45 protein-coding genes and 3 pseudogenes (1 of these 48 only partly in view) are annotated in these 57,671 nt (G+C 68.8%); 22 read left to right on the top strand and 26 right to left on the bottom strand.

Going from position 1 to position 57,671, the window contains the following annotated elements:
* The first annotated feature begins 144 nt into the window (after positions 1–144).
* On the top strand, positions 145–1,161 hold the full coding sequence (locus ACWGKT_RS28320) for a DNA-directed RNA polymerase subunit alpha (RefSeq protein WP_453275940.1): 1,017 nt from the start codon (positions 145–147) through the stop codon (positions 1,159–1,161).
* Between the two features lie 166 nt (positions 1,162–1,327).
* Here ACWGKT_RS28320 and ACWGKT_RS28315 read toward each other — a convergent pair whose 3' ends face one another.
* On the bottom strand, positions 1,328–2,527 hold the full coding sequence (locus tag ACWGKT_RS28315; protein ID WP_453275939.1) for an epoxide hydrolase family protein: 1,200 nt from the start codon (positions 2,525–2,527) through the stop codon (positions 1,328–1,330).
* A gap of 370 nt (positions 2,528–2,897) precedes the next feature.
* Here ACWGKT_RS28315 and ACWGKT_RS28310 point away from each other — a divergent pair, with 370 nt between their 5' ends.
* The 4 genes from ACWGKT_RS28310 (at position 2,898) to ACWGKT_RS28295 (ending at position 9,898) form a co-directional block, all read left to right on the top strand.
* A complete protein-coding gene (locus ACWGKT_RS28310; protein WP_453275938.1) occupies positions 2,898–5,711 on the top strand; it encodes an AAA family ATPase in 2,814 nt (937 codons plus the stop codon).
* A 309-nt stretch (positions 5,712–6,020) separates the two neighbouring features.
* Positions 6,021–7,112 (top strand): hypothetical protein, encoded by a 1,092-nt coding sequence (locus ACWGKT_RS28305; RefSeq protein ID WP_453275937.1) that lies wholly within the window; start codon positions 6,021–6,023, stop codon positions 7,110–7,112.
* Positions 7,113–7,337: 225 nt separating this feature from the next.
* Entirely contained in the window at positions 7,338–8,414 is a 1,077-nt protein-coding gene (locus tag ACWGKT_RS28300) for a fatty acid desaturase family protein (RefSeq protein WP_453275936.1), read from the top strand.
* 197 nt (positions 8,415–8,611) lie between these two features.
* Positions 8,612–9,898 carry an ATP-binding protein gene (locus ACWGKT_RS28295; RefSeq protein ID WP_453275951.1) on the top strand — a complete coding sequence of 429 codons (1,287 nt, stop codon included), beginning with the start codon at positions 8,612–8,614 and terminating at the stop codon, positions 9,896–9,898.
* A gap of 84 nt (positions 9,899–9,982) precedes the next feature.
* Here ACWGKT_RS28295 and ACWGKT_RS28290 read toward each other — a convergent pair whose 3' ends face one another.
* Positions 9,983–10,729, bottom strand: coding sequence for a DUF6585 family protein (locus ACWGKT_RS28290; protein WP_453275935.1), 747 nt, complete (start codon positions 10,727–10,729; stop codon positions 9,983–9,985).
* A gap of 133 nt (positions 10,730–10,862) precedes the next feature.
* Between ACWGKT_RS28290 and ACWGKT_RS28285 the strand changes: the two are divergent.
* Positions 10,863–10,988, top strand: a pseudogene (locus tag ACWGKT_RS28285) (MBL fold metallo-hydrolase); the annotation flags it as partial.
* 71 nt (positions 10,989–11,059) lie between these two features.
* Here the strand turns inward: ACWGKT_RS28285 and ACWGKT_RS28280 are convergent.
* From ACWGKT_RS28280 to ACWGKT_RS28260, 5 genes are all read right to left on the bottom strand, one after another.
* Positions 11,060–11,359 (bottom strand): hypothetical protein, encoded by a 300-nt coding sequence (locus tag ACWGKT_RS28280; protein WP_453275934.1) that lies wholly within the window; start codon positions 11,357–11,359, stop codon positions 11,060–11,062.
* Between the two features lie 294 nt (positions 11,360–11,653).
* Complete coding sequence (locus tag ACWGKT_RS28275) at positions 11,654–12,295, bottom strand: hypothetical protein (protein ID WP_453275933.1); 642 nt, start codon at positions 12,293–12,295, stop codon at positions 11,654–11,656.
* Between the two features lie 106 nt (positions 12,296–12,401).
* Complete coding sequence (locus tag ACWGKT_RS28270) at positions 12,402–12,644, bottom strand: hypothetical protein (protein WP_453275932.1); 243 nt, start codon at positions 12,642–12,644, stop codon at positions 12,402–12,404.
* A gap of 129 nt (positions 12,645–12,773) precedes the next feature.
* Positions 12,774–13,595: an SCO6745 family protein gene (locus ACWGKT_RS28265; protein ID WP_453275931.1), complete on the bottom strand. Its 822-nt coding sequence runs from the start codon at positions 13,593–13,595 to the stop codon at positions 12,774–12,776.
* A gap of 4 nt (positions 13,596–13,599) precedes the next feature.
* The gene (locus ACWGKT_RS28260; protein WP_453275930.1) at positions 13,600–14,478 is read right to left on the bottom strand and encodes an alpha/beta fold hydrolase; all 879 of its coding nucleotides are present in this window, start codon (positions 14,476–14,478) and stop codon (positions 13,600–13,602) included.
* A gap of 261 nt (positions 14,479–14,739) precedes the next feature.
* Between ACWGKT_RS28260 and ACWGKT_RS28255 the strand changes: the two genes are divergently transcribed.
* The gene (locus ACWGKT_RS28255) at positions 14,740–15,636 is read left to right on the top strand and encodes an alpha/beta fold hydrolase (protein WP_453275929.1); all 897 of its coding nucleotides are present in this window, start codon (positions 14,740–14,742) and stop codon (positions 15,634–15,636) included.
* A gap of 47 nt (positions 15,637–15,683) precedes the next feature.
* On the opposite strand, the gene ACWGKT_RS28250 is transcribed toward ACWGKT_RS28255, so the two are convergent.
* A complete protein-coding gene (locus ACWGKT_RS28250) occupies positions 15,684–16,661 on the bottom strand; it encodes an asparaginase (protein ID WP_453275928.1) in 978 nt (325 codons plus the stop codon).
* A 286-nt stretch (positions 16,662–16,947) separates the two neighbouring features.
* On the opposite strand from ACWGKT_RS28250, the gene ACWGKT_RS28245 reads away from it, so the two are divergent.
* Positions 16,948–17,286 (top strand): hypothetical protein, encoded by a 339-nt coding sequence (locus tag ACWGKT_RS28245; protein ID WP_453275927.1) that lies wholly within the window; start codon positions 16,948–16,950, stop codon positions 17,284–17,286.
* Positions 17,287–17,393: 107 nt separating this feature from the next.
* On the opposite strand, the pseudogene ACWGKT_RS28240 reads toward ACWGKT_RS28245, so the two are convergent.
* The 3 genes and pseudogenes from ACWGKT_RS28240 to ACWGKT_RS28230 form a co-directional block, all read right to left on the bottom strand.
* A pseudogene (locus tag ACWGKT_RS28240) lies at positions 17,394–17,527 on the bottom strand (glycoside hydrolase domain-containing protein); the annotation flags it as partial.
* A 1,326-nt stretch (positions 17,528–18,853) separates the two neighbouring features.
* Positions 18,854–19,198, bottom strand: coding sequence for a hypothetical protein (locus ACWGKT_RS28235; RefSeq protein ID WP_453275926.1), 345 nt, complete (start codon positions 19,196–19,198; stop codon positions 18,854–18,856).
* 111 nt (positions 19,199–19,309) lie between these two features.
* Entirely contained in the window at positions 19,310–19,639 is a 330-nt protein-coding gene (locus ACWGKT_RS28230; protein WP_453275925.1) for a hypothetical protein, read from the bottom strand.
* A gap of 194 nt (positions 19,640–19,833) precedes the next feature.
* Between ACWGKT_RS28230 and ACWGKT_RS28225 the strand changes: the two genes are divergently transcribed.
* Positions 19,834–20,172 (top strand): DUF6000 family protein, encoded by a 339-nt coding sequence (locus ACWGKT_RS28225; RefSeq protein WP_453275950.1) that lies wholly within the window; start codon positions 19,834–19,836, stop codon positions 20,170–20,172.
* A gap of 46 nt (positions 20,173–20,218) precedes the next feature.
* Here the strand turns inward: ACWGKT_RS28225 and ACWGKT_RS28220 are convergent, their stop codons facing one another.
* The 4 genes from ACWGKT_RS28220 to ACWGKT_RS28205 form a co-directional block, all read right to left on the bottom strand.
* Positions 20,219–20,689 carry a DUF4142 domain-containing protein gene (locus ACWGKT_RS28220; RefSeq protein ID WP_453275924.1) on the bottom strand — a complete coding sequence of 157 codons (471 nt, stop codon included), beginning with the start codon at positions 20,687–20,689 and terminating at the stop codon, positions 20,219–20,221.
* A gap of 522 nt (positions 20,690–21,211) precedes the next feature.
* Positions 21,212–21,376 (bottom strand): hypothetical protein, encoded by a 165-nt coding sequence (locus ACWGKT_RS28215; RefSeq protein ID WP_453275923.1) that lies wholly within the window; start codon positions 21,374–21,376, stop codon positions 21,212–21,214.
* Complete coding sequence (locus tag ACWGKT_RS28210; protein WP_453275949.1) at positions 21,373–21,870, bottom strand: enoyl-CoA hydratase-related protein; 498 nt, start codon at positions 21,868–21,870, stop codon at positions 21,373–21,375. Before ACWGKT_RS28210 ends, ACWGKT_RS28215 begins: the two co-directional genes overlap by 4 nt.
* A gap of 753 nt (positions 21,871–22,623) precedes the next feature.
* Positions 22,624–23,841 (bottom strand): PP2C family protein-serine/threonine phosphatase, encoded by a 1,218-nt coding sequence (locus tag ACWGKT_RS28205; protein ID WP_453275922.1) that lies wholly within the window; start codon positions 23,839–23,841, stop codon positions 22,624–22,626.
* A gap of 488 nt (positions 23,842–24,329) precedes the next feature.
* Between ACWGKT_RS28205 and tkt the strand changes: the two genes are divergently transcribed.
* From tkt to ACWGKT_RS28175, 6 genes are all read left to right on the top strand, one after another.
* On the top strand, positions 24,330–26,399 hold the full coding sequence (gene tkt / locus ACWGKT_RS28200; protein WP_453275921.1) for a transketolase: 2,070 nt from the start codon (positions 24,330–24,332) through the stop codon (positions 26,397–26,399).
* A gap of 56 nt (positions 26,400–26,455) precedes the next feature.
* Positions 26,456–27,487, top strand: coding sequence for a phosphogluconate dehydrogenase (NAD(+)-dependent, decarboxylating) (gene gnd, locus ACWGKT_RS28195; RefSeq protein WP_453275920.1), 1,032 nt, complete (start codon positions 26,456–26,458; stop codon positions 27,485–27,487).
* Positions 27,488–27,568: 81 nt separating this feature from the next.
* Positions 27,569–28,972, top strand: a complete 1,404-nt coding sequence (gene zwf, locus ACWGKT_RS28190) for a glucose-6-phosphate dehydrogenase (protein ID WP_453275948.1) — start codon at positions 27,569–27,571, stop codon at positions 28,970–28,972.
* A 135-nt stretch (positions 28,973–29,107) separates the two neighbouring features.
* A complete protein-coding gene (locus ACWGKT_RS28185) occupies positions 29,108–29,851 on the top strand; it encodes an HAD family hydrolase (protein ID WP_453275919.1) in 744 nt (247 codons plus the stop codon).
* Complete coding sequence (locus ACWGKT_RS28180) at positions 29,848–32,244, top strand: glycoside hydrolase family 65 protein (RefSeq protein WP_453275918.1); 2,397 nt, start codon at positions 29,848–29,850, stop codon at positions 32,242–32,244. The genes ACWGKT_RS28185 and ACWGKT_RS28180 overlap by 4 nt, the downstream gene beginning before the upstream one ends.
* 139 nt (positions 32,245–32,383) lie before the next feature.
* Positions 32,384–32,743: a hypothetical protein gene (locus ACWGKT_RS28175; protein ID WP_453275917.1), complete on the top strand. Its 360-nt coding sequence runs from the start codon at positions 32,384–32,386 to the stop codon at positions 32,741–32,743.
* 196 nt (positions 32,744–32,939) lie between these two features.
* Here the strand turns inward: ACWGKT_RS28175 and ACWGKT_RS28170 are convergent, their stop codons facing one another.
* Complete coding sequence (locus ACWGKT_RS28170; RefSeq protein ID WP_453275916.1) at positions 32,940–34,184, bottom strand: ROK family transcriptional regulator; 1,245 nt, start codon at positions 34,182–34,184, stop codon at positions 32,940–32,942.
* Between the two features lie 224 nt (positions 34,185–34,408).
* On the opposite strand from ACWGKT_RS28170, the gene mmsA reads away from it, so the two are divergent.
* From mmsA to ACWGKT_RS28155, 3 genes are all read left to right on the top strand, one after another.
* Positions 34,409–35,956 (top strand): multiple monosaccharide ABC transporter ATP-binding protein, encoded by a 1,548-nt coding sequence (mmsA, locus tag ACWGKT_RS28165; RefSeq protein WP_453275915.1) that lies wholly within the window; start codon positions 34,409–34,411, stop codon positions 35,954–35,956.
* Positions 35,953–37,251, top strand: a complete 1,299-nt coding sequence (mmsB, locus tag ACWGKT_RS28160; RefSeq protein WP_453275914.1) for a multiple monosaccharide ABC transporter permease — start codon at positions 35,953–35,955, stop codon at positions 37,249–37,251. The genes mmsA and mmsB overlap by 4 nt, the downstream gene beginning before the upstream one ends.
* 112 nt (positions 37,252–37,363) lie before the next feature.
* Positions 37,364–38,461 carry a substrate-binding domain-containing protein gene (locus ACWGKT_RS28155; protein WP_453275913.1) on the top strand — a complete coding sequence of 366 codons (1,098 nt, stop codon included), beginning with the start codon at positions 37,364–37,366 and terminating at the stop codon, positions 38,459–38,461.
* Between the two features lie 493 nt (positions 38,462–38,954).
* Here ACWGKT_RS28155 and ACWGKT_RS28150 read toward each other — a convergent pair whose 3' ends face one another.
* Positions 38,955–42,551, bottom strand: coding sequence for a S8 family serine peptidase (locus tag ACWGKT_RS28150; protein ID WP_453275912.1), 3,597 nt, complete (start codon positions 42,549–42,551; stop codon positions 38,955–38,957).
* A gap of 210 nt (positions 42,552–42,761) precedes the next feature.
* Between ACWGKT_RS28150 and ACWGKT_RS28145 the strand changes: the two genes are divergently transcribed.
* The gene (locus ACWGKT_RS28145; RefSeq protein WP_453275911.1) at positions 42,762–42,977 is read left to right on the top strand and encodes a hypothetical protein; all 216 of its coding nucleotides are present in this window, start codon (positions 42,762–42,764) and stop codon (positions 42,975–42,977) included.
* Between the two features lie 10 nt (positions 42,978–42,987).
* Here the strand turns inward: ACWGKT_RS28145 and ACWGKT_RS28140 are convergent, their stop codons facing one another.
* The 3 genes and pseudogenes from ACWGKT_RS28140 to ACWGKT_RS28130 form a co-directional block, all read right to left on the bottom strand.
* On the bottom strand, positions 42,988–43,422 hold the full coding sequence (locus tag ACWGKT_RS28140; protein ID WP_453275910.1) for a hypothetical protein: 435 nt from the start codon (positions 43,420–43,422) through the stop codon (positions 42,988–42,990).
* 64 nt (positions 43,423–43,486) lie between these two features.
* The gene (locus tag ACWGKT_RS28135; RefSeq protein ID WP_453275909.1) at positions 43,487–44,491 is read right to left on the bottom strand and encodes a helix-turn-helix domain-containing protein; all 1,005 of its coding nucleotides are present in this window, start codon (positions 44,489–44,491) and stop codon (positions 43,487–43,489) included.
* 748 nt (positions 44,492–45,239) lie between these two features.
* A pseudogene (locus ACWGKT_RS28130) lies at positions 45,240–45,528 on the bottom strand (S8 family serine peptidase); the annotation flags it as partial.
* 162 nt (positions 45,529–45,690) lie between these two features.
* Between ACWGKT_RS28130 and ACWGKT_RS28125 the strand changes: the two are divergent.
* Complete coding sequence (locus ACWGKT_RS28125; RefSeq protein WP_453275908.1) at positions 45,691–46,932, top strand: ThuA domain-containing protein; 1,242 nt, start codon at positions 45,691–45,693, stop codon at positions 46,930–46,932.
* Positions 46,933–47,022: 90 nt separating this feature from the next.
* Here ACWGKT_RS28125 and ACWGKT_RS28120 read toward each other — a convergent pair whose 3' ends face one another.
* From ACWGKT_RS28120 to ACWGKT_RS28100, 5 genes are all read right to left on the bottom strand, one after another.
* On the bottom strand, positions 47,023–47,376 hold the full coding sequence (locus tag ACWGKT_RS28120; RefSeq protein WP_453275907.1) for a peptidoglycan-binding domain-containing protein: 354 nt from the start codon (positions 47,374–47,376) through the stop codon (positions 47,023–47,025).
* Positions 47,377–48,480: 1,104 nt separating this feature from the next.
* Entirely contained in the window at positions 48,481–49,077 is a 597-nt protein-coding gene (locus tag ACWGKT_RS28115) for a hypothetical protein (RefSeq protein WP_453275906.1), read from the bottom strand.
* Positions 49,078–49,276: 199 nt separating this feature from the next.
* Positions 49,277–50,140, bottom strand: coding sequence for an LLM class flavin-dependent oxidoreductase (locus ACWGKT_RS28110; RefSeq protein WP_356149318.1), 864 nt, complete (start codon positions 50,138–50,140; stop codon positions 49,277–49,279).
* 99 nt (positions 50,141–50,239) lie between these two features.
* Positions 50,240–51,757, bottom strand: coding sequence for a flavin-containing monooxygenase (locus ACWGKT_RS28105; protein WP_453275905.1), 1,518 nt, complete (start codon positions 51,755–51,757; stop codon positions 50,240–50,242).
* Between the two features lies 1 nt (position 51,758).
* Positions 51,759–52,766, bottom strand: a complete 1,008-nt coding sequence (locus tag ACWGKT_RS28100; protein WP_453275904.1) for a patatin-like phospholipase family protein — start codon at positions 52,764–52,766, stop codon at positions 51,759–51,761.
* A 183-nt stretch (positions 52,767–52,949) separates the two neighbouring features.
* On the opposite strand from ACWGKT_RS28100, the gene ACWGKT_RS28095 reads away from it, so the two are divergent.
* The gene (locus tag ACWGKT_RS28095; RefSeq protein WP_453275903.1) at positions 52,950–53,534 is read left to right on the top strand and encodes a TetR/AcrR family transcriptional regulator; all 585 of its coding nucleotides are present in this window, start codon (positions 52,950–52,952) and stop codon (positions 53,532–53,534) included.
* Between the two features lie 82 nt (positions 53,535–53,616).
* On the opposite strand, the gene ACWGKT_RS28090 is transcribed toward ACWGKT_RS28095, so the two are convergent.
* Positions 53,617–56,205, bottom strand: coding sequence for a SpoIIE family protein phosphatase (locus ACWGKT_RS28090; RefSeq protein ID WP_453275902.1), 2,589 nt, complete (start codon positions 56,203–56,205; stop codon positions 53,617–53,619).
* A 378-nt stretch (positions 56,206–56,583) separates the two neighbouring features.
* Here ACWGKT_RS28090 and ACWGKT_RS28085 point away from each other — a divergent pair, with 378 nt between their 5' ends.
* Positions 56,584–57,671, top strand: the 5' portion of a protein-coding gene (locus ACWGKT_RS28085) for an NAD(P)/FAD-dependent oxidoreductase (RefSeq protein ID WP_453275901.1). Its footprint extends 109 nt past the window's final position; the window shows 1,088 of its 1,197 coding nt (coding positions 1–1,088); the start codon lies at positions 56,584–56,586; its stop codon lies off the right edge, out of view.

Raw genomic sequence — 57,671 nt, 5'->3', positions numbered from 1 at the left:
CATTTGGCACGTTCTGTGCCTGCCGATCGGTCGGCAAACGGGCGGGGTCGGGCGGTTCGGCTTCATAGAAGGTCGAACCGCCCGTACGCTTCGTGTTGTCTACGGCGTCACATAGCGGGCGCCAAACACTGGAGGCAATACCTCGTGCTGATCGCTCAGCGTCCTTCGTTGACCGAAGAGGTCGTCGATGAGTTCCGCTCCCGGTTCGTGATCGAGCCGCTGGAGCCGGGCTTCGGCTATACCCTCGGCAACTCTCTCCGTCGTACTCTCCTGTCGTCGATCCCGGGTTCCGCTGTCACCAGCATCCGCATCGACGGTGTCCTGCACGAGTTCACCACCGTGCCGGGCGTCAAGGAGGACGTCACCGACCTGATCCTCAACATCAAGCAGCTGGTCGTCTCCTCGGAGCACGACGAGCCGGTCGTGATGTACCTGCGCAAGCAGGGTCCGGGTCTGGTCACCGCCGCCGACATCGCGCCCCCGGCCGGTGTCGAGGTGCACAACCCCGACCTGGTCCTCGCCACGCTCAACGGCAAGGGCAAGCTGGAGATGGAGCTGACCGTCGAGCGCGGTCGCGGCTACGTCTCCGCCGTGCAGAACAAGCAGGTGGGCCAGGAGATCGGCCGTGTCCCGGTCGACTCGATCTACAGCCCGGTGCTCAAGGTCACGTACAAGGTCGAGGCGACCCGTGTCGAGCAGCGCACCGACTTCGACAAGCTGATCGTCGACGTCGAGACGAAGCAGGCCATGCGTCCGCGCGACGCCATGGCGTCGGCCGGCAAGACGCTGGTCGAGCTGTTCGGTCTCGCCCGTGAGCTGAACATCGACGCCGAGGGCATCGACATGGGTCCGTCCCCGACGGACGCCGCCCTGGCCGCCGACATGGCGCTGCCGATCGAGGAGCTGGAGCTCACCGTTCGGTCGTACAACTGCCTCAAGCGTGAGGGCGTCCACTCGGTGGGCGAGCTTCTGGCGCGCTCCGAGGCCGACCTCCTCGACATTCGCAACTTCGGTGCGAAGTCGATCGACGAGGTCAAGGCGAAGCTGGCCGGCATGGGCCTGGCCCTCAAGGACAGCCCGCCCGGATTCGACCCGACCGCTGCCGCCTTCGACGCGGACGACAACGGGGGCACGGGTTTCATGGAGACCGAGCAGTACTGAACACCGCACCGGGTCGCGGGGGAGCCAGGAAGGCAGAGGAGTTGGCGATGAGCGCCGACTGACGGTGTATCCCGGGACACGAAGGAGTACGGGGCGGCCAAGCGGGAGTTGGGCCGCTTGACCGCCCCGTCGGCCTGGCGCCTCTGCAGGCGTCCGGCGTGTTCGTCTACCGCAGGGTGCGGAAGCCCGTACGGATCTCGTTCACCAAGAGCTCCGGCTGCTCCCAGGCGGCGAAGTGGCCGCCCTTGGGCAGCCTGTTGTAGTGGACGAGGTTCGGGTAGGCCTGCTCGGCCCAGCTCTTCGGCGCCTGGTACAGCTCGTCGGGGAAGACGCTGACGGCTACCGGGAGCTTGACGCCCCGCACGCCGAAGAACGGCCTCGTGTTCTCCCCGTAGAGACGGGCCGCGGAGACCGCGGTGTTGGTCAGCCAGAACAGCGTGATGTTGTCCAGGACGTCGTCCCGCGTCAGGCCCTCCTCCTCCCCGGCGAAGGCCCGGGAGATCAGCTCCAGACTGGCCTTGTCGTGGTCGAGCAGGAAGGCGGCCAGGCCGACCGGGGAGTCCGCGAAGGCGGTCAGCGACTGCGGACGTGAGCCCATCATGTAGGCGTAGTAGACGTGCCGGTAGACGAAGTCCAGCTGCTCGACGGCCGCCTTCTCCTCGTCGTTGGCGAGCACGACGTCGGACGGCAGCGGGTTGCCGGCGATGATGGCCTCCTCGATGGCGGGCGGAATCACCTTGGGCATGTTGGTGTGGATGCCGACCAGACCCTCGGGCTCCTGCACCCCCATGACGTCCGTGACGACCGCGCCCCAGTCGCCACCCTGCGCGACATACTTCGTGTAGCCGAGTCGCTTCATCAGCTCGCCCCAGGCGCGGGCGATCCGCTCGGGGCCCCAGCCCTTCGCGGTCGGCTTGCCGGAGAAGCCGTAGCCCGGCATCGACGGGATCACCACGTGGAAGGCGTCCGCGGCGTCGCCACCGTGGGCCGTCGGGTCCGTGAGCGGCTCGATGATCTTCAGCTGCTCGATGACCGAACCCGGCCAGCCGTGCGTGACGATCACCGGCAGGGCGTTCTCGTGCTTCGAGCGGACGTGGATGAAGTGGATGTCCAGCCCGTCGATCTCCGTGATGAACTGCGGATACGACTTGAGCTTCGCCTCGACCTTGCGCCAGTCGTACTCCGACGCCCAGTACCGCGCGAGTTCCTTGATCGTCTCCAATTGCGTGCCCTGCGACTGGTCCGCGACGGTCTCCTTCTCGGGCCACCGTGCCGCCTCGATGCGCGCCCGCAGATCGTCGAGCTCCGCGTCGGGGAACTCGAACGTGAACGGCCGGATCTCCGGAGTGCCGGGGTTGACGGACATGTAAATCTCCTTGCTGTCGCCAGTGACCTCGTGCCACCGACTCGTCCACCATTTCCGAGGCCCGACGTGCATCGCCCCCGGGGAACCCCCGGGGTTTCGCCCCCTGGCTGAACCCGGGGCATCGCAGTCGCGGCGGAGGCGACGCAACGCTGGGTCACGCGGAGGCGCGCACAGTCATTTCCGCTCATTTCCGATGATCAGGCAGCACCGAGCGCCATCCGCTCATAAGCCTCATTGCAGCTAAAACTTCGTAGAATGGGCTCACCGTGTCGGCAATGTCAGGTGGTGTCTGAGGGCAGCAGGCCGAGCCGACCGGCCGTTTCGATCGGCCGCGGGCAGACGCGTCAAGCAGCGGGGTAGGAGATCGACGATGGGCGTGCCCGGCACCGGTGCTCAGGTCGGACTGCTGGGGCGTGACCGGGAGCTGGCCGCGCTGGAGCGGGTACTGGCGACAACGCGGGCGGGCGGCGGTGCGGTCCTGGTCCTCCGCGGCGAGGCAGGTATCGGCAAGACCGCCTTGCTGGACTACGCGGCCGGTCGGGCCGTCGGGTTCCGAACCGCTGCCATCGCGGGCGTCGAGTCGGAGATGAAGCTTCCGTTCGCGGGCCTTCAGCAGCTTTGCACGTTCACGGGCACGCTGGGGCGGCTTCCAGATCTGCCGGAGCCGCAGCGCGATGCACTGTCCGTGGTGTTCGGACTACGGGAGGGCGAGGCACCGAATCGATACCTGGTCGGCCTGGCCGCGCTCGGTCTGTTCGCCGGCGCCGCCGAGGTCCAGCCGCTGGCTTGCCTCATCGATGATGCACAGTGGCTGGATGAGGAGTCCAAGGCGGCGCTGGTGTTTGTCGCCAGGCGGTTGATGGCCGAACGGATAGCTTTGATCTTCGCCCTGCGGGAGCCCGATGACCATCGCGAGCTGGCCGGTCTGCCGGAACTGATCGTCGACGGCCTCGGCGAGTCCGACGCACGTGCCCTGCTGGCTTCGGCTCTCCGGGTGCCGCTCGACCCGCTGGTACGGGACCGGATCGTCGCCGAGGCCCAGGGGAATCCGATGGCCCTGCTGCAGTTGCCGCAGGCGCCCGCGGAGCTGGCGGGCGGATTCTGGCTTCCCGGCGGGCGCCCGTTGGCAAGCCGCATCGAGGACGCCTTCTACCAGCGGGTCCGGTCACTTTCGCGGGACAGTCGGCGCCTCCTGCTGACGGCAGCGGCGGAACCGACCGGGGACGCATGCCTGCTGTGGCGCGCAGCCGGCCTGCAGGAGATACCGGAGGACGCCGCAGCGCCGGCCGAGGCCGCGGGGCTCGTCGAATACGGCACCCGGCTGCGGTTCCACCACCCCCTGGTGCGCTCGGCCATCTATCAGAGGGCGTCCGCGCCGGATCGCCGGGCGGCACACCGGGCACTGGCGGAAGCCACCGATCCCCACGTCGATCCTGATCGCAGTGCGTGGCACCGTGCTCACGCCGCCACCCGGCCCGACGAGAGCGTCGCCGTCGACCTGGAACGCTCGGCCGGCCGGGCCCAAGGCAGGGGAGGAGCCGCCGCCGCAGTCTCGTTCCTCCGGCGGGCCGCGGAGCTGACGCCCGACCCCGCACGCCGCGTCACCCGTGCACTGGCCGCCGCGCAGGCCGCGATCGACGCCGGCGGCGGCCAGGCCCGCAACCTGCTGGCGGCCGCCGATGCCGGCCCTCTCGACGACCTGCAGCGCGCCCGACTTGAGAGGCTGCGAGCCCGACTGGTGTTCGCCCAGGTACGAGGCCGAGACGCACACCGGCTCCTGCTCGACGCGGCACATCGGCTGGCGCCTCTCGACGCCGCCCTCGCCCGTGACACGCTGCTGGAAGCGCTCGGCGCGGCGATCTTCGCCGGCCGTCTGAGCGTGGGCGCCGGGCTCCGGGAGGTGGCCGAGGCGGCCCGCGCCGGACCATTGCCGCCGACGCCGCCGCGGATGATCGACGTCCTCCTGGACAGCATGGTCAGCCGGATCATCGATGGCTACGCCGTCGGCGTCGCCCCGCTCAGGCATGCGCTGCACGTCGTCCAGCAGGAGCAGGAGCAGCAGCAGGCATCCGGCGCCACGGAGGCGCACCGGCGCCGGCTGTGGCTGGCGTTCCGCGTGATGTCCGAGCCTCTCGCGTCTGAGCTGTGGGACGACGACGCGTGGTACGAACTGGCGGTCGGCGCCGTTCGCACCGCCCGCGAAGCGGGGGCCCTCGCCGTCCTTCCGATGGTGCTGACCTACCAGGCGTGCGCCCACGTCCATGCCGGCGAATTCGATACGGCAGCGGCTCTGATCGACGAGGCGACGGCGATCTCGGACGCGGTGGGCGGCGTACCCATGATGTACACGTCACTGGTGCTCGACGCCTGGCGTGGCAATGAGTCCCGGGCACTGGATCTCATCGAGACCACCATCGAGGAAGTACGCGCCAGGGGTGAGGGGCGCGTTCTGAGCCTCGCCGAGTACGCGACCGCACTGCTGTACAACGGCCTCGGTCGCTACGATGCCGCGCTGGCAGCCGCGACGCGCGCATGTCAGTACGAGGATCTGGGCTTCTTCGGGTGGGCGCTGGCCGAACTCATCGAGGCGGCTGTCCGCAACGGGCAGCCGGAGACCGCGGCGGCGGCCATGGACGACCTCACCGCGCGCACACGCGCGAGCGGAACCGAATGGGCTCTGGGAGTAGGTACCTGCTCGCGCGCTCTGGTGAGCGACGACCGGGCAGCCGAGACGCTCTACCAAGAGGCGATCGAGCACCTCGGAGGCTGCCGTATCAACACCCATCTGGCCCGTGCCCGCTTGCTGTACGGGGAATGGCTGCGTCGTCAGAACCGCCGCCGGGAAAGTCGTGTTCAACTACGGTCCGCCTACGAGGCGTTCAGCCAGTTCGGAGCCGACGGATTCGCCGAGCGCGCCCGCAAGGAGCTGTTGGCGACCGGAGAGACCGCACGCAAGCGGACGATTAGCGCCGACCCCGAACTCACCGGCCAGGAAGCCCAAATTGCGAGGCTGGCCAGAGACGGGCACACCAACCAGGAGATCGCTGCCCAGCTGTTCATCAGCCCACGCACGGTGGAATGGCACCTCGGCAATGTCTTCGCGAAACTCGGGATCAGTTCGCGAAGGCAACTTCGTTCAGTGGGTCGTCTACGCGCTCAACCGTGGGCAGCGTCCGCTCCGTAGCGGGGGCGCTCATGAGCCGGGGCGAGCGCCTGCCGCACTGCTTCACGTCCCGTCCTCTTCATTCAAGCAGTAGCTGGCCGGCCGCCAATCATGAAATTCTCTGAACGCCTGAGGGGGATCTAGCGGGTTTCTTGGGGGGACTGATCTCGGCCGCGCGGTCCGCTGTTTCGTTGCCGCGACGATGCCGCGACACAGCAGGTGATTTCCGAGCCGTGCTGTGCTGATTCCGTGCTGTTCAGACCGTGGTTCATCGCCGGTGTCTCCGCTGCCCTCACCCTCCTTTCCCATTTCCGACAGAAAGAGGAAGAGATGGTCACGAGAGTATACGGAAATTCCAAAAAGTGGCCGGCCCGCATCCTGCGCGTCCTCATGACGCTCGCGGTGACCGTCGGTGTATTCGCCGTCGTCCCGTCCACCGCTCACGCGGCCGCGACACGAGGTTTCGCGTACGTCTGGGCGAACTCGCCGTCCGCTCCGCTCAACACGCCCTACACGCCGTCCGGTTACTACAGCCGCAACTCGACCGGTGCGGTGAACTCGGTGGTTCGCACGGGTGTCGGCCAGTACACGGTGCGCCTGCCCCGACTGGGCACGCTGGGCGGCACGGTGCACGTCACCGCCTACGGAGCGACCGGTCACTCCTGCAACGTCGCCTACTGGACTCCTACCGGTGACCGGCTCGACGTGCGCGTGCGGTGCTACACGGCCTCTGGCTCCCGCGCCGACACCCGCTTCACGGCGAGTTTCGTGAACACCGCCGACCTCGGCGGCCGGTTCGGCTACCTGTGGGCCAACCAGCCGGCCGCGGTCTCCTACACTCCCTCACCGACGTACCAGTTCAACTCAGCGGGGTCGGTCAACACCATCACCCGCAGCGGCGTGGGCCAGTACACGGTGCGGCTGCCCTCCATCGGCTCCGCGGCAGGACACGTGCAGGTGACCGCCTACGGCGATGTGCTCGCACGCTGCAAGACGGTCAACTGGTACCCGTCCGGAACCGCCCAACTGGTCAATGTCCGCTGCTTCACGTTCGGCGGGTCCTCGCGTGACACTCAGTTCACGCTGACCTACACCCGCGGCACCGGCCTCCTGCGCGCCACGCCCGCCGCGTACGCCTGGGCGAATCAGCCGACCACGGCCTCCTACACCCCGGCGACGGCCTACCAGTACAACTCCGCCGGCTACGCCAACCGGATCACGCGGCAGGGCGTCGGCGTCTACCGCGTATGGACCCCCGGGATGGCCCTGGGCTACGGCGACGTGCAGGTGACGGCCTACGGCCTGGACTCGCGGTACTGCAAGGTCGACTACTGGACCCCGAGCACAGGCATCCAGGTGCGGTGCTTCTCGCCCGTCGGGGCGCCGGCCGACACCTACTTCGACGTGTCCTTCGTGCGCTGACCGGGGCTCACGGGCGTCAGGACACACCATCCAGACGTCCGTGAGCAACACACCGACCGTCGCCCGGCCGCCGCGGTCGGCGACGGCGGACCGCACTTGAACCAGGGGGCCTGGACCGCAGTCGCTTCCGGGGGATAACCCCCGGTGGCCCTGGGGGAATGCCTCGCACGCAAAGGGTGGCTGGCAGGATTCTCCAGGTCGCGGGGCCGACAGGAGACTTCGGGCATGACGACTTCCCTCGATGTTTCCGTGCCGCACCAGTCCGCTCCTGCTGTCGCAAGAGGGTCCGGTGCCGACGGCGGCAGCGACTTCGCACGGCTCGCCCAACGGATAACCGTGGCCGGCCTGATGTGTCGGCGCCCTGGCTACTACGCAGCACGCATCGGCCTGGTGGTCGGACTGTACGCGGCAGGGTGGGGAGCCTTCTTCGTTCTGGGTGACACCTGGGGACAGCTGGCCGTGGCGGCCTTCTTGGCCTTTGTGTTCGGGCAGGTCGCCCTGCTCGCGCACGACCTGGCGCACCGGCAGGTGTTCCGGCGGCGTCGGCCCAGCGAGGTCATGGGCAGGCTGTTCGGGAATCTGGGTGTGGGCATGAGTTATGGCTGGTGGATGAACAAGCACACGCGCCACCACGCCAACCCCAATCACGAGGACCTGGATCCCGATGTCGCCCCGGACATCCTGGTGTGGTCGACCGATCAGGCGCGTGCCAGCCGAGGTGTGGCGCGTCTGATCGGTGGCCACCAGGCTCTGCTGTTCTTCCCGTTGCTGACCCTCGAAGGCTTCAACCTGCACGTTTCGAGCCTGCGGGCGCTGCGTTCGCCGTACATGAAGAAGCGGACGCTGGAGGGCGCCCTGCTCCTGCTGCACATCGCGGGTCTGCTGTCCGCCCTGTTCCTGGTCCTCTCGCCGGGCAAGGCGGTGGCGTTTCTGGTGCTGAACCAGAGCCTGTTCGGCGTGTATCTCGGCTGCACCTTTGCCCCGAACCACAAAGGTATGCCCACCTTCACCGGTGACGAGCGGCCCGACTTCCTCCGGCGCCAGGTCCTCACCTCCCGCAACGTGCGGGGTGGCCTGTTCACCGACGTGATGCTCGGCGGCCTCAACTACCAGATCGAGCACCACCTGTTCCCGAGCATGCCCACGCCCCATCTGCGCCGCGCCCAGGTCATCGTGCGGCACTACTGCGCCGAAATCGGGGTGCCGTACCACGAGACCGGACTGATCCGCTCCTACCGCGAGGCCCTGACCCACCTGCACCGGGTGGGAGAGCCGATCAGGCGGCAGAAAAGGGCACGCTGACATCGTCGGCCGAGAGGCCGGGAATCTTACGGTTCGCGCCGCACGCCTCGGTAACGGAACGGCAAGACCTGCTCACCATGCGCGAACACATGGCGCCGTGCTGCGGATCGCTTGCTCTGCACCGGACTGTCACCGGTCTGCTCGGTTCGTCGCGAGCCGCTGACACCGGAGACAATGGGGGTCCCGGCGCGGGTGAGGTGGTGGCGATGCCCGTATGGCATCTTCGCGACTATCGTGATGACGATCTTGATCAGGCCATCGAGATCTGGGACCAGAGCCGAATGGACGACGAAGACCGCGTCTTCCCGGTCTCCGAGGTGATGGCGGCGGCGAAGGCAGGTCAGACAGCGGTGGTCGCCTTGGTCGGCGACGAACTGGTGGGCATGGCCGTGGCTCAGGCATGCGGCAAGCGAGGGTGGATCCTCCTGGTGGCGCTCGCGTCCCGCTGGCGCCGCCAAGGCATCGGCAGTGCCCTCCTCGCCGAGGTGGAACGACGCCTGCGTGCGCTGGGCATACGCCACGTCAGTGCACTGCTTCCTGCCCACGCCGCCGGCACGAGGGCTCTGGAGAACTCCGGATACCGGTTCCGCGACGACCTCATCTACTACGAGAAGCTGGAGCCGCCCGAGACCGCCCACGCCGGACTCCTTGAGGCATTGGGCGGCCGCATGTTGCCTCAGGGACTCTGGGACACCATGGCCGGCATGGAGCGTGAGAAGCAGGTGGTCGAACGGCGTGTGGTGCTACCGCTGACCGAACCGGAACTGGCAGACCGCTACGGTGTCGTCCCACCCAAGGCAATCATCCTGTTCGGACCTCCCGGCACAGGGAAGACCAGCTTCGCCAAGGCGGTGGCATCACGGCTCGGCTGGCCGTTCGTGGAGCTCTTCCCCTCCCGGCTAGCGGCCGACACCACCGAGGGACTGGCCGCGGCGCTGCGTGAGGCATTCGCGGATCTGGCGGAGCTGGAATCGGTGGTGCTCTTCATCGACGAGGTCGAGGAGATCGCCGGCGTCAGATCGGGCAAGGCAGTCGATCCAGGGCACGGGGTGACCAACGAACTGCTCAAACTCATCCCCGTTTTCCGCGAGCAGGACGCGCGGCTGCTGGCCTGTGCCACCAACTCGGTACGCTCCCTGGACGCGGCCTTCCTGCGGCCGGGCCGGTTCGACTATGTCATCCCCATCGGCCCACCGGACTCGACCGCCCGCGCAGCGATCTGGGGCCGCTACCTCAGGGCCGCTTCCCGTACGGTCGACGTCACCCAACTGGTCAAGGCCAGCGAGTTGTTCACACCGGCCGACATCGAGTTCGCCGCCCGCAAGGGAGCGCAGCAGGCGTTCGAGCATGAGGTCGCGCATCGCCAGGGCCGGTCGGCGACCACCGAGGACTACATGAGGGCCATTGCCGACACCCGGCCAACGCTCACCGCACGAGCGATCGAGGAGTTCACCGAGGACATCGAGAAGTACAGCCGCCTCTGAGACGCGGGGCCGGGTCGATGTTCGGGGAACTCGCAGCCCATCGCGACGGGTCGTGGACCCGTACCTGGCTGCGTGGGTATCTATTCAACGGCGGAGCTCGCGCAAGCTGTGGGCAACCGTCAGGAACAGGTACAGGTTCGTGATGTCCTTGGTCAGATGGTGGGACCAGCGGACGGGGTCGCCCGAGGATCCGGTGGTCATGATGCGGACCAGGCCGCCCGAGGAACGGACCTCCCAGACTTTGGGCCACGGCAGGCTGCCCTTCCCCGGGGCGGATACGGCCGTACGGGAGAGCGAGAGATCCCCGAACGCGACCGTGCCGCCCTCGCTGAGCGTCTCCAGTACGGAAGCTCCCTGCGCGCGCACCACCGCGTCCTGCATCCGCGGACCCCAGACGTCGGGATCCTCATAGAACTCCGTGATCCGCACCGACCCCTGGCCGGGGGCGCTTGCCGTGTAGACGTATTTGGTCGGCGCGGGGCGGCCGTTGATGATCAGCTGGGTGATCTCCTGCTGGAGGCGAAGGGAATCCCAGCGCAGAGCGACCGGCGCGCCGCCGGACGGCGGGTGCACGACCAACCCCTCCTCGAACAGGTGCAGCCGCTGGGCGGCCCGCTTCCGGCTGAAATCGGGGAAACGGCGCATCCGGAACCAGTAGTACAGCAGACCGGGGACCAGGAAGAACGGCAAGAGCATGACGCAGTTGAAGACATGGGCGGCGAACACCGCCCGGCGGAGGCGCTTCGGCGCGTACACGCCTTGGAGCGCCCCCAGCCGATTCCGGGCGGCCAGGTCGGTGACCTCGGGCGACGCGGGAGCGAGAGGAGTCATGAGGACGAGCCTCCGAGCCGCGTCCACGCGTGACAACCGTGGTTCCACGTAGATCGGTCACGTATCGTCCGCGTACGGAGGGGCCGTGGGGTCGGCCAAGAGACCGCACCCCAATGGCGTAGCCGCCGGAGGAAGCACCATCGTGTGCACCCACGCCCACAACGACCACGTCGATGCGGCGCCTGCCCTGGCCGACCGAACAGGCGCCACGATCTGGCTGCATCGTGACGGCCTGCCGCTGTGGAAGTGCCCCAAGCCGACCGTGGCCGTGCGGACCCGGCGCGACCGGGCGCTCGCACTCCTGGCGGGTTCAGCCGTCGGACGCCGTACTCAGAGCACGCCCACCAGCACGATGACCAGGGCAGGCAGTGCGATGAAGACGGTGCCGAGGTAGACGGCGAGGACCCAGCGGTGTTCGGAGGTGATGCGGGCGAGGTTCTCGGCGCAGAACAGCGGCACGGGGCGCAGGAGCGGGATCACGTAGATCACGACGATCGCGAAGAGGTTGTAGATCAGATGCACGAAGGCTGCCTGCAGGCCGATCTTCGCGTCCTCTCCGACGCCTGCGAACGCCGCGAAGACCACCGTGAACGTTGTGCCGAGGTTGGAGCCGACGACGACGGGATACACCTGGGCCGGTGTCAGGGTTCTCCGGCGCGGAGGCAATGGCCCCCGCCACATAGTGCACGGCCGCAGCCGGGCTGCCCCCGCAGTGCGCCATCACCCGCGCGAGACCTACACCTGCTGCTATCGCCCGATTCATCGCTGGGCGTGAGGCCATGATCTTGTCGTGGCCGGCAGGCCGAGTGGGAAGAAGCGGGGCACGGCGCTTCCAGAGGTCATCAGGAACGAGGCCAGCGGACACGGTCGCGGATGCCGTCGCGCCGAGACGGGCAGGTCAGGCGAGCGGGAAATCCGTCCAACTCAGCGCCAGCCACCTTGGCGCGGTTCCGAGTACTGGCCGAACAGCGGGTCGTAGACCTCCCCGTCCTCGGTGGTCACCACATAGTCGGGCTGGGTCCTTGAGGCCGCCGCCTGCAAGCGGATGACGAGGCCGGCGACAGGCAGGACGCGCAGCGACAGAGCCGCAGCCAGGCGGGCACGTTCCTCGGCGATCTCCGGCCTGTCCCTGGCCAGATACCCTTCGAGATGCTGGGCGGAGGCCTGCATGACCTCCACATCGCCGCCGCCGGAGAAGCGAAGACAGCCCTGCCATCCCAGCCCGATGATGATCTCCAGCGCGTCCGCCAGGTCGTCGGCGATCAGGCCGCCCTCGCCTTCGGAGTTCGCGAAGACCACTGGCCGGCAGCCACCTGCCTCGGTGCACAGGAAGTAGGCCCCACCCGCAAAGTCCCCTGCTGTCACCTCCAGTTGCGCACCTGAGGCAAGCCTCAAACCCTCACCGCACTGCCTCCGTTCGAGGTCGAACTCGAAGGACGCCCGCAGTAGGTCGTGGACGTCCGGCGTGTTCCGGATCAGATCGAGCAGACGGTCGCTTGATGCCACGGCGCGGACGATACCCACGGCCACCGACACGCAGGGCTCAGGTCCGACCCATTGGTCCACGGCCGTAGCGGATGCCCAGTCGGCACCGCTGCCGCAACAGGTCATTCTGAAACGGTCCTGCCGCCACTCTGTTCATCCACGTGGGGCAAGCTCGCTTCGTTGTCGCTCATCGCACGGGGAGTTCGGGGGAGCGTTCGACGAGACCGGTGGCATCGGCAGGCCAGGCGTGTGGCAGTTGTGGGAGATGGTCCAGCAGAATTTCGTCGATGAAGGAGCCCCAGACCTCGGTCGGGTCTGCCGTATCGACGTAGTGCAGATGGGTGAGTGAGACCCTGATGTTCGGTTTGTGCGGGCCCACCCTCAGGCAGCGGTTCTTGAAGGCCTCTGCTGCCTCGAAAGCGTCACTCACGGTGTGAGGCTATGGCTTGCTGTTGGCCGTGTCGACGCCGGGGATCAGTTCGTCTGGGTCTTGTCGGGATCCTCCTGGCCTGCGCTGACGAGCGGATCAAGCGGGAAGTGACCCGGGTGAAAGCCCTGTTCAGCCGACCTTGAGGAGGCCGGCTTCGACAACGGCGCGGCCGAAGGGGCTTGCGAGTTCGGCGAGACGTTCGCAGCCGCTGTCACCCAGGGCGGCGTAGGCGGGGAGGGCCAGACGGTCGGTGCGGTCCTCGATGTGCTGACGCAGGCGTACGCCTTCCGGGCTGAGGGAATCGCCATCGAGGAGACCTCGCGTGCGCAGCCGCTCTTTGGTGTCGGCCCACTCGTCCTCGGGCCATGCGCGGCTCGCCTTGAGGAAGTCGACGGGAACGTCACCGGTGACAGCGTGCAGAATCAAGGCCTCCAGGCCTCCGACTCCCTCGGTGAGCAGGCACGCGACATGGCCGTCTCCCCGGAACTCCCGGAGCAGCGTCTGGGCGTGCCAGAGTTGCAGGACGGGCTCATCCGGCCAAGGCAGCGCGGCATGTGCGGCGAACAGCGGGCGGCCTTGAGCGTGCTCGCCGGCGGCCTGGGCGGCCCTGCGAGTCAGCGCCAAGACCTCATCGAAAGCGGGGAGTTCGTGGATCCCGGCACGCCGCAGGGCCTCACTCGCGGCGGCGTTCCGCGCGTCCAGCACCTGCTGCGGTGTCGTCGCGTCCCAGACCCCGTGGACCGCCTTCCGCACCAAATCGGGGTTGAAGTTGTAGAAGGTCGCGATGACAAGCTCAGCGGATGCTCGGCCGAAGGCGGCGCTGCGGGAAGCGAAGTACCCGGCCCGTCCACTCAGTCCGAGGTCCGCGTACCGCCGCCTTGCCTCGGGGGCGAAGTAGATCATGCCGTGTACGGGTTCGAGTCGGCGCCATGCTGCTCGCGCGGTCTTCATCTCGTCACCTTCCGGGATTCGGCAGACGGGTGTTCGCTGTGGTTCCGTGCTCGCCGTGCGCGCGCAGATGTTCGAGCAGCAGGCGGCTCAGTGTCTCGGGCGCCTCTTCGGGGACCCAGTGGCTGACGCCTTGGAGGGTCTCGAACCGGTACGGCCCTTTGATCCACTGCCCGGTCTCCTGCGCCGCTGCCGGGCCGAACGCGCTGTCCTCCGTGCTCCAGACATACAGGGTGGGCACGTCCACCGCGCCGATCGCGCCGTCGGGGCGGCCGGCCCGGTACCAGTTCAGCGCCGCGGTGAGAGCGCCCGGCTGGGAAAGGTGGCGCACGTAGGCCTCGACACCGTCCTGCGGGATCTTTCCGGCGTAGATCGCGCGAAGTACCTCGGCGTTGTCGGCGAGCATGAGCTCTTCGGTTGCGGGCGTTTCGCGCCAGTCGATCATGTAGCGTGATCGTTCGCGCTGGTCCGGGTCGGTGCGCAGAGTGGTGGCAAGGGCGCCGGGATGCGGGGTCGAGACAACCGTCAGGGTACGTATGCGGCCGGGGTGGGTATGGGCGGTCCACCACGCGACTGCGCCTCCCCAGTCATGGCCGACCAGGTCGAACGATGCCCAGCCCAGTCCTTCAGTGATCGCGACGACGTCGTCGACCAGGACGCCGATCCGGTAGTCCTCGGGCCGTTCGGGGCGAGCCCTGGGGGAGTACCCGCGCTGGTCGGGTGCCACGACCCGGTAACCGTGCGCGGCCAGCGTCGTGATCTGCTGATGCCATGCCCGGCTCGTCTGCGGGAAGCCGTGCAGCAACAACACCGGGCGGCCCTCGCGCGGGCCCGCCGCGACCGCGTCAAATAGGCCCACCGCAGTGGAGATGCTCAACTCGGTCACACGCTCCGCCCCTTCATACCGACTGGTCGGTCAGCCTTCAGCTGTGCGAGGGGGTTTGTCAAGGGCGACGGGCACGCACCGGCCGATGGGCCGCGGATCGCCACCGGGCGAGGCAGGCCCCGGCCGTACGACTGCTCATCGCCGGCCTCGCCGTGACTTGCCCGCTTCACCTTCACCGGCGCCCGGTGCGCCCCCCGCCGGACGGCCTCTGATATTGAGTGTCGGTCGTAGTTGCCTGCCTCGATCCGTGGAGGAGCTGTCATGGCGGGGGTTTTGCCCGACATCGATGAGTGGGTCGCCGGTGGCGGCCGGATGCGCGTGACGACGCGCTCGCGCGGATTCGATTTGTTCGTGCGTCAGGACGGTCCGGCCGACGGACTGCCGGTCACCCTGATCCACGGGTTTCCCACGTCCTCGCACGACTGGTCCGTGGTCGTGCCGCACCTCGCCGCGCACGGCTGCCGTGTGCTCACGCTCGACCTCCTCGGTTTCGGGGCGAGCGACAAGCCGCGCCACCACGTCTACTCCGTCGTGGAACAGGCCGAACTCGTCGAAGGCGTCTGGCAGGCCCTGGGCATCGGTGACACGGCGCTGGTGGCCCACGACTACGGAGTCAGCGTCGGCCAGGAACTGCTGGCGCGCGACCCGGGCCGGGTCCGTCGTATGGCCTGGCTGAACGGCGGCCTGTATCCGGACCTGCACCGGCCCATCGCCCCACAGCGCCTGCTGCACAGCCGCGCCGGAGCGGTGCTCGTACACGCCATGACGGAACGCCGGTTCACCTCGTCCATGCGTCAAGTCCTCGCCAGACCAGTGGCGGACGAAGACCTGCACGCCATGTGGGAGAGCGTCTCGCACGACAACGGCCATCTGCTGGCCCACCGGCTGCTGCGCTACATCGACGAGCGCAAGCAGCACGCCGCCCGCTGGGTGGGCGCGTTGGAGGAGTACCCGGGACCGACGCTGTTCGTCTGGGGCCCGGCCGATCCCATCAGCGGCGCGCACGTCCTGGAGCGGATCCGGGCCCGCCTCACCGCGGCGCACATCGTCGAACTCGCCGTGCCCGCCCCCGTCGGGCACTACCCGCAGGTCGAGGCACCCGACGCCGTGGCGGAGGCCCTCACGGCCTTTCTGACCGGGGGCGCGGACCGGGCGTGACGCGAGCCGCTTCCGGCCCGGCCGCCGTCCGGGCCGGAAGCCGGACCCTAACCGTGTTCGGCGAACGCCGACGCCACCTTGTCGCGATCCGCACCCGCGGTGAGCAGCAGCCGGAGCAGCACTCTGGCCTTGTACGGATCGAGCAGCCCGCCGTTGACCAGTCCGCGCTCTTGCAGGTCCGTCTCCGAGCCGGGCTGGTGGTAGGTGTGCCGCAGCACCGCGCCACCGCCCGTGCGGGAGGTCAGCACGACGGGAATGCGCTCGGCCAGCGCGCCCAGCACGGGAACGAGCGACACCGGTACGTGCCCGACCCCGAATCCGGCGACCACCAGGCCCTGGTGCGTCCCGTCCAGCCCGGCGAGTTGGGCGCCGTCGTCGTCGAGCGTGACCGTGTGCAGGGCCACGCGTACGGCGTCGAGCCGCTCCGTGTCGAAGGCGTCCGGCAGGGTGCCGCGACGCGGCGGCGGGGCAAGGACCCGCATCCGGCCCTCCACGACGTGCCCCACGGGACCGGCGTTCGGTGACACGAAGGTCGCCGTGCTCGTGCTGTGCGACTTGCGCACCCAACGCGCCGCGTGCACCTCGTCGTTGAAGGCCACCAGCGCACCGAGCCCGCGCGCCTCGCGCGACACGGCGACGCGTACCGCCGCCAGCACGTTGGCCGGTCCGTCGGCGCCGGCCATGCTCGGCTGCCGCATCGCCCCGGTCAGTACGAACGGTGCGTCATGCGCCCACGCCAGGTCGGCGATGAACGCTGTCTCCTCCAGCGTGTCCGTCCCCTGCGTGACTACCACGCCGTCCGCACCCTCCACCACGGCCCGCGCGGCGTCCCGGACGACGTCGAGGACATGGGCGAACGTCAGGCTCCCGCTGGGCACGGCACGGACGTCGCGTACGTCCAGCGTCACCCCGAGCACGTCCAGCCCCGGCACCGCTGAGGTGATCTCCGCGCCCGTCAGCCGTTCCCCCCTGGCACGCCCTGACACCGAGATCGTGCCCCCGAGCGCGAACACCGCCACACGCATGCTTGGCCTCCCTCGTCCGCAACAGCAGCCGTCAGGTTACGTCGCTCGTCCCGTCCGACCCCGGTGCGCGAGATGCTGCGCGACAACCCGGACGATACGATGGAGGACGTCTCGAACCCCACGAAGTGCCACGGAACATCCGCGCACGCGTCGACCATGTGGGGTGCCATCTGCACGGCGTGACGGAGCGAGGATTTCCGCCCTCGGGGTTCTGTGCGACCGCCGCCGCGGGTCACGGAGCCGTCACGTCCCACGGGCCGCATTCGTAGCGTCCAAGGCAGGTTGAATGATGAACCGGACTCGTCGTCTCGCAGCAGTTGCGTTCCTGGCCACCCCGGCGCTTGCCGTGGGCCCCGCGGTTGCCGCACACGCCGCTGCCCCGGTCGCGGCCAAGGCGCCGTCGGCCGCGGTGTGCCACGTCGAAACGGAGTCGAACGGCAAGTACCACCTCTGGGGTGTGGGATTTCCCAGCGGGACGAAGGTGACCTACAGGGGCTCCAGCTCGGGCACCGTGTCCACGGACAAGTCGGGAAGGTTCGACCTCGGCGGGCTGAGCGGCAGCAAGTGGGTCGTCCGGACGAGCAACGGGAAGACCACGGTCACGTGCACCAAGGTCGTGCACTGAGGGCGTGGAGCCGGCCCTGACCCGGGCCGGCCATGATGCCCTCGACGCGGAAGGGCGCCGAGGGCATCGCCTCACTTCGGCACACAGGGGCGAGATCGTCGTCGCTCGCCGGGCCGGTCCCGGGGCCCGGTTCCGTAGACGGTGTTGAGGATCTGACGCATCGTTTCCTGGGCTTCCAGGGACTGCCCAGGGCGTTGTAGAGCCACGGGGCGTGGATGCCGGGCTCGTTCGTCGGGTGGAACTAGGCAGGTGTGGCGGCGTCTGCACAAGGTTCTACGCGGACTCGCGAACAATGCCAGTCGGCGGCCATGCCGCTTCCCCTCGGCCGCGCGCACGTCGCCGGCAGTCACGATTCCGGGGCCCGGGTCCTCGCAGGTGGCCAGGATCTTGTGCAGGCCCTTGACCGCCGGCCCCACCTGGACGAGGGCTTCCTGGTCACGGCGGGACTGGCGCTGGGACAGGGCTAGACGCTCGCGTACCCCTTCGGCCTCCCGGGTCAGTCGGCCGATCCACCCCCGGCCGCCTTTGGACGGCGCCCTGGCGGATGTGTCGCCGCTGGCCGCACGCCGAAGGTTCTTGGCGAGCGCGCCCGCAGGGGCGAGATAGCGGCGTTGCAGCACCGCTGCCGACACCACCGCCGCGACCAGCAACGCACCCGACAGGCCCAGGATGTAGAGCATCACCCCGGTCATGTGCCATGACGTGGCTTGTACGTCCTTGCCTCTGCGCTGCTCCAACAGTGCCGCGAGTGCCCGCGCCCGGGCGTCGACCGCCGCGTAGGTGCCCTCAGCGGGATCCGCGCCGACCGCGGATGCAGGCAGCGCGTAGACCCGTACGCCGTCCGCCACCGCGATGGGGCGGGCCTCCTCCAGCCACCGGGCGGCACTGCGTTCGAGGTCCGTGGTTTTCGCGTGTACCTCAGTATCCGCACTGGCGGCCAGCCGCCGCAGCACCTTCAGGTGCTCTCCCAACGCCATCTGGGCGTCCTTGCGCAGTTCCTGGCTCGCCGCTGCGGCCAGGGCCGCGGCCCGCAGGTCACCTGCTGCCGCGTGGACGGCGCCGAGTTCTGTGATGGCCGGGCGCCAGCGGGTCTCGATCCGGCGTGCGGCCTGTTCGTGGTGTGCGTTCAACACCAGCCCCACCAGGGCGACGCCGACCGCCAACAACGCTGCCACGCCAACCACGGCAACCAGCAGCGACCTCGACCCGGTCAGACCACGCAACGACAGCACACCACCGACGCTACCGACGATCGAATCCCGTACCCGCGGCACCACGCCGGGCCGAGCAGCCGCGGCAGCGCGAGGCCACTGGTCAGCGAAGGCGGGATCGGGGAACTTTCTCGATGGCTGGCGCTGCGGCCTCAGAGGACTCCGCCAGAGGACTCCGGATGAGTCCGGGTAGAACCGGGCAGGGCTGGGGCACAACGTAGTTCCTGCGGCACTGAGGCAGGTGAACACGCCGGCGGCTGCCACGCCGACCAGAAGGTTCGCGAACAGCAATAGCCAGCCGGAGTCGGTCTTCGCCATGTTGAACCGCTCCCAAGTGAAGGGGGCGTCGGTTGGCCTCAGAGAAGTCGGCGTCCGAGCTTCGCTGACTGCCGATTGTGGCCCTTGGTGTCCCACCACTCCTCCAGCAGGGCGCGGACTAGGTGCACGAGCTGCCGCAGTCGGTCAGGATCGGGTGCGGAGGCGGCCAAGACGTCGGCGAAGGACCGGTCGTCCATAGGCAGATTGACCATCCAACGTTCGTCCGGCCAGCCGCTGCGTTCTACGGTGATCTGGTACGCCAGCACCGCATGACCATTCGGGTGGTGGTCCACCGACAGATCGGCGATGCTGAACCTGACGCTGCCGTCACCGGAGGTGTACGAGTGAGCCAAGGCTTGCTCGGCCGGTGTTTGGGTCGTCACGTGCGCTCCATCCTTTCCCTGGGCACGACTGCGGTTCTGAAGTCGCGCGCCTGCGATCTGAGGCTCCCAGAGGTGTTGTCGACGGCAACTGGTCGGGACCTTGGTAAGAGCTCAGTACTGCGGCGTCCTGGCAGCGATCTCGAACCCGGAGGACTCGTCCCACGGAACCGCCCCCCACAGGCTCACCACGGTGTCCCAAATGCGTTGCACCAGAGGCCAGTCGGGGTTGTCGCCGCTGAGGGTGGCGGTGGCTAACAGGTCTCCCCAGATGCCCTGCTCGTCGTTGGGCGATGCGGCGATCACAGACTCTGCGATCTCGGCTACGCCCACGTGCACTTTCAGCGTCAGCAAGTTCGCGACTGGCCTGTCGCTGTCGCTGCTACCAGTACCGAGCCTGAGCGCGGCCACCGAATCCTTGAACGGCTCCAGCCATTCGCCCACCAGATGGTCGTCCGCGCTTGACCGGAAATTGTTTCCACTGAGCCATCATGCACGGCGCACCCGCGATCGCGATCGGCGGAGTCATTGCGACCGAGTCGGTGAAGAAGCGATTGCCGCGCAGCGGGCCCAGAGGGCGTCCACGCGACGGAGGGCGGGACAGATGACGGCGGGACCCAACCGCTCAAGTTGATCCGCTGCTACGTCACGTCCTACCGGCGGTACCCCAGGCTTGGTGGCAGCCTTCTTCGCGTGAGCGGGCACGAACGCGCCCGGCCGCGCAGAAGCTGGGCAAGGCCCGCAGTGAGATCAGCCCGCGTGAACCGGGCGTCCCCCTCGACGGAGGATGGCGCGAGGACAAGGCGGCAGCTTGGTTCGTCACCGTTTCCGGCAGAAGCGAGTTCCGCGAAGGTCTCGGTGAACTGCTGCTCGCCAGCGAAGGACTCCATGCGAGGGCCGACAGCACCGAATACAAGTCCGTCGACAAGGTCTGGGCGGTCGTCAATGTCACCCAAGCCAACACCCTAAAGCCCTGACCGATTCCTACTCGGCCGCCCCGCCACATTGGTTGATCACGCCACTTCAGGCCACCTGGTCATAGTCGACCAGGCCGGTTTTCTCCAGCGCGGTCATGTGGTCCAGGACGCTGGTGTCGGCTTGGTCGGCGAGCTGGCGTATCAGCGTGTTCCTGGTAGTGGTCCGGATGTCCGCGATCCTTGGTAGGAGCCGGCTGTTGGCGGTCCACAATACGTTGGCGAAGTCCGAGTCGAACTGCTTGCCACGGTCGTTGGTCATGGCCGTCAGGAAAGTCTGCTGTTGCAGGGAGAGTTTGTCGGGCAGGGTGACCTCGAGGCGGGTAGCGGCCTTGCGGCAGGTTGCGTCGAGGCTGACGTCCGCGTTGACGAGGCGTTGCCCGGCGGCGCGAACGTCCCCGGCAGTGCCCTTCTTCAACGCCAGCCGTCCGGCCGGGAGTTCCAACAGTCCCGCCGCGTGCACCTCGACCACGAAGTCACGGTCGTTCTTCGTCAACGGCCCGAAGTCCGTGTCGGCCACCACCCTCGATGATGCCGTGCCCGTCTTCTGCATCCCCAGCACCACGGGGTAGCCGATCGCCCCGACAGTCGCCATCAGAGTGGCCCCTACGAAGATGGCTCCCACTGTGTTCCGCGACGTACCCATGGCAACTCCCGCCGAGGGATGGCTCCGTCAACTAGAGCGTCTCTTTCAAGTCCGGGTCAGCCGAGCCCGGTATGCGCACGCGTTTTCGCGGCGGCCCTCACGATAGGCTCCTCAGTCGTGCTCGGGCAGGGGAGGCAACCCGGACATGCAAAGGCTTCGGTACGGCATCTCGGCCTGTTCGAGGACAGGTCCCGGAATGGCCTCGCAGAGGACCTGGAGTGTCTCTTTCCGTAGGTGAGAAAGAAGACTTCCGGAAACGGTTCGGTTGCCTCGTCGATCACCCCGCTGCTGAGGTTGAAGCGATTCCACACAGGAGCTCCGCTGCCTGCCCGGTGGGCATTGCCGGACTGTTCACGGCCACGGTCAGCACGGGCCGCGCGACGTGGCGGGGTTGCGTCAGCGGCCGGTGAAAGCGGCGTCGCGGCGCTCGATGAAGGACTGGATGCCTTCGGCGCCGTCGGCGGTGGCGATGAGCCGGGCGATGTCGGGGCGCAGCCGCTCGATCGCGGCCCTCTCGCCCTGTTCCTGTGCCAGGTGGGCGGAGTTGAGGATGGCCCTCACCCCCAGCGGGGCCGCCTTCTCGGCGATGGTGCGGCGATCAGCGTTGCGCGCTCGGTCGCCGCTGGCCCGTCGGCGGCGAGTTCCTGCACGAGGCCGATACGGTGTGCCTCGGCGGCGTCGAACTCCTGCCCGGTCAGGATCCAGCGCATGGCGTTGCCCCAGCCGACCTGCTGGGGGAAACGGAAGGTGGCGCCACCGAAGGGGTAGATGCCGCGGCGGGTTTCGAGCTGGGCAAAACGCGCGTCCTGGGCCGCCACGCGGATGTCGGCCGCGAGCAGCAGTTCGATCCCCAGCGTCATCACCCAGCCCTGCGCCGCCGCGACGACCGGCTTGGTCCAGGGCCCGCCCAGCCGCCACGGGTCACGGCCGCCCTTGGGGGAGTCGAACTTTCCCGCGGCCGGGTCCGCGCCGACATCGACCATGTCGAGGCCCCCCGTGAAATGGTCGCCGTGGGCGAACAGGACCCCGCACCAGAGGTCGTCGTCGGACTCCAGCGTAGGCGGCCGACAGTTCGGTGAGCATCCGCCGGGTGAACGCGTTTCGCTTGGCCGGGCGGTACAGGCCCATCAGCAGGACGTGCCCGTCACGTTCGACGGTGACATCGGCAGCGCCCGCGGGAGTGGAACTCATCAGCCCTCCTCGTCAGTTGCATGATGGGACTCACTGGACGCTAGCGGTCCGAGGCGAGCGACACCCGTCCGACGCGCCCAGCCCGTCTACACCGGTCTGGGCGCAACCACCCTGAGCGGCGTGACCGGTGGTCCCCATCTCGCTGCCCCGACCGGGAGCCTCGCTTCCTTCGGCAGCCCAGCCTCACCGGGCCCTCCCTCTTGTCCGGCGCCGCCTACGCGCTCACCGCTCTCGTTTCTCGGGCATCATGTTCGCCTCGGCCGGCTACCCGCTCTCGCGCTGGCCGACGGCCTGCTGTCCCTCGATGCGCGGCCCCGCCGTCACCGTTCACCGCTGACGCCCCACACGACCCTGACACCTCGCCACCCGACGTCACTGTCGACAGCGCAGGACTGCACTGCCGTCCTGCGGTTCCGGGGAAGGAGCCCCGCTGGCGCACGGCCACGAGTGCGGAACTGTTCCGTCGCGCACCCCTTACTTCGCCGGTCCGGTGAGCCTGCGCGGCCGTGCTGCAGCCGGCGTTCCCAGGCCGGACACTGCCACAGGAGGCGCATGCCAAATACCCGACCCGGCCGGAGGCAGCGCCTGAGCACAGCGAGGCTCGGTGCCATGCCATGTCACCGGTGCTGCGGGCGCCATTCGAAGAGCAGGATGGTCACGTCGTCCCGCAGTTGGTCGCGCTGGTAATCGAGGATGGCGTGGATGAGCAGCCGCAGCACCTCGGCGGGGCGCTGGTCGGCGGCGTTGGAGCGGATGATGAAGTCGGTGAACCGGTCGAGGCCGAACTCCGCACCGTCCGCGTCGCGTGCCTCCACGACACCGTCGGTGTAGAGCAGGACGCAGTCGCCCGGTTCGAGTGTCGTCTCGTAGACCTGACGGGCTGCCGGGGCGAGTGTGCCGGCCAGGCCGATCGGCGGCTGTGGGGGGCTGTCCAGCGCGCCGGTGAGCACCCGGTCGGCGCGGATCAGCAGTGGTGGGGGGTGACCGCAATTGACCCAGCGCAGCACCCCGGTCTCGGCGTCGAGCCGACACACGACGCCGGTGCAGAACTGGTCGGGCAACCACCTGGCGAGGGCCTGGTCGACGGAGCAGACGACGTCGGCCGGATCGCCACCGGCACGGCGGGCGTTGCGTGCCGCCGCCATGGCGACCGACGTGGTCAGGCCGGCGGTCAGATCGTGCCCCATGGCGTCGAGGATCATGGTGTGCAGGATGTTCTTGACCACCGAGTGGTCGAAGGCGTCGCCGGCGATGTCGTACGCCGGTTCCATCACCGCTGTCGAGACGCACCTGGTGCTGCCGATGGTGCGGGGTGGCAGGAAGGCCCGCAGCATCTCGGCGGGCAACTGCATGGTCGCGGTGCGGGTACGGGCGGCGAGCCAGTCGCTGTAGGCGCGCTTGGAGGTGATCAGCATGGCGAGGAGATGGGCCAGCATCCGAATGCGGCGCATGAGTATCCCGTCGAGCGAGGCGGTCCGCACCGCCAGTACACCCAGCCGCTCCGCACCGTCGACCAGAGGCATCCAGACGATCAAGCCGTCGTCGGCCTCGGCCACCCGCGGGGAGACCGTGCGGTACGCCCAGCCGGCCGGAGAGCGGTCCACCGGCAGCGGCTTCAAGCCCTCTTCGAGGGGAATGAGTAGCCGTTGTTGCAGGTCGACGAGGTGGATCAGCGCGGTCTGCAGTCCGAGGGCGCCGGCGCACCGGTTCGCCAAGGCGGGCAGTTCGACCGGCAGGGCCGTCTGCGCCTCGATGATCAACTCTCCCAGCCGATGCTCGTTGACAGCGGTGTCGGGACCGGTGGACGCGTGCGGTGGGTCCGACACAGGGATCACCCCTTTCGTACCCAGTCTCACACCGAACGCCAGGCGCCGAAGCTCCTCGTCCCACCGCCGGGCACGCGCGACGTTGTCGGGCCCGGCGCGCACCGCCATGCCAAGGGCCTGGCCGCTGACACCCGCCCGGCCGCCCCTCTCGGCGCCCGCGCAGGCGATACTCCCTCACTCTGCTCGCGGGGGAGCCCCGTCGCTCGTTGGGTCCGTGTCGGCATTCGGCTCCGGCCCCTCGTCTGACCCCGTGGCGGTGGGTCGGCCGTGTGCCCGCCGCCTGCCGGGAACCGCAGCCGTACCCCAGGCTCGTGGGGTTTCCGTTCCTGGGGCGTACGGGTGCAGCGCCGACGTGCGGCAACTGCCGACCGGCCTCCGCTCGCGTACGGCCGACCGACTGGGCCCGGTGGCAGGGCCGATCGCCACGGGCATGCGCGCAGCGGCGATTCGGCGTGTACTGGGAGGGCAGGTGACTCGAAGAGATCGGACCGCCGCCCATGACCGACCAGGACATGCTGTCGGTGAACACCGTCCGTGGCCTGTGCATGGACGCCGTCCAGCAGGCGGAGTCCGGACACCCCGGCACTCCCATGGGGATCGCCCCCGTCGCGTACACGCTGTGGCAGAAGTTCCTGCGCTTCGACCCGGAGAACCCCATCTGGCCCAACCGGGACCGCTTCGTCCTCTCCGAGGGGCACGCCTCCGTCCTGTTGTGGTCGCTGCTGCACCTGGCGGGCGTACGTGCGGTGGACCCGGACTACGAGGTGCTGGGACGTTCCGCCGTCACGCTCGACGACCTCAAGAACTTCCGACAGCTCGACTCCCGCTGCCCAGGTCACCCGGAGTACCGGTGGACCAGCGGTGTGGAGACGACGACGGGACCACTCGGACAGGGAGTCGCCACCTCTGTGGGCATGGCACTGGCCGGCCGCTGGCTGGCCGCCCGGTACAACCAGGACGACTTCCCGCTGTTCGATTTTGACGTCTACGCGCTGGCGGGGGACGGCTGCATGATGGAGGGCATCTCCTCCGAGGCGGCCTCCCTCGCTGGACACCAGGGCCTGTCGAACCTGTGCTGGATCTATGACTCCAACCGGATCACCATCGAGGGCCACACCGACATCACCTTCACCGAGGACGTGGCGGCCCGGTTCCTCGCCTACGGCTGGAACGTCACCACCGTCGCCGACGCCAACGACCTGGACGCCGTTGCCCGCGCCTTCCACACCTTCCGCGCCGAAAAGGAGCGGCCCACCCTGGTGTTGGTGCACAGCCACATCGGCTACGGCTCGCCCGTGGAGGACTCGCCCCAGGCCCATGGCGCACCCCTCGGTGAGGAAGGGGTCCGGAGCGCCAAGCGCTTCCTGGGCCTGCCGCCCGACGAACGCTTCCTGATCCCCGACACGGTCCACAAGGACTTCGCCGAGGGCATCGGCGCTCGCGGCGCGCGGTTGCGCACGGCGTGGGACGAGACCTTCGAGGCGTACCGGACGGCCTGGCCGCGGCTCGCCGACGAAGTGATGCGCATGCAGCGCCGGGAGCTGCCCGAGGACTGGGAATCGGCTCTCCCCGAGTTCGCCCCCGACGCCAAGGGACTGGCGAGCCGGGACTCCTCGGGCCGTGTCCTCAACGCGCTGGCCCAGAGCGTGCCCTGGCTGCTGGGCGGTTCCGCCGACCTGGCACCGTCCACCAAGACACGGCTGACCTTCGACGGGGCCGGGGACTGCCAACCGAACGAGCCGGGCGGACGCAACCTCCACCTGGGAGTGCGCGAACACGCCTCCGCGGCCATCGCCAACGGCATGGCACTGACCAAGCTACGGCCGTACTGGTCGGGCTTCCTGATCTTCTCCGACTACGCCAAGGCGGCCATCCGGCTGTCCGCCCTGATGGAGATCCCGGTGGTGCACGTCTTCACGCACGACTCCATCGGCGTCGGCGAGGACGGCCCCACCCACCAGCCGGTCGAACAGCTCGCCGGTCTCCGGGCCATGCCCGGCCTGCTTGTGTTCCGTCCGGCCGACGCGGCGGAGGTCGTGGAGACTTGGCGCGTGGTGGCCGCCCTGCGCCACGAACCGGCCGCACTGGTGCTCTCCCGCCAGGCCCTGCCCACCCTCGACCGCTCCGTCTTCGCACCGGCCTCCGGTGTGGCCCACGGCGCCTACGTCCTGGCCGACGCCCCCGACGGCGCACCGCAGGTCCTGCTGCTGGCCACCGGGTCGGAGGTCTCCCTCGCCTTGTCGGCACGGGAGGAACTGGCCGCCGAAGGCATCACGGCCCGCGTGGTCAGCATGCCCTGCTGGGAACTGTTCGACCGGCAGCCGCGCGAGTACCGCGACGCGGTGCTGCCGCCCGATGTCACCGCGCGTGTGGGAGTGGAGCAGGCGTCGACCTTCGGCTGGGACCGCTACGTGGGCGATCGGGGAGCGGTCGTCGGCATGCACACCTATGGAGCGTCGGCCCCACTGAAGAACCTGCTCACGAAGTTCGGATTCACCCCCCAGAGGGTCGCTCAGACCGCGCGCGAGGTGCTGGCGGCCCAGCAGGAGCCGGGACCCCTCACCTGATCGCACCCACCCGGGGTGCGGTGCAGAGCGTACAGAGCGCAACGGGAAGGCAGACCATGACCACCCACACCCCCATGCAACTCGGCATGGTCGGACTCGGACGCATGGGCGCCAACCTGGTGCGCCGGCTCATGCGCGACGGACACACCTGCGTGGTGTACGACCTCGACGCCGCCGCCGTGAAGGAGCTGGAGCAGGAGGGCGCCACCGCGGCATCCTCCCTTCAGGACCTCGTCGGCAAGCTCAGCCGGCCGCGGAACATCTGGCTGATGCTGCCCGCGGGCGTGGTGCAGCGCACGGTCGATGAACTGGCCGACCTGCTCATCCGCGACGACATCGTGATCGACGGCGGCAACTCCTACTACCGGGACGACATCACCCGCTCCCGGCAACTCGCGCCGCTCGGTGTGCACTACGTGGACTGCGGCACCTCCGGGGGCATCTGGGGCCTGGAGCGCGGGTACTGCCTGATGGTCGGCGGAGAGACGGACGCCGTCCAGCGCCTCGACCCCCTGCTGCGCACGATCGCCCCGGGCGCCGGCAGTGCCGAGCCCACCCCCGGCCGGACCGCCACGACCGGCACCGCCCCCGACGGCTATCTGCACTGCGGGCCCAGTGGTGCCGGCCACTTCGTGAAGATGGTCCACAACGGCGTGGAGTACGGGATGATGGCCGCCATCGCCGAAGGCCTGAGCGTCATCAAGCACGCCGACGTGGGACTGCACAACCGTACGGTCGACGCCGAGACCGCCCCGCTGCGCGACCCCGAGGCCTACTCCTACGAGATCGACGTCGCCGAGGTCGCCGAGGTGTGGCGGCGCGGCTCGGTGGTCGGCTCCTGGCTGGTCGACCTGGTCGCCGACGCGTTGGCCCGGTCGCCGGAGCTCGACGGATTCGCCGGCCGGGTCTCCGATTCCGGGGAGGGCCGCTGGACGGTGCTGGCGGCGGTCGACGAGAGCGTGCCCGCACCGGTGATCACCACCGCCCTCTACCAGCGCTATGCCTCGCGCGGCCTTGGCGAGTTCACCGACAAACTGCTCTCGGCCATGCGCGGCGAGTTCGGCGGGCACGCCGAGAAGGCGAACTGAACCGTGGCGCAACAGACTCCGACCTCGACTTCGCCCTCGACCCCGTCCGCGTCTTCGGCCCCTCGCCCGGACGACCATGTGATCGTGCTCTTCGGCGCGACCGGTGACCTGGTCCGTCGCAAACTGCTGCCAGGACTGTTCCACCTGGCTCACGCCGGTCTGATGCCGGAGAACTACCGCGTGGTGGGATCGTCGCCCGCCTCCTGCGCCCTCAGCGACGAGGAGTTCCGCACCCACGCTCGCGAGGCGGTCGCCGAGTTCGGCCGGTCGAAACCGGAGGGCAAGGCGTGGCAGGCGTTCGAAGAATCACTCAGTTTCGGCGCCGCGGACCCGGAGGATCCGCAGCCGCTGCTGACCGCCGTACGGGAGGCGCAGCGGGCGCTCGGAGGCCGGGCGCGCCTGCTCGCCCACCTGGCGGTGCCCCCGGTCGCCTTCCCCTCCGTCGTCCAACTGCTCGGCGACACAGGGCTCGCGGAGGACGCCCGGGTCATCGTGGAGAAGCCGTTCGGCACCGACCTGCCGTCGGCCCAGGCCCTGAACGCCACGATCCACGCCGTGTTCGACGAGTCCAGGATCTTCCGTATCGACCATTTCCTGGGCAAGGAGTCGGTGGACAACATCCTCGCCCTGAGGTTCGGCAATGGTCTTTTCGAGCCCATCTGGAACCGGGACCACATCACCCATGTGCAGATCGACGTACCGGAGAAGATCAGTATCGAGGGCCGGGCCCGCTTCTTCGAAGGGACCGGCACCTTCCGGGACATGATCGTCACTCATCTCTTCCAGCTCATGGGGTTCGTGGCGATGGAACCCCCGACCTCGCTGGAGGCCCACGCGCTGCGGGCCGAGAAGGAGAAGGTCTTCCAGTCCCTGCGGCCGGTGGACCCGGCCCACGTCGTGCGCGGCCAGTACACGGGCTACCGCGACGAGCCGGGAGTGGACCCGCAGTCGGACACCGAGACCTTCGTGGCCCTGCGCGTCGAGCTGGACAACTGGCGATGGGCCGGCGTGCCCTTCTTCCTGCGGTCCGGCAAGTCCCTCGGCCAGGGCCGGCATGTGGTCACCCTGGGCTTCCGTGAGCCGGCGCTTCGGATGTTCCCCATGGACGTCAGCCACGGATCCCGCCTGCGCAGTAACGAAATAGTGATCGACTTCGACGATCCGGGAAGCATCACGGCCCGGTTCCTCACCAAGGAACCCGGACCCGCGATGCGGCTGGAGAACGCCGAGATGGTCTTCCAGTACGCCGGCTCCTACAACGAGGTGCACGCTCTGGAGGGCTACGAACGGCTGATCCTGGACGCCATGCTGGGGGACCAGTCCCTGTTCACGCGCTCGGACGGCATCGAACGGCTCTGGGAGGCGGCCACACCCCTGCTGGAGAAGCCACCGCCCGTCGAGCCCTACGCGCCCGGCTCCTGGGGGCCCGACCGGATCCACCAGCTCATCGAGCCGTACCGGTGGAGTCTGCCGGCCGACCAGTGAGCACAGGGGCTCGGATCCACTCACGCGGCCGCGTTGGTGCGCTCTCCGCCTCTGCGTCCACCGAGTGGGTTCCTTCCGGCGCGGCGGACGGTGTCTGCGTACCGCGGCCCGGAAGACACTCCTAGCCTCGACGGCATGCTCGGGCTTCCTGATCACGTACGTGCCTGCCTGTTCGACCTCGACGGGGTACTCACCCAGACCGCCAAGGTGCACGCGGCGGCCTGGAAGGAGATGTTCGACGGCTATCTCCGCGAGCGCGCGGCACGCGAGGGAACCCCGTTCGTTCCCTTCGCCGCCGTCGTCGACTACGACGAATACGTGGACGGGCGGCCCCGCGAGGACGGGGTCCGCACCTTTCTCGCCGCACGCGGGGTGCGTCTGCCCGAGGGATCGCCGGACGACCCACCGCAGGCGGAGACCGTGAACGGGCTGGGCACACGCAAGAACGACCTGGTGCTGCGCCGGATCCGTGAGGAGGGGGTGGAGCCGTACGAGGGCTCGGTCAGGTTCGTCACCGCGGCGCGGGATGCCGGTCTGCGGCGCGCGGTGGTGTCGTCCAGCGCGAACTGCCGGGACGTCCTGGTGGCGGCCGGCATCGAGGACATGTTCGAGGAACGGATCGACGGTGTGGTCGCGCACGAACGCGACCTGCGCGGGAAACCCGCCCCGGACACCTACCTGGAAGCGGCCCGGGTCCTGGGCGTAGAGCCGGGCGCGGCCGCAGTGTTCGAGGACGCCCTGGCCGGTGTGGAGGCGGGGCGGGCCGGAGCCTTCGGTGTGGTGGTGGGGGTGGACCGGGTTGGCCAGGCGGAGCAGCTGAGGGCGCACGGGGCGGACGTGGTCGTACGGGACCTGGCCGAACTTCTGGAGTCGTCGTGATCACCCATCCCAGTTTCACGGTCGAGCCGTGGTGCCTGCGAGAGACCGAGCTGAACCTGGAGGTGCTCGCCCAGAGCGAGTCGGTGTTCGCCCTGTCCAACGGGCACATCGGGTGGCGCGGGAACCTCGACGAGGGCGAGCCCCACGGACTGCCCGGCGCCTACCTCAACGGCGTCTACGAGCGGAACCCACTACCGTACGCGGAAGCGGGCTACGGCTATCCCGAGACCGGCGAGACGATGATCAACGTCACCGACGGCAAGATCATCCGGCTGCAGGTCGACGACCACCCGTGCGATCTGCGCTACGGCCGACTGCTGGAGCACGAGCGGGTCCTGGACTTCCGCTCCGGTGTGCTCAGCCGAACCGCGCGGTGGACCACGCCCGGCGGCCGCACGGTCCGCATCACCTCGCAGCGTCTGGTGTCCTTCACCCAACGGGCGGTGGCCGCGGTCATGTACGAGGTCGAGCCGACCGACGGCCCGGTGACCGTGGCCGTGCAGTCCGAACTCGTCGCCAACGAGCAACTGCCGCACACCGAGGGAGACCCGCGCGTCGCCGCGGTGACCCGGTCACCGCTGACGGCTGAGGAACACTTCGCCCAGGACACCCGGCTGCGGCTCGTGCATTGCACCGAGCGCAGCGTACTGCGCGTGGGAGCGGCGGCCGACCATCTCATCGAAGGGCCCAAGGGCACACGGTGGACGGCGCAGAGCGAGCCGGACGTCAGCCGCCTGACGGTGACCGCGGATCTGGCCCCCGGACAGCGGCTGCGGCTGGTCAAGTTCGTCGCCTACGGGTGGTCCGGGCAGCGCTCGCTGCCTGCGGTGCACGACCAGGTCGACGGAGCGGTGGCGGCCGCCGTCAGCGCCGGCTGGGACGGACTGGTCGCCCAACAGCGGGCCTACCTGGACGAGTTCTGGGCCGGCGCGGACGTCGAGGTGGAGGGGGACGCGCAGATCCAGCAGGCGGTGCGGTTCGCCCTGTTCCACGTGCTCCAGGCGGCCGCCCGCGGGGAGGAGCGGGCGATCCCGGCGAAGGGACTGACCGGAACCGGGTACGACGGGCATTCCTTCTGGGACACCGAGTCCTACGTGCTGCCGGTGCTCACGTACACCGCCCCACAGACCGTCGCCCCGGCACTGAGGTGGCGACACCGGACCCTGCCGGCGGCTCGGGACCGGGCGCGTCAGCTGGGGCTCGCGGGCGCGACCTTTCCTTGGCGGACCATCAACGGAGCCGAATGTTCCGCCTACTGGCCGGCCGGAACGGCGGCCTTCCACGTGAACGCCGACATCGCCATCGCCGCGGACCGGTACGTCACGGCGACCGGCGACGAGGAATTCGAGCGCGCCGAGGGGCTGGAACTCCTGATGGAGACCGCCCGCCTGTGGCGCTCCCTCGGTCACCACGACGCGGAAGGCGTCTTCCACATCGACGGGGTCACCGGACCGGACGAGTACAGCGCCATCGCCCGGGACAACCTCTACACCAACCTGATGGCCCGGCAGAACCTGCTTGCCGCGGCGGACGCGGCCACGCGCCACCCCGACCGGGCCGAGGGACTCGGCGTCGACGACGAGGAGACGGCTGCCTGGCGGGACGCCGCGAGCCGTATGGCGATGCCGTACGACGAAGCCCTGGGCGTCCACGAACAGTCGGCCGGATTCACCCGCTTCCAGCACTGGGACTTCGACGCGACCCCGCCCGAGAACTACCCGCTGCTCCTGCACTACCCCTACTTCGACCTGTACCGCAAACAGGTGGTGAAGCAGGCCGACGTGGTGCTCGCGATGATGGTGTGCCCGAACGATTTCACCGACCAGCAGAAGGCACGCAACTTCGCCTACTACGAGGCGTTCACCGTCCGCGACTCCTCCCTTTCGGCGTGCTGCCAGGCGGCCCTGGCCGCCGAGACCGGGCATCTGCGGCTGGCCTACGCGTACCTCGGCGAGGCTGCGCTGATGGACCTGGAGGACCTGGAGCACAACACCCGCGACGGACTGCACATCGCCTCGCTCGCCGGCACGTGGATCGCGCTGGTCTGCGGCTTCGGCGGCATGCGCCGGCACGTCGGGGAGAACAGGGAGCTGGACCGGTTGGGCTTCGCGCCACGCCTGCCCGAGGCGCTGTCCCGGGTGGCGTTCACGGTGACGGTGCGCGGGCGCCGCCTGAGGGTGGACATCGGCCCGGCCCATGCGCGCTATGTCCTGGTGGAAGGCGAGCCGTTGGAGCTGGTGCACCACGGGGAGCCCCTGACTGTATCCACCGACGCCCCGGTGGACCGCCCGCTCCCACCCGTACCCGCTCGCCCCGAGCCGCAACAGCCCAAGGGCCGACGTCCGGTGGGGCTGCCCGGCGGGGAGGAATACGGGGGAGACACTCAGGGGTGACTTTGGAGCCTGCCCAGCCGGCACACAGAGCGGCCTGCGCCCCCGGATCCTGTCCTGCCCTTCCTCGGACATGACTCCCGGTCTCTGGCCGGCGTCCGCCTCGGGAACTTCAATTGCCCTGGTTCCGGACAACGACTGGGTGTGGAGCATCCTGGATTTCGACGGAGTCGGGGACGTCCCTGCTGGTCTCGGGTTTGAAGAGTTCAGGGTCAAAGTGCTTGCCTCGCCAGAGGGTTACACCATGTCGTGGGGGCAGCTGCAGGAGTTCGCAGTCGGCGTCCGACAGTGCTTCGATCTTCTCCTCGTGGCAGCCGAGGACCATAGCTATCTGTCACCAGAGAGATTTGCTGTGGATGACTTCGGAGGATGTCTCGTGGTCTTCGCGGCGATTGACAGCGGTTCATGGGAGGTGACCTTCGATGACAGCGTCGAGGAGACCTCCGGTCTCGCGGCAGCGCTCCGGGCACGCTACGCGGCTGGATCGAGAGGGGTCGCGTAGTCGCTGCGACAATGTGGAGTCCCGCCAGGCGCCCCCTGGCGGGGCTTCAACATGGTGTGACGCCAGTAGCCGACGGCCGGCGGCGGGCCGGCCCAGTGTGGGTTCGTCGCCGCTGCCGTATGCGGGGTAAGGACGGCGCTGAGGAGCAGTTCGGCAACCTGGTGAGGTCGGTGCGCGAGTCGGCTTCGTACTCGACTCAGTGTGCGAGAAGTGCCGACAGCTGCGGTGAGTACGCGGCGTGCAGGACGAGTGCGGCGCTGCCGACGACGGCACCGTCGGTTCCGAGTGGGGACGCCTCGACCTGGACGACCCGGATGCTCCGGGCCAGCGGTCGGGTGGCCAGTGCGGCGGCGACGATGTCGACGTACCGGGATTCCACGTGCTGTATGCCGTGGCCGCCGAGCACGATCAGGTCGACGTCGATGAAGTTGGCGATGCTGACCGCGACCGAGGCGACGTGTTCCGCGGCTTCGTCGATGACCGCGGTTGCCACGGGATCTCCGGCCGCCGCGGCCAGCCGGATCGTGGCGTGGTCGACCGAGGCGGGATCTTTGGCGAACGATTGCGACAGCACACTGCTGTCGCCCGAGTCGGCGGCGAGCCGACGGTGTACTTCGGCGACGATCGCCGAGGGGTTGACGAGCCGTTCCAAGCAGCCCCTGTTGCCGCAGTAGCACTCGGGTCCGTCGGGCAGCACGCTGGAGTGGCCGAACTCTCCGGCATTGAGCGAACCGCCCCTGTAGACCTGGTGGTTGAGGATGAGGCCGCCGCCGATGCCGGTACCGAAGAAGAAGTAGGCGAAGTTCGCCACGCCTTTGCCCGCGCCGGACCAGCGCTCGCCGATCGCGGCCGCGGTGGCGTCGTTGTCGAGTGTGACCGGCAGTCCGGTGGCGTCACTGAGCATGCTTTGCAGGGGCACACGAGTCCAGTGTGCGAGCTGGGGCGGAGTGACGATCATGCCCAGCTCCTGGTCGATCGGCCCTGGGGCGGCCAGCCCCAGTCCGAGGATCCTGCTGTGCGGCACATCCGCTTCGGCCAGCACGTCGGCGACGAGCTCGGCCATGGCGGTCACGACGTGGGAGGGGTCCGTGGCGGCCGGTGTGGGGCGCTTCTTGACGACCAGGGGCCGGCCCGTGAGGTCGACGACGGCGCAGGTGAGTTCGACAGGGTCGAAGTGGAGCCCGACGGCGCTGCCCGCGTCGGCGTTGAGCCGCAGTGTGGTGCGGGGCTTCCCTCCGCTGGCGACCCGGCTGGCGCCGTCCTCCCGCACGATGCCCTCGTCGAGCAGCCGGCGCACGATGCCCGAAACCGTCTGCGGGGTGAGGCCGGTCAGCTGGGCGATCTCGATCCTGCTGATGCCGTCGGCGAGCTGGATCTGGTCCAGGACGACCGCCCGGTTGTAGCGCCCGACCTTGGGGAGGTTGGTTCCTGCCTGCCGCACCTGCGGTCCTCTCTGTCGCTACGGATAACCATATCGTCACGAGCCATTGACCTAGTAAAACAAATGGATTTAATGTCCCGGCACGCAGACGTAACAGGACGGACATGGAGGCACTGCGCTGCGTGCAGTGCCATCGGAGGCAGGCTGATGTCCACGAAATGCCACATCCCCGAGGCCTCGGGGCCCGGCCGTCGCGACGGTCTCAGCAGTACGGAGACCCGCTCATGACGCAGGCCCCGACCCTGCTGGAGATGCGGTCGATCACGAAGACCTTTCCCGGGGTCAAGGCGCTCGCCGACGTCAACCTGGTCGTGCGGGAGGGCGAGATCCACGCGATCTGCGGGGAGAACGGCGCCGGCAAGTCCACCTTGATGAAGGTGCTCAGCGGTGTGCACCCGTACGGGAGTTACGCGGGTGACATCCTCTACCGGGGCGACGAGGTCCGGTTCCAGGACATCCGGGCCAGCGAGCAGGCCGGGATCGTCATCATCCATCAGGAACTGGCCCTGGTGCCGGGCATGTCGATCACCGAGAACATCTTCCTCGGGAACGAGCCGCGCAGGCGGGGCGCGATCGACTGGAAGGCCGCCCAGCTGCGGGCCCTGGAACTGCTGGAGCAGGTCGGGCTCCGGGAGGACCCCGACACCCTGATCAAGGACATCGGCGTCGGCAAGCAGCAGCTCGTGGAGATCGCCAAGGCGTTCTCCAAGGACGTGAAGCTGCTCATCCTCGACGAGCCGACCGCGGCTCTGAACGAGGACGACTCCCGCCACCTGCTCGATCTGTTGCGCGGCTTCCGGGAGCGCGGCATCACCTCGATCATCATCTCGCACAAGCTGAACGAGATCGAAGCGGTCGCCGACACCATCACGATCCTGCGTGACGGACGCACCATCGAGAGCCTCGACGTCAAGGCCGACGGCGTCAATGAGGACCGAATCGTCCGCGGCATGGTCGGCCGTGAACTCAGCAGCCGGTTCCCCGACCACACGCCCGACATCGGCGAGGTCTTCTTCGAGGTCCACGACTGGACGGTGCGCCACCCGAACTCCGACGAGCGGCTGGTGTGCAAAGGCTCGTCCTTCGACGTGCGGCGCGGCGAGATCGTCGGGTTCGCCGGCCTCATGGGCGCGGGTCGCACGGAACTGGCGATGAGCCTGTTCGGCCGCTCCTACGGCACCTACCTCTCCGGACGGGTCCACAAGGACGGCAAGGAGATCCAGCTGAAGTCGGTGTCGGCCGCCATCCGGCACGGCCTCGCCTACGTCAGCGAGGACCGCAAGTCGATCGGGCTGAACCTGCTGGACGACATCAAGACCTCGATGGTCGCCGCCAAACTGCCGAAGATCGCCAAGCGCGGGGTCATCGATCCGGTGAGCGAGCACCGCATCGCCGAGGAGTACCGCGACAGCCTCAGGATCAAGACCCCCAGCGTCGACGAGGGCGTCGTGAAGCTCTCCGGCGGCAACCAGCAGAAGGTCGTTCTGGCGAAGTGGATGTTCACCGACCCGGACCTGCTGATCCTGGACGAGCCGACCCGCGGCATCGACGTGGGCGCCAAGTACGAGATCTACGGGATCATCCAACGGCTCGTCCGCCAGGGGAAGGGCGTCATCGTCATCTCCTCGGAGCTGCCGGAGCTCATCGGCCTGTGCGACCGCATCTACACGGTGTTCGAGGGCACCATCACCGGCGAGGTCGCCCGGCGCGACGCCGACCCGGAACTCCTCATGAAGCAGATGACCGCTACGAAGAAGAGCCCGACCTCATGAGCCGAATAAAAGACCTGCAGAAGAACCTCTTCGGGGGCACGACCTCCAACGCCCGCCAGTTCGGCATGATCTTCACCCTGGTGGCGATCGTCCTGCTGTTCCAGATCTGGACCGGAGGCCTGACGCTGACCTCCGGCAACCTCATCGCGGTCGTCAGCCAGTACTCCTACATCCTGATCCTGGCCGTCGGCATGCTGATGGTGATCGTCGCCGGACACATCGACCTCTCGGTCGGCTCCGTCGCGGCGTTCACCGGCATCGTGGTGGCCAAGGCGATGCAGGAACACTCACTCCCCTGGCCGGTGGGCATCCTGCTGGGCCTGGTCGTCGGCGCGGTGATCGGCGCCTGGCAGGGATTCTGGGTCGCCTACGTGGGGGTCCCGGCGTTCATCGTGACCCTGGCCGGCATGATGCTGTTCCGCGGCGGCAACCAGTACATCGGCAACGCCGACACCGTGCCGGTCCCCGCGGGCTTCCGCAAGATCGGTGCCGGCTTCCTGCCCGAGGTGGGACCCGACACCGGATACAACAACCTGACCCTGCTGCTCGGCCTGGCGGCCTGCGCCGGCATGGTGTGGCGCGAGTGGAAGGCGCGGCAGACCCGGCGCGAGATGAACGCCGACGTCGCCCCCGTGTGGATCACTGTGCTCCGACTGGCCGTGATGCTGGGCGTCATCGTGTTCGCGACGCTGCGCTTCGCCGGCGGCCGCATCGGCACCAGCCTGCCGATCTCGGGCATCATCCTGATCGTCCTGGTGCTCGCGTACTCGTACTACACCCGCAACACCATCGGCGGGCGGCACATCTACGCCGTCGGCGGCAACGCCCGCGCGGCCGAGCTGTCGGGTGTGAAGCTGAAGCGGGTCAACTTCATGGTCATGATGAACATGTCGGTCCTGGCGGCCCTGGCCGGCATGATCTTCGTCGCGCGCTCCGCCGCTTCCGGACCGCAGGACGGTCTGAGCTGGGAACTCGACGCGATCGCAGCCGTCTTCATCGGCGGCGCGGCGGTCTCCGGCGGCCTCGGCACCATCAGCGGCTCGATCGTCGGCGGCCTCGTCATGGCTCTGCTCAACAACGGTCTGCAGCTCGAAGGCGTCGGCTCCGACATGGTTCAGATCATCAAGGGCCTGGTCCTCCTCCTCGCCGTCGCGTTCGACGTCTACAGCAAGCGGCAGGGTCGCTTCTCGATCATCGGAACGCTGATGCGTCCCTTCCGGCAGGAACAGCCGGCCGACGCGGCCGACCAACAGGCTCCCGCCTCCGACCCCGACAAGGCCCCGGTCGCCGGCTGACCGAAAACTCCCCTCGCGGGACGGCCGTCAACTCACCACCCACAGCGCCGCACTCCACGGCGCTCGACATTCCAGCACCACGGCAAGAAAGGCCCATCTCACCATGCGCAGAATGATCACCAGAGGCATCGCCGCAGTCGGCGCCGTCGCACTGCTCGCCCTGGGCACCGCATGCTCCAACGACCGCGAGGGGCCGACCAGCAGCGGCGGCGACGCCAAGGGCTTCGACAAGGACGCCCTCATCGGTGTCGCGCTGCCGGCGAAGACCTCGGAGAACTGGGTGCTCGCCGGAGACCTGTTCACCAACGGCCTCAAGCAGGCGGGCTTCAAGGCCGACGTTCAGTACGCGGGCGCCTCGACCGCCGTCGCCGACCAGCAGGCCCAGATCTCCTCCATGGTCACCAAGGGCGCGAAGGTCATCGTCATCGGCGCGACCGACGCCTCGCAGCTCTCCACCCAGGTGGCCCAGGCCAGGCAGGCCGGCGCGACCGTCATCGCGTACGACCGGCTCATCACCAACACGCCCGACGTCGACTACTACGTGGCGTTCGACAACTTCAAGGTCGGCCAGCTGCAGGGACAGGCCCTCCTCGACGGCATGAAGGCGAAGAAGCCGAAGGGCCCTTGGACGGTCGAGCTGTTCTCCGGCTCGCCGGACGACAACAACTCCAAGGTCTTCTTCGACGGCGCGATGAGCGTGCTCAAGCCCTTGATCGACAAGGGTGACATCGTTGTCGGATCGGGTCAGAAGGACATCAAGCAGACCGCGATCCAGGGCTGGAAGGCCGAGAACGCGCAGCAGCGCATGGACTCGCTGCTGACCTCGACCTACCACGGCGCCAAGAAGCTCGACGGCGTCCTGTCGCCGAACGACACCCTCGCCCGCGCGATCATCACGTCGGTGAAGGGTGCCGGCAAGCCCGTCCCGGTCGTCACCGGTCAGGACTCCGAGGTCGAGTCGGTCAAGTCGATCATGGCCGGTGAGCAGTACTCGACCATCAACAAGGACACCCGCAAGCTCGTCGCCGAGACCGTGAACATGGTCAAGTCGCTGCAGAAGGGCGCCAAGCCGGAGATCAACGACACCAAGTCGTACAACAACGGCACCAAGGTCGTCCCCGCCTACCTCCTCCCGCCGGTCATCGTGACCAAGCAGAACGCGGCGGAGGCCTACGCGAGCGACCCCAAGCTGGCCGCCCTCACCAAGTAGCACCGGCTGCCTCTGCGTGCCCCTATCGGTTGCGTGGATGCCAGGTGTCCGCTTCTGGTGTACCCGCTTCAAGTCGTAACAGCGGGTATACCAGGGGCCGTGAGCCGACAGGCGGCCCTCCGTCGGCCCGGACCGCACCCCGGAACCTGACGCCGGGGAGCGCCCGGGCCGGATGGCCGCTCCCTGCCTGAGGGACCGGCCTACGGCCGCCTGTCCTCCCCGAGAAGCCATGGCGCTTCTCGGGGAGTCCCTTTTTCGGCTGCGGGGAACGAGCCCGCAGCCGACCGGCAAGCGGAATGGGCGGTGGGGCTGGCTCGCGTCCGTCACTCGTGAGAGCTGCCGTGCCGGTTGACGCGGCGTCAGGGGGCGGTACTGCCGGACCGTTTAGGGCCGACCCACACAGGCCCATTCCATAGCCATGAAGGCGGCGGGCACGGTGGCCGGGCGGGGCCGTCGACTGAGCCCCGCCCGGTTGATCATCCCTTCGTTGATGTCACCGCAGTCCGAAGGCCCGGGTGATCGTCTGGGTGACGGTGTTCCCGGCGTCGTCCCGGGCGGTGACCCGGAGGGTGGCGAAGTCCGCCGATTCCGGCGCGTTCAGGGCGGTCCGCCATCCGTCACCGGTGCGAGTCAGGTCGCTCGCGTGCCAGGTGCTGCCGTCGTCGTAGGAGACCTCCAGGGAGGGTGTCCCGATGGTGGCGGTGGTGCCGGGCAGGTGCGAGGCGGTCACCGTCAGCTCGGCACGCCGATCGGCTCGGCCGGCCGTGTCGGTGTCCACACCGTAGTCGAGCTGGATCAGCGGAAGGGACTCGACCGACTCGGTCCCGGTGGCCGCGGAGGTGAAGTTCCACTCGGTCAGGGTGTGCGTCGAGTAGGGGTTGGCCCAGGTTCCCCGGTCGTTGTCCACCGTCAGCCGGTACGGCAGACGTCCCGGGGCGAGTGCGGGGACCTGCAGCCACTCGGCGTTGCCCCAGTCGAGCTGCTGGTCGCCCTGGTAGAGCGCCATCCAGTCCTTGACGTCGAAGTTGGCGTTGGCTTCGCCCACGTGTCCTGCCCCGGAGTCGCCCCAGCCGGGGGCTGTGATGTACATGGTGTCGAGGTAGCGCACCGGCTGGTAGCCCATGGGGCCCATCCGGGGTCGTTGGATCGGTCCGAACCAGCTGACCTTGCCGGTCTTGCGCGCCGGGTAGTGGAGGACGTCGATGGAGTGCTGTCCGGTCTCGCCCTGGATGAAGGCGTCGTCCAGCCAGGCGGCGCCGGAGGTGACCCAGTCGGTCCGCTCGCCCTGGGCGGGAGCGGTGACCTGGTTGCCGACGGCCCAGCCCCGCCAGACGTCGGCGCGGAACTCCAACGCCTTGCCCGGCCGGTAGTTGCGGAACGAGACGTCCACCTTGCCGAGCCCCTTGTGCTCCTCCCGCCAGGTCGGGTCCGCCGGGACCGCGCCGGACCAGTGGTGCACCACGTCGTAGAGGTAGTCGGTGGTGGGGTGCGAGGTGACCTTCAGCCTGACGGATCCGTGCCGGAGCGCGCCGATCAGGTCGGCGCCCTGATCGGCATTGAGGGTCGCCACGGTCAGCGGGGCCGGGCTCTGGGGACTCCAGGGAGTCTCGTCCCAGGGCTGCAGCCGGCCGGTGCCGGTGTTGACGACCAGGAGCAGCCGGGCGCCCGAGGCCGCGGCGGCCTCCGCCTGTGCCTTGATACCGGCCGTCCTGCTGCCCTCGACGACCACGGCCTTGCCGCGCACGTCCTGGCCGGCGAACTCCTGTGCGGTGCCGTTGCCGGCGTAGACCGCGGTGAGCGTCCGGGTGCCGGCCGGCAGTGGCTTGGCCGCGCGCTTGACCAGTGGGTCGGCATAACTCTTCGACGCCGTGTCCACGGTCAGCGCCGGCTGTTCGAGGCGGAAGCGGGCACCGAACTCGAACTCGCCGACGGTGACCTTCTTGCCGGTCGGCAGCGCCCAGATGCTGTCGTAGGACTCGTTGGGCAGCATGGAGGTCTCGACCAGGCTGTCGGTGAACGACCGGTGCACGTCCAGGCGCGGTGCGACCGCGGTGGTCTGCTTCGGTGCGTGTGCCAGGATCTGCCGGGTCTTGCGTCCGTCCAGGGTAACGGTGCGGTCCTGGTCCAGGTGCACGTCGTTGAAGGCGAGCAGGGCCATGCCCCGTGAGTGCGGCCCGTTGGCCCCCTCCACGTCGGAGATGAGCCATCCGCTGTAGTCGCCGACCGGCAGCCGCGTCGTGCCGGTGCCGGACTCGTCGAGGTCCATGACCGTGAAGAGGTGCTCGGCGGTGAGGACGACCCTGCCGGACAGCGGCCGGCCGGACCGGTCCTTCGCGACGACGGTCAGGTTCTGCCGCTGACCCTCCCTCGCGCCGCCGATCAGGGTCCGGGCTCGCACCTTTCCGTCGCTGTCCGTACCGGTCACCATGGCACTGACCGGCTGATCGGCCGGCAGAAGGTCCAGGTGCGCGGTCAGGTCGAGCGAGGTGGTGCCGTGCGCGGGGACGGTGATCCGGTCGTCGGAGAGGGTGAACAGCCCTGCCGGTACGGTGCCGTCGACCGCCAGGCGGAGGCTGACCGGGGCGTCACCGACGTTGGTGTACGTCACCTTCTGGACGTCGGTCTCTGCCGATTTCGGGGGCCAGGTGTGGAAGCCGGAGTAGGCGCTCGCGGTGGCGAAGACCGTGGCGTGCACCGCCGCTGACGCGTCCAGCCGACCGGCGCCCGCCTGGTACGGCGTGTACGACGGGGTCGCCTTGACGCTGCTGACCAGTGCTTCCTTCAGCTGCGAGCCGGTCCAGTCGGGGTGCTCGCAGGCCAGCAGCGCGGCGGCGCCCGCGACGTGCGGCGTGGCCATCGATGTGCCGCTCATCGTGGTGTAGTAGCCGGCACCCCGCCTGTAGTGCGAGCGTGCCGCGACGATGTCGACGCCGGGTGCGGTGAGTTCGGGCTTCAGCCCGAAGTCGCCGTCACGCGGGCCCTGGCTGGAGAAGTCGGCCAGTTGGTCCTGCCCGTCGACGGCCCCGACGGTCAGCGCGGAGTCCGCGGCGCCCGGGCTGCTGATGGCGTGCGGGCCGCCGTTGCCCGCCGCGACGACGAACAGCGCACCGGTGTCGTGGCTGAGGCGGTCGACGGTCTGGCTCATGGGGTCGGTGGCGTCGCCGCCGCCACCCAGGCTCATGCTGATGATCTTGGCGTGCTGGTCCCGGGCTGCCCACTCCATGCCCGCGATGATCCAGGACTCCTGGCCCCTGCCTTCGGAGTCCAGCACCTTGCCGACGGCCAGCTGGGCACCGGAGGCGACGCCGCGCTCCTTGCCGTCGGAGGCGCTGCCGGTCCCCGCGATCGTCGAGGCCACGTGGGTGCCGTGACCGTTGTAGTCGGCGACGTCGTCCTCGTAGGGGACGAAGCTGGTGCTGGTGTCGATCTGCCCGGCCAGGTCCGGGTGTTCGGCGTCCACGCCGGTGTCGAGCACCGCGACCTTGACGCCCTTGCCGGTGTTCCCCTCCGCCCAGACCTGCGGCGCGCCGATCTGGGCGGTCGAGTCGGCCAGATCGGCCTTCACCTTGGCGTCGAGCCAGACCTTGGCGATACCGCCCGCGAACGCCGGCGTCGACGCCGAGCGGGCTGTCGCGCCGGGGCCGCGGGTCAGCGCGGACCAGAACGCCGGGGCCTGCTTGCGGCTCTGCGCGAGGGCGGCACCCTGGATGCTGTCCAGTCGGCGGACGACGCTCGAACCAGCCACCTTCGGCCGGGTCCGGAACTTGGCGGCGGCGTCGGTGTAGTTCACGATGAGCGGCAGCCGTGAGGCATGAGCGTCGTCGTAGCCCCCGGCGATCAGCCCGGTGACGTTGAACAGCTGTTTGTCCAGCTTTCCGGCGCTGACATAGGGCAGGACGGCGTCCGGATACACGTACGTCGCACCGTCGATGACGGCGCGGTGAAAGCCTGAAGTCGCGCCGTTCGCGGCTTTGAACGACCGGACCACGGTGCCGTCGGCGGTGGTACCCATGGTCACTTTGTCGCCGGTGATCAGCGTGACGGTGTGGAGGCCGCCGCCGGGTGAGCGCTGTGCGGTTCCGGCAGCCACGGACGTGACGGGGTCCGCGGGCGCGGCGGCTGTGGCCGATACGGTCCCGAGGCACAGGGCGGCGACCACGGTGGCGGCCGACAACCCTCGTCTGTAGACGGGCTTTTTGGGCAAGGAGAGCCCCCAAAATGATGGAAGAACGGGAGGTGGTTTGGATCATGGAGGCAGCCTCCCCCTCCAGCAATGGGCTGTGGATGGCGCACCTGCGCCATGGCGCACCTGTGCCAGAAGAAACCGCGCCACCGCCGGAACGGGGTCGCGGCAGGAATCCGGGTCACCGGTGTGCCCGGCCACAAGAAGCGCAGCACGGTCGAACGTGCGGTCAACCGCCTGAAACAGTCCCGGGCCGTCGCCCTTCGCTACGACAAGCGCGGCTACGCCTTCCTCGGCACCGCCACCGCGGCGTCTGCCGCGATCTGCCCCTGAACGTGAACCCCTACGCGACCCAGCAGTAAACGCCCTGGCCCTGGCGACGGGCGCTGCCGACGAGAGCGGCCAGATCACTCAGGATCGCTTCGGCGATCTCCGTGTCGATGACCTCGCCGTCCTCCGCGCGCTGAGCGACCCACGAGACAGCCGCGTCCTTCAACTCGGACCGATCGGCGTCGGCGAGTGCGGCAGACAGCCGAGGCGAGATCGCGAAGACGACGCACCCATCGTCGTCCTGGCCGGCAACAAGACGCGGCTCGTCGGCTTCGAGGAGTTCCTCGAAGCTGCCGCCGGCAAGACGGCACTCCCACTCGACCACAGCGTCTTCGGGATCGAAGTTGCCGACGGAGAGTGACTTGAATGCGCGTCGCGGGCCGGTCTGAAGAGCCAATGCCGCTGACGCGTCATCCGGAGCCACGAAGAACTCGACGATGATGCTCACCCAGGCATCATGCCTGACCGCCCCGACCGTGATCGGCCGGACAGGTCCTGGGTGGCGGGTCGGCTCAGAGCCACCCGCGGCGTGCGGCCTGCCAGGCGAGTTGCATGCGGGTCGCCGCGCCGGCGTGCTCCATCATGCCCTGGATGCGGCGCTGGACGGTTCGTCGGCTCAGCTGCATCTGTGACGCGATCGCCTTGTCGGCGACTCCGGCCACCAGCAGGGACAGCAGCTTGCGGTCGGTGGGGGAAAGGGCATCGGACGGCCCCGCTCCGTCCGTCCCCGAGATGGTGCCGGCGCCGTCGACGTCCAGGGGGACGGCGTCCTCCCAGTAGCGCTCGAACAGGGCGATCAGGGCCGCGAGCAGATTGCTGTCCCTGACGAGTGCGGTGGTGGGCTGCTCCGGGCTGCCGTGCGGCCCACCGGCCACGAGGGGGAAGACGGCGACGGAGCGGTCGGCGATCGCGAGGCGCAGCGGCAGGTGCGGCACGGCCCGGGCGACTTCCCCGGCGTGCACGCCCGCCACCACGTTGTCCACGGCGCCTTCGTCGTCGAAGAACGCCTTCTCGTAGAGCACCCGGTAGCGAACGCCTCGGGCCAGCGCCTGGAACTCCTCGGCGTTGCTGCCCGACGGCATGGCCACGTACTGGGCCTTGCAGAACCAGAGCATCTCGTCCTGCACGCCGGCCTGGATCTGCCTCAGATGCTGACGCAGGGCCTCCGCCCCGGTGATGACCTCAAGCAATTGGCCGGCGTCGTGCCTGCGCATCGTGTCCCGGTAGGACTCGATCAGACGGCTGGCCTCGAACCGGGCCAGTTCCAGCGCGTCGGCGCTGCGCTTGAGCCGGGGCAGCAGTGCCACGTCCGGGGGAGCGGCCCGGAACACCCGGGGTATGCCGTCCGTATGGCTTGCCAGGCCCTTGGAGGCCAGTGCGTCGAGAATCCGCGCGGCGTCCGCGTGGGGCAGGTCGGCACGCTGGGCCAGGTCCTCCGCGGTGGCCTGGCCGGACGTGACGAGCAGCCGGTAGACGGCCTCCTCCTCGTGCGAGACCCCGGCGACCTCCAGCACCACGGACGCCCTCCCCGGATCCTCGGCTTCAACGGTTGAATACCGTACTACATGAGAGGGAAGGAGCAAGGGGTGCACACGGCAGGCCGCGCCCCCAGGCGCAGGCGGCCGCCTGTGACGGCCCGGCCGCCCTGGCCAGGAAGCCGTTGGGGCTGCGGTCGGGCACCTGAGCCGTGCGCCAGGTGCGCCCGTCCTCGTAGGGGCCTCGACACGGACGGTCACTCCGCGCAGGGGGACGGCCGGCCTGGGCGCGGACGTGGACACCGATGGTGTGCGTGCGCCCCGCACGCAGCGTGTTGTGCGCGTCGACCGGCACCTGGTGGTCCAGCTGGCGCAGCGACAACGGCGTGGCCGTGTCCGTCCGGGCCGACGCGACGGACCAGGTGATGGCGGTGGCGACTGCCGCCGCCGTCGCCCTGCACGGCCCGCGACCAGTGTCCGGACTGCGAGTCGGTGAACTCGGGAATCCGCAGCCGCAGCACTTCGCCCACGGGCACGGTCGGGGTGGTCGGGCGGCGGAGTCGACCGCGAACGGGCCGAGGGCGAGGGTGCCGGTGGCGGTGGCCTGGCCCAGAGCCGCGGCGCGCCCGTCGATCTGGCCGCCGACCTGTTCCGTGACCTGCTGGACGGACACGGTGCGGGCCGTACTGATCGGCACGTCCTTCAGCTACGTACCGGTCCGGTCCGGGTGGCGCTGGGCCAGCACGTCGGCGGCGCCCGCCACGTGCGGGGTCGCACGTCTGTCGGTGGGCTCCTCGGAGCCCAGGCTCATGTTGACGGGCTTGGCCCCCTGCGACTCGGCCCACTCCATGCCGGCGATCACCTGGGACTCGCTGCCGAAGCCGTCGTTGCCGAGGACTCTGCCGACCGGCAGCTGCGCGGCGGACGCGACACCCTTTGTACTTGCCCCCGGCCGCGGCGATCCGCCCGGCCAGGTCGGGATGCGTCTCATCCACACCGGTGTCGAGGATGGCGACCTTGACGTCGACTCCGCGGTATCCGGCCTGCCACACGTCCGACGCACCGTTCTGGGCCGCGCTGCTCGCGTGCAGCCGATGACGCGTGGCGCACGCGGCGGCCTCGGGCATGTGAGGAACTTGGTTCAGACCAAGTGTCATTGTCATGAACACCATCTAGGCTCGTGAATGCGGCGCACGCAAAGGCACGTCCTCCCCACGGTCGCGCACGAGGAAGGCCCTCGCATGGTCAGTTCCCGTACGGAAGTTTCCCGGCTCCGCTCGCTGCTGAGACTGCTCGCACTGTTCGCCGTGGTGCTCGGCGTCCAGGGAGGACCCGCACAAAACGCCCACGCTGCAACCCCCTTCAAGGTGCTCGCCTTCTACAACGGCAACTTCGACGCAGCGCACATCAGCTTCGACCATGAGGCCAACACGTGGTTCCCCCAGGCCGGGGTCCAGAACGGGTTCACCTACACCTCGACCACGGACTGGAACCAGCTCACCCCCGCGAACCTGGCCAACTACCAGGTCGTGATGTTCCTCGACGACTATCCGCACACCCGCGCGCAGCAGTCCGCCTTCCAGACGTACGTGACGAACGGCGGCGGCTTCGTCGGCTTCCACGTCTGGGCGTACAACGACGACACGAGCGACTGGCCCTGGTACCACAACACTTTCCTGGGCACTGGAACGTTCCGCAGCAACTCCTGGGGACCGACGGCGGAAACGCTGAAAATAGAAGACCCCGTCCATGCGGCGACCGCGGGCCTGCCGACCACCATCACGTCATCGGTCAGCGAGTGGTACAGCTGGCAGAACGACCTGCGGCAGAACCCTGACATCGACATCCTGGCGTCGATGGCTCCGTCCACGTTCCCGATCGGCACCGACCCCAACCAGACGTGGTACAGCGGCTACTACCCGATCGTGTGGACCAACCGCAGCTACCGGATGGTCTACAACAACTTCGGCCACAACGCGATGGACTACTCGACCAACACGACACTGTCGTCGACGTTCGCAAGCGCCCAGCAGAACCAGCTCCTGATGCAGGAGATCAAGTGGGCGGCAAATCAGTCCGGCCCGGTCACCCCACCCGACACCCCCACCGGCCCGATCCACGGATATGGCGGCAAGTGCGTGGACGTCGCCGACGCCAACCCGGCCAACGGCACGGCGGTCCAACTCTACGACTGCAACGGCACCAACGCGCAGAACTGGACCGTGGGCACCAGTACGCTCACCGCCCTCGGCAAGTGCATGGACGTGACCGGCGGCGGCACCGCCAACGGCACCAAGGTGCAGCTCTACGACTGCAACGGGACTGGCTCGCAGGTCTGGCGGCCGGGGGCGAACGGATCCCTGCTCAACCCTCAGTCGGGCAAGTGCCTTGACGCCACCGGGCCCAGTTCGGCCAACGGCACCTGGCTCCAAATCTGGTCGTGCACCGGAGCGGCCAACCAGAACTGGACCCTGCCTTCCTGATCGGGGGTGCCAGAGCGGAGGCCCGCGGCGGCCATGAACGCGGACGACCGGCAGGCGCGGGTGACTCGTGCGCTGCATGGCTCTCGGGGACTACTTCGTGCGCAGCATGAGGGCGTAGCGGGTGTTGTCCCCGTAGACGCCGGTCTCGTCCCCTCGTACGCCGTACTGCTCCTGGAACCGGGCCACGGCCTGCCGGACTTGTGTGTCGAAGTGTCCGCTGATGGCACCACCGTCGTAGATGTGCGGGATCTGGAGCAGACGTACCTGCAACTCGTACACCCCATGGCCGCTGTCGCCCTCGCGCAGTAGCCCGGTGCCCGGGATCTCGGGGAGAGGGGTGTCGCCGGGAGTGGGCTGGTCCGGTTGCCCCAAGGACGCGGGCGGCACCGTCGGTGTGGGGTGCCCGTTGCTGAGCAGCGATGAGGCGAGGAACAATCCGCTCACTGCGCCCAGTCCGAAGACTCCGGCGGCACGGGTGTGGCGCCGGTGGGTGAAGCGCCGATGTTGTCGGCTCCCTGTCTGCGTGGGCGTGGGCACCGGGCGTGGTGGCGTCGGGGAGGGTAAGGCGGCGGGGCGGTCCGTGGGGGAGGCCGGGCTCTGGTGGCTGGCCGGGCGGGGGATGTCCGCAGGTGAGTCGGTCCTTCGGCCCGCGCGATCCCACAGAGGGGCGGGAGGTGGGAAGGCGGCCGACGGCTCGGCCTGCGCCGGGCCCGCGCCGCTTGGGGTAGGCGGCTCTGCTGCCTGTGATGGGCGAACTGCCTTGGGTCGCATGCCGCGTGACCACAACGGTTCGACCACGGCCTCCCGCGGGGCCAGTCGCGCGCGACCGGATCCCGGTGGGTTCGTGACGAACGGTGGGAGGCCTTGCGGGCGGACAGGAACCAGTTCGATTCGAGGTCCCACGCCCTGTGTACGTGGGTACGGAGGCGACGAGGCGGACGGGGTGAGGGGGATGGAGCTGCCGTGTCCGGCCGCTGCGTCAGGGTGCTCGAAGGACCGCGGCGGGCTTTCAACCCTGCTGCCTTCCGTCATCGCGTACAGGTCGGCGCGTGCGGCATCCAGACCGTCCAGAACCGCCTGAAAGGAGTTCTGGATCTCGTGCGCGGGGTCACGCCCCCAGGCGGGGGCTCGCAGCGGTTCGGCGTCGTTGACTTCCACGAATAGCCCTCCTCGACCAACCTCCGTGGGATTCCGTGCCGGACCCGATCGATTCGCTGAACTGGCCGGTGTTTGGGGGAGCGTTGGGTCGTAGTTACGTGTGGGGAAGCCGGGCCGCGAGCGTTGGCTGACGGCTTCCTTGTGAGGCGATACGCAGTCCGCGTGGCGTTGTCTCAATCCGCGCCCGGGTGATCGCCGCTGCTCCCCGCTCGCGGCCGCGTTTCTTTGTCCGGTTCGTCGTTGGGCGTGGAAGGTGAGGCGGTCGAGGCCGGTCCGCGCTCTTTGCTCCGGTCTGTCGTCTGGTGAAGCAGGGCTTCTTCAAGTAGGTGTCACGACATGCCAGGGCGCGGCAAAGAGTGCCCGGGCGCAACGGAGCTTGCTCCGGCCGCCTCACTGCTCCTGGTCGGGCCAGGCTGAGACAAGGTCGCGGAAGCCGGCGAAGCGGGGGCCAGGGACCGTCTCCTGGATCGTGTGGCCGTTGAGCCAGCAAATTTGGAAGGTGTCGCTCTCGGTGTCGAGCAGGCAGCACACTCCGCCACTGGCGGCGGTGAGGTTGTTGAACACCGCTCTGATGCTTGCGGACCGCTCGAACAACCGGCTCATCCCCGAAGTGGCAGCGGTGAACTGCAGCGACGAGTAGCCAGGGTGCAGCGCGGGTGCAAACCGGACCGTGAGGTAGATGTAGCCGATCGCAACCCTGCCGAGTTCGTCGAGTTTCGGATCAGGGACCTGGCAGAACTCGCGCACCGCGTCGTCGACGGCGAACATGATTGAGGTGTCGAGTTCAAGCATGCTGCCTGTGGAGCAATCGACCGCCTCGCTCTTGAAGTTGGACGTGAAGGGGACGACGAGCTGGTCACCGCCGGGCAGGGTGACCGTAAGCGGCGGCACTCGATAGGTGCGCGCCGCCAGGTCGGTGAGTTCGGTCAGTGCCCGGGCGAGGTTCTGGGCAGGCACGATGATCTCGTAGCTGTAGTCGAGCCCCATGCAGTTCACTTCCTTGTGTCTTGTGGATCACGCTTGTTCTGCACCTGCCCAAACGGCTCCGAGTCCGCTTCGAGCGACGCGTCGACCGCTGGGTCAGTAGCGGAGGCGAGCCTCGGACCCCTCTATGCGCAGGATGCAGTTCTTGAAGACCTGCGACGACGGCTGCCCGCCGTCAACCGGAGCACGTCTGGTTGGCTGATCAGACCACCGGCGGCCCCGCCTCGATGCGGCGCAGCACCGGAGTGAGGCGGTCCAGGTCGGGGCCGGTCTGGACCTGTCGCTCGTCCCACCACGTGGCGCCGGCGTCGTGCAGCGGACCGATCACGTCCTTGGCCTTCGCTGCGTCCGGGGGCGTGGCACCGCCGAGCACGAACTCGAAGGGACGCTCGGCATCGGGCGTGCGGTGCTCGCGTACGTAGCCGATCAGGTCCCGTACCTCCGCCACATCGGGCACATGCCCGTGCCGGGCCGTCTCGAAGAGCGGCACCGCGCCGTCCCACCGTGCTGCCCGTCGCATGGGCAGGCGACGTGGCCAGAACCCGCCGATCCACACCGGCGGACCGGGCCGCTGCACGGTGGCGGGCAGCAGCGTCACGTCCTGGACTTCGTAGTGCCGGCCGTGGTGGTTCACCGGCTCGCCGGACCAGAAGCGCCGCAACAGCTCCAGTCCCTCGTCCAGCCGCTCGGCGAGGAGATGTGGCTCGGCGGTGTCGCCGAAGCTGCGGTATTCGTCGTCGATCGGCCCGCCCAGGCCCGCGGCGAAGGTCACCCGGCCGTTGCTGAGGTGGTCCAGGGTGGCCACTTGGCGGGCCAGTTGCTGCGGACGGTAACGGGGGACCGGCGTCAACAGGGTGCCCAGTCGGATGCGGGAGGTCGCCAGCGCGGCTGCGGTCAGGAGCATCCAGGGGTCTCCGAAGGGACGCCCCTGGTGCCGCCGGTGCAGTACATGGTCCCAGACGAAGAGCCCGTCCCAGCCGGCTTGTTCGGCGGAAGCCGCAACGGTCGCGACGTTTCGGGGGTCGGCGAAGTCACCGAAGTTGGGGATGTTGATGGAGAAGCGCATCCCAGCAGGATGCGCAGCCGGACACGAGGCGGCAACCGGATTCGGATACAGGCGACTTCACGGCATGCCGTCGGCGCCGTCGTCTTCCCCCGTCGGCCTCTACGCCGTGACATCCACCGGTGTGCTTGAAGTGATGTCGTACGCCTCGGGGTCGAAGTCGGCCAGGCGCCGTCGCATCCGACCTGTCGACCAGGGCCAACTGAAGCTGTTGCGGCCGTTGTCGTCGAGGTAGTAGCTCGAACACCCTCCGCTGTTGTAGACGGTTCGTGGCAGAGCCTGCTGGACGTCGGCGCTGAAGGCGGCCTGGACCTCGGGGCGTACGTTCATGCTCGTCCAGCCTGTCGCGCGGAAGTGACGTACCGCGGCGGTCACGTAGTCCAGTTGTGCCTCAAGGATCGTGTAGGCGGAGGAGTGTCCGGTACCGAGGTGCGGCCCGAGCAGGACGAACGCGTTCGGGAATCCGCTGACCGTCGTACCCAGATAGGCGTCCGGGCTGCCCTTCCAGTGGTCGTTGAGGCTGGCGCCGTCGGCGTCGAACACCCGTTGGGCGATGGGCATGTCGAGGATGTGGAAGCCGGTTCCCAGAATGATGGTGTCGACGTCCGCACCGCTGCCGTCCACGCCGATGACGCGGCTGCCACGGACGGTTGCGACAGCCGTGGCGTGGACGGTGACATTGGGCCGGGTCAGGGCGGGGTAATACGTGTTCGACAGCAGCAGCCGTTTGCAGCCCAGGGTGTAGTCGGGTGTGAGGACCCGGCGCAACTGAGGCTCTTTCACTGCCGCTTTGAGGTGGAGGGTGCCCACCTTCTGCACCGCGCGCAGGAGGGACGGGTGGCGGAAGCCGACGCCGAGGGTCTCCAGTCCCGCGTACTCCGCTTTCCGCAAGGTCCGTTGGGCTGACGGGAAGCGTCGCATCAGCCATCGCTCGGCACGAGGCACGTAGTGGTCGGGCTTGGGCAGCACCCATTGGGCGGTGCGCTGGAACAGGTGCAGTCGCCCGACGTGTGGCTGGATGGCGGGGACGAACTGCACGGCGGACGCGCCGCTGCCGACGACGGCGACGCGCGTGCCGGTCAGGTCGTGGTCGTGGCGCCAGCGCGAGGAGTGGAAGACCTCGCCGGGGAAGTCGGCCAGGCCGGGGATGTCGGGGAGCAGTGGTTCGTGCCAAGGCCCTGCCGCCGCGATCAGGATGCGGGCCGTGTAGCGGTCCCGGTTGGTCTCGACATGCCAGCGGGCCTGGTGGGGATGCCATTGCGCGCGTGTGACCTCGGTGCCGAAGCGGATGAGCGGGGTTATGCCGTACCTGGCAGCGGTGTCACGGAGATACGCGCGTATCTCGGGCTGGCCCGCGAAGGCACGCGTCCACTCCGGATTGGGCGCGAAGGAGTACGAGTAGAGGGCGGAGGGTACGTCGCAGGCGCAGCCCGGGTAGGTGTTGTCCCGCCAGGTGCCGCCGAGGTCGTCCGCCTTCTCTATGACGACGACGTCGTGCACGCCCACTTGGCGCAGTCTGACGGCGGCTCCGATGCCGGACAGACCGCTGCCGATGATCAGGACCTCCACGTCGCGGACTTCGCCGGTGGCGGCTGCCGTGGGAGCGTCGGGCCGGGGCATGTCAGGCTCCTGTCCGAGCGTCGAGGTTGTGGGTGACGGACGTTTGCGGTGCGGGTGAATCGGCTGACCGGAGGCGATCGCGGACGATGGCTCGTGTCGTGCGCAGGGATGTTTCCAGGACCGTCAGGCGCCGTCGGCCGTCCATGAAGTTGCCTCCCATGACATGCAGGTCGGCGGCATTGGGCTCGATCCGGATGACCCGTGTGCCCGCTGCCCGTAGCGCGGCGCATTCGGCGTCCAACGTGCGGGTCATGACGCGGCGGAGCAGCGCCTCCGCTCGGCCGAGGCCGCTGCGCGGTACGGGAGAGGACGAACTCATCGGCGCCACGACGTACACCTCGTCGAGGCCGCGGGACACAAGGAGGTCGGCGGAGGCGGTGGACATGATGCCGCCGTCCGCGTAGCGCCGGCCGGAGATGCGTACGGGCGGAAACCAACCCGGAACCGCCCAGGACGCGCGCAGAGCGTCACGCAAGGCGACCGGCCGGACGTCCGGATGTCCGAAAGGGGTACGCCGCCCCATGTCGAAGTCGGTCGCCACCAGCCAGGTCGCGGGATGGGAGACCCAGCCTCCGGCAGGAGCCAGGACGTCGGCCAGGGCCGCGAGCCAGTCGGCTGAACCACGACCTTGCGGCAGCAAGCCGGACAGGCCCGCCAGCGTGGGCGCCCCGCCGCCCAGCGCGCGGCGCGCCAGCCGGGGCGACCCGGGGAAGACCGCGGGCCGTGGCGGCAGGCCGCGGGGAGGGGCCGCGAAGTGGCGTCGGAGTTCGGGGTGGGCATCTGGGCGTGCGAGCTGCGCGGCCAGGAGTTGTGCCACGCCGATGCCGCTGCCGAGCATGGCCGCCACCTCGGCGCCGGCCGAGGTGCCCACCAGGACGTCGGCGTCGCGCGGGTCCCATTGCGTGATCTGCTCAAGTGAATGCAGTGCGCCGATGGTCCAGGCCGCGCCGAGAGTTCCGCCGCAGCCCAGTACCAGTCCGCGGGAAGGGGTCGTTCGCCTGCCAGTCATGGTCACTGAGTACTCCAACCAATCGGGATACCGGCGAGATCGGGATACCGGTGGTATCTGGATTCGGGATACTAGCGGTATCCGAGCGAGGTGGACAGCCCACGCCGGGGATAGGATCCGAGGACTTCAAGAGCTTCACTTGCCTGCTGGTCAGGCTGCGCAGGACAGAGAGGGAGCAGAGACATGGCCCGCCTCAGCCGCGCCGAGAGCCAGGAGCGCACACGCGAGCGGCTCGTCGCCACCGCGCGGGACCTCTTCTTGCGCAACGGCTACGGTGCGACTTCCCTCAGTGAGGTTGCGGAGGCGGCCGGCTTTTCGAAGGGCGCCGTCTACTCCAACTTCCGCGGTAAGGGCCACCTGTGCCTGGCTGTCCTCGACGACATCCGTACCGAACAGCTGAATCTGCTCACCGAATCCGTCATGCGTGACGCCCGGATCGAGGACCGCCTGGCGACGTTCACCGCTTGGGGCGAGGCGCACATCGGCGACGAGGCCTGGACCACGCTCGAAGTCGAGTTCCTCACCCAAGCCCGCCACGACGACGAGCTCCGGCGCGAGATCACGGCGCGTGTCGTCGCGATCCGCCAGGCGCTCGCTCAACTACTCGACGCCCTGGCCCGGGAGTTGGGTGCCTCCCTGGCCATGCCCGCCGAGCAGGCCGCGATGACGCTGCTCAGCCTCGGCATCGGACTCGGCATACAGCGGATCACGGACCCCGCCGTTCCCACCACAGTGCTCACCGACACGCTGCGTCTCATCCTGCGTTGACGGCCCTCCGCACCCCGCGAACCACGGAGGTGGCGGCGCTACGGGAGCAGTTCGCCAGAGACGTGAGCCACTCGGCGGTCATTCACCGGACCGTCTCAGGAGCTACCCGAGCGGCACGCCCGCTCATTCCTGTTGGTTGACCCTTATGCCGAATGCTCGCGATGGGGAGGCGTTGTCCGGTCGCTCCTCGAGTGCGGGCGGCGGGTCGACGGCGCGTGGGTGTGACGGTAGGGGCAAGGTCTTGATCGGCCCAGACGACCTTGCCACCCGATACTGATCGGGAGCCCCATCTGCGCGCCAGTTGGTCGACCAGGAAGAGGCCGCGGCCGTTCTCATCGGTGGTGTGTGCGCGAGGCGGACGTGGGAAGCAGACGTTGGTATCGAACACTTCGCAGGTCAGGGCCTGGTGCTGGATCAGACGCAGACCGATCGGGCCGGTGCTGTGGCGGACGGCGTTGGTGACCAGTTCACTGACGATCAGTTTCGTGGCGTCTTCGAGGCCTTCCAGGCCCCACTCGGTCAGCTGGCCGGCGGCTATGTGCCGGGCGCTGCGAACAGCGGTCTGGTCACACGGCAGCGTCCAGGAGGCAGCCTGGGTCGGGCCGAGTGAGCGGGTCTTGACGAGGAGCAGGGTGACGTCGTCGGACGGTGCCTGGCCCGGGACGATCTCCATTGCGCGGGTGCAGAGGTCTTCCAGGGAGCGACCCGGTTGTGCCAGGGCGGTGCCCAGGCGGTGCATTCCCGCGTCGATGTCGCACTCGCGGGTCTCGATCAGGCCGTCGGTGTACAGGGCGAGGACACTTCCCTCGGGCAGTTCCCACTCCACGGCCTCGAAAGGGACCCCCAGCCCGATGCCGAGTGGGCTTCCGGTGGGGAGGTCGGGGAAGGTGACCCGGCCCTGCGGGTCGACGATCGCGGGCGGGGGGTGCCCGGCCCGTGCCATGGTGCACTTCCGGGTGTCCGGGTCATAGATGGCGTACAGACAGGTGGCGCCCACCGCCGCGGGCGTCTGGGCCGGGGTGTCGTCGGCTTCTTCGGTCAGTCGCTGGATCGCGTCATCGAGGCGGGTCAGCAGTTCGTCGGGGGGCAGTTCCATGTCGGTGAGCAGGTGTACGGCGGTGCGGATCCGACCCATGGCCGCGGTGGCGTTGATGCCGTGGCCGACCACGTCACCGATGACGAGGGCCACCCGGGCCCCGGACAGCGGGATCACGTCGAACCAGTCGCCCCCGACACCGATGTCCATGTCGGCGGGCCGATAACGCGAGGCCGTCTCGACCGCCGAGCCGCCCTTCAAACGGTGAGGGAGCAGGTTGCACTGGAGCGCGAGGGCCGCGGCGTGTTCGCGGGCGTACAGGCGGGCGTTGTCCAACGACGGCGCGGCGCGGCTGACGAGTTCCTCGGCGAGGAGCAGATCGTCCTCCTGGAACGGCACCGGGTCCTCGGTGCGGATGAACATCGCCACCCCGAGCAGCACGCGTCTCGCGCGGATGGGTACGACCATCAGGGAGTGCATGCCGTACTCATTGATCTTCTGCGCCCGTGCAGGGTCCCGGTCGATCCATGTGCCCGGAGCGGCGTCCAGGATCGGCTCCAGGTGGGACCTCCCGGTACGCAGGACGTCGGTGAAGGGAGAGGCGTGCGGCACGGTGACCTGCTCACCGCGAACCCACGGGGATTCCGGGACGTCTTGGCGGATCGAGGCCAGACCGGCACGTCGGAAGACGGGGAGGCGCTCGCCGATCGGGCCGATGTGGACCGAGGGCCCTTCGCCGAACGGGACCGAGTGCTCCAGGTCGACGATGGCGTAGTCGGCGAACAGAGGCACGGCGAGGTCGGCCAGCTCCTGGCTGGTCTGCATCACGTCCATGGTGCTGCCGAGGCGCGTACTGGCCTCGCTGATAATGGCGAGGCGCTCGTGCGCCCGTGCGCGCTCGGTGACATCGACGGTGACGGCGCACACGCCCTGCGCGCGGCCTTCGGCGTCCTGGAGGCAGAAGATCGAAGTCACGAGGATGTTCTCCTGGCACGGACTCGTCGGCAGCCCGCTCCGGAACTCGTGGACCCCGGTGGCGCCGCTCTGGAGTGCCCGCCGCATGACTGCCTCCAGCGCTTCGCCCTCGGCACTGGGCAGCGCATCGGTGGACCGACGTCCGAGCCGTCGGTCACGGAAGACGCCGTCGTGGCTCTCCATCGTGTCGTTCACCCAGGTGCAACGCAGCTGCGGGTCACATACGACGATGCCGATCGGTGCCCGAGTGAGAAGCGACTCCCGAACCGATCCGTTCATCGTTTCCCGGGAGATCTTGCCGGTGTCGGTCACGGACACGAGCCACCGGACCGCTCCGTCCTGCCCCCACAACATCGAGATCCGCAGGCTGACGGTGAGCATCCGGCCGTCTCGGTGGCGCACTGCCGTAGTGCCCGACCAGCCATTTTGGGCGCGGCACCGCTCGACGAACGCCGATACCGTCGGCGCTTCCTCGGAGGATGGCAGTACGAGCGTGGCGGACTGGCCCACCACGTCCCCGGCGCTGTATCCGACGAGCTGCTCGGCTGCCTGTGTCCACCCGAGCACGGTTCCCTGCTCGTCGAGCATCGCGACCGCCGAGTCGGATATCTCGTGCGTGGTCGACTGCTCACCGAGTGTCGCCTTGTCAGTGCTGGTCATCGAACCTTGTCCTCAGGTAGGTGGCGGAGGAGCGGTGCGGGGTGCGGGAAGCCGGACTGAGAACGGCTACGGCGATCGATTCGCCGCGGTTTGCACCTTTTGGGTGATTGACCGGACGGTGCTCTGATTTGTGACAGCGCCGGTGCCGCGGTCGGAGCACCACGACGTGCGTCACGGTGGGTTACACCCGTAAGCGGGCCCACGCCGGGCAGCTCCCGTCGGTTCCCGACCGCCTCATGGACGTCCAAGGTCACCCACGCCCCAAACGCTCACATGCTGCTGTGACAGCAGCGACGCACGTCACATCGCTTCCTTGTCACAAGGTGTTCGCCTGCCCTGTCTATGGGGGGTAATCGTCAGTACGGCATAGGAGTACGAGTGAAGGACATCCTTGTCATCGGTGGGGGTTTCGCCGGCGTGTGGAGCGCGGCAGGAGCCGTGCGTGCCGCGCGCGAGGCAGGGGGGGAAGTCCGGGTGACCCTCGTCAGCGGTGGCGACGACATGGTCGTGCGTCCGCGCCTTTACGAGGAGGACCCGGAGAGCATGCGGGTCTCCTTGGACCGTGTTCTTGGCCCGATCGGTGTCCGTCGTGTCGCGGCGACGGTGAGCGAGATCGACACCGAGGCGCACACGGTCCGTGCCGTGGGGCGGACCGGTGAGGAACTGGACCTGGCGTACGACAAGCTCGTGCTGGCCGCCGGCAGCCGGCTGGTGCGGCCCAGCTTCCCCGGTGCGCAGGATGTGTTCGACATCGACACGCTGCCTGCCGCGGCGGCGTTCGATCACCACCTGCGGCGGCTGCCCCAGCGGGTTTCGTCCCCCGGCCGGTACACGGCCGTCGTGGTCGGGGCCGGTTTCACCGGGCTGGAGATAGCCACGGCTCTGTGTGAACGGCTGCGGGCGATCGCGGACGCGCAGGGTGCGGGCGAGGAGGTGCGGGTGGTCGTGGTCGACCGTGCCGATGTCATCGGGCCGGAGCTCGGTGCCGGACCCCGCCCGCACATCGATGGCACGCTCGACGAGCTGAAGATCGAACGCCGCCTTGGCCGCACCGTGGCATCGGCAACGTCCGAGGACGTCACCCTGTCGGACGGCGAGGTGATCCCCGCGGCCACCATCGTGTGGACGGCGGGCATGGTCGCGAGCCCCCTGACGGCGCAGATCCCGGGGGAACGCGACCGGCTGGGACGGCTGAGCGTGGACGCCTACCTGCGGGTGACGGGAGTCCCTGACGTCTACGCTGCCGGCGACACCGCCGTCGCCGCGGCGGAGGAAGGGCACGACACGACGCAGAGCTGCCAGCACGCCCTGCCGATGGGGAAGTTCGCCGGGCACAACGTGGTCGCCGACCTTCTGGGAACCGACCCGCTGCCCTTCACCCCCGACCCCTACAGCACCTGCTTGGACCTCGGTCCGGCCGGCGCCCTGGTCACGCAGGGCTGGGACCGTACGGTCCAGATGACCGG

The sequence above is a fragment of the Streptomyces sp. NPDC054794 genome (assembly GCF_053611585.1).
This window is presented reverse-complemented; position numbering and strand designations above follow the sequence as displayed.

Coding starts and splice junctions, on each gene's coding strand:
- ACWGKT_RS28115 (WP_453275906.1), bottom strand. CDS start 49,077: ATGGGGCTCGACTACAGCTACGAGATCATCGTGCCTGCCCAGAACCTC.
- mmsB (WP_453275914.1), top strand. CDS start 35,953: ATGAGCCGAATAAAAGACCTGCAGAAGAACCTCTTCGGGGGCACGACC.
- ACWGKT_RS28300 (WP_453275936.1), top strand. CDS start 7,338: ATGACGACTTCCCTCGATGTTTCCGTGCCGCACCAGTCCGCTCCTGCT.
- ACWGKT_RS28255 (WP_453275929.1), top strand. CDS start 14,740: ATGGCGGGGGTTTTGCCCGACATCGATGAGTGGGTCGCCGGTGGCGGC.
- ACWGKT_RS28090 (WP_453275902.1), bottom strand. CDS start 56,205: ATGACCAGCACTGACAAGGCGACACTCGGTGAGCAGTCGACCACGCAC.
- ACWGKT_RS28250 (WP_453275928.1), bottom strand. CDS start 16,661: ATGCGTGTGGCGGTGTTCGCGCTCGGGGGCACGATCTCGGTGTCAGGG.
- ACWGKT_RS28100 (WP_453275904.1), bottom strand. CDS start 52,766: ATGACTGGCAGGCGAACGACCCCTTCCCGCGGACTGGTACTGGGCTGC.
- ACWGKT_RS28155 (WP_453275913.1), top strand. CDS start 37,364: ATGATCACCAGAGGCATCGCCGCAGTCGGCGCCGTCGCACTGCTCGCC.
- ACWGKT_RS28305 (WP_453275937.1), top strand. CDS start 6,021: ATGGTCACGAGAGTATACGGAAATTCCAAAAAGTGGCCGGCCCGCATC.
- ACWGKT_RS28245 (WP_453275927.1), top strand. CDS start 16,948: ATGATGAACCGGACTCGTCGTCTCGCAGCAGTTGCGTTCCTGGCCACC.
- ACWGKT_RS28095 (WP_453275903.1), top strand. CDS start 52,950: ATGGCCCGCCTCAGCCGCGCCGAGAGCCAGGAGCGCACACGCGAGCGG.
- gnd (WP_453275920.1), top strand. CDS start 26,456: ATGACCACCCACACCCCCATGCAACTCGGCATGGTCGGACTCGGACGC.
- ACWGKT_RS28315 (WP_453275939.1), bottom strand. CDS start 2,527: ATGTCCGTCAACCCCGGCACTCCGGAGATCCGGCCGTTCACGTTCGAG.
- mmsA (WP_453275915.1), top strand. CDS start 34,409: ATGACGCAGGCCCCGACCCTGCTGGAGATGCGGTCGATCACGAAGACC.
- ACWGKT_RS28185 (WP_453275919.1), top strand. CDS start 29,108: ATGCTCGGGCTTCCTGATCACGTACGTGCCTGCCTGTTCGACCTCGAC.
- ACWGKT_RS28145 (WP_453275911.1), top strand. CDS start 42,762: ATGGCGCACCTGTGCCAGAAGAAACCGCGCCACCGCCGGAACGGGGTC.
- ACWGKT_RS28310 (WP_453275938.1), top strand. CDS start 2,898: ATGGGCGTGCCCGGCACCGGTGCTCAGGTCGGACTGCTGGGGCGTGAC.
- ACWGKT_RS28265 (WP_453275931.1), bottom strand. CDS start 13,595: ATGAAGACCGCGCGAGCAGCATGGCGCCGACTCGAACCCGTACACGGC.
- ACWGKT_RS28290 (WP_453275935.1), bottom strand. CDS start 10,729: ATGACTCCTCTCGCTCCCGCGTCGCCCGAGGTCACCGACCTGGCCGCC.
- ACWGKT_RS28105 (WP_453275905.1), bottom strand. CDS start 51,757: ATGCCCCGGCCCGACGCTCCCACGGCAGCCGCCACCGGCGAAGTCCGC.
- ACWGKT_RS28125 (WP_453275908.1), top strand. CDS start 45,691: ATGGTCAGTTCCCGTACGGAAGTTTCCCGGCTCCGCTCGCTGCTGAGA.
- ACWGKT_RS28110 (WP_356149318.1), bottom strand. CDS start 50,140: ATGCGCTTCTCCATCAACATCCCCAACTTCGGTGACTTCGCCGACCCC.
- tkt (WP_453275921.1), top strand. CDS start 24,330: ATGACCGACCAGGACATGCTGTCGGTGAACACCGTCCGTGGCCTGTGC.